Origin of the sequence: Corynebacterium sp. (assembly GCF_022712275.1) — a bacterium.
GTDB lineage: Bacteria > Actinomycetota > Actinomycetes > Mycobacteriales > Mycobacteriaceae > Corynebacterium.
Genome location: NZ_JALAGU010000022.1, coordinates 55,872 through 113,542 on the forward strand (window position 1 = coordinate 55,872; position 57,671 = coordinate 113,542).

45 protein-coding genes and 1 pseudogene (2 of these 46 cut by a window edge) are annotated in these 57,671 nt (G+C 67.6%); 18 read left to right on the forward strand and 28 right to left on the reverse strand.

What is annotated here, in order from left to right; translation table 11 throughout:
* Window positions 1–534, forward strand: partial view of a hypothetical protein gene (locus tag Q0A27_RS04200; RefSeq protein ID WP_291473813.1) — the 3' portion only. The gene continues 309 nt to the left of window position 1, outside the view; only the last 534 of its 843 coding nucleotides appear in the window; its start codon lies beyond the left edge, outside the window; it ends in the stop codon at window positions 532–534.
* Between the two features lie 4 nt (window positions 535–538).
* Here the strand turns inward: Q0A27_RS04200 and Q0A27_RS04205 are convergent, their stop codons facing one another.
* Window positions 539–2,290, reverse strand: coding sequence for a DIP1281 family NlpC/P60 protein (locus Q0A27_RS04205; protein ID WP_367273306.1), 1,752 nt, complete (start codon window positions 2,288–2,290; stop codon window positions 539–541).
* A gap of 1,048 nt (window positions 2,291–3,338) precedes the next feature.
* Here Q0A27_RS04205 and acnA point away from each other — a divergent pair.
* The 5 genes from acnA (at window position 3,339) to Q0A27_RS04230 (ending at window position 9,271) form a co-directional block, all read left to right on the forward strand.
* Window positions 3,339–6,152, forward strand: coding sequence for an aconitate hydratase AcnA (gene acnA / locus Q0A27_RS04210; RefSeq protein ID WP_291473815.1), 2,814 nt, complete (start codon window positions 3,339–3,341; stop codon window positions 6,150–6,152).
* 34 nt (window positions 6,153–6,186) lie between these two features.
* Entirely contained in the window at window positions 6,187–6,747 is a 561-nt protein-coding gene (locus Q0A27_RS04215) for a TetR/AcrR family transcriptional regulator (protein WP_291473816.1), read from the forward strand.
* A gap of 95 nt (window positions 6,748–6,842) precedes the next feature.
* Window positions 6,843–7,109 carry an ACT domain-containing protein gene (locus tag Q0A27_RS04220; RefSeq protein ID WP_291473817.1) on the forward strand — a complete coding sequence of 89 codons (267 nt, stop codon included), beginning with the start codon at window positions 6,843–6,845 and terminating at the stop codon, window positions 7,107–7,109.
* A 16-nt stretch (window positions 7,110–7,125) separates the two neighbouring features.
* On the forward strand, window positions 7,126–8,499 hold the full coding sequence (locus Q0A27_RS04225; RefSeq protein ID WP_291473818.1) for a PFL family protein: 1,374 nt from the start codon (window positions 7,126–7,128) through the stop codon (window positions 8,497–8,499).
* A gap of 1 nt (window position 8,500) precedes the next feature.
* Entirely contained in the window at window positions 8,501–9,271 is a 771-nt protein-coding gene (locus Q0A27_RS04230; RefSeq protein WP_291473819.1) for a hypothetical protein, read from the forward strand.
* Window positions 9,272–9,275: 4 nt separating this feature from the next.
* Here Q0A27_RS04230 and Q0A27_RS04235 read toward each other — a convergent pair whose 3' ends face one another.
* Both Q0A27_RS04235 and Q0A27_RS04240 read right to left on the reverse strand, forming a co-directional pair.
* Window positions 9,276–10,601, reverse strand: coding sequence for an alpha-hydroxy-acid oxidizing protein (locus Q0A27_RS04235; RefSeq protein WP_291473820.1), 1,326 nt, complete (start codon window positions 10,599–10,601; stop codon window positions 9,276–9,278).
* A gap of 47 nt (window positions 10,602–10,648) precedes the next feature.
* On the reverse strand, window positions 10,649–12,277 hold the full coding sequence (locus tag Q0A27_RS04240) for an ABC-F family ATP-binding cassette domain-containing protein (RefSeq protein ID WP_291473821.1): 1,629 nt from the start codon (window positions 12,275–12,277) through the stop codon (window positions 10,649–10,651).
* A 433-nt stretch (window positions 12,278–12,710) separates the two neighbouring features.
* On the opposite strand from Q0A27_RS04240, the gene Q0A27_RS04245 reads away from it, so the two are divergent.
* Window positions 12,711–13,907 carry a lycopene cyclase family protein gene (locus tag Q0A27_RS04245; RefSeq protein WP_291473822.1) on the forward strand — a complete coding sequence of 399 codons (1,197 nt, stop codon included), beginning with the start codon at window positions 12,711–12,713 and terminating at the stop codon, window positions 13,905–13,907.
* Here Q0A27_RS04245 and Q0A27_RS04250 read toward each other — a convergent pair.
* The 7 genes from Q0A27_RS04250 to Q0A27_RS04280 are packed head-to-tail and all read right to left on the reverse strand — an operon-like array spanning window position 13,886 to window position 20,254.
* Window positions 13,886–14,311 carry a metal-sulfur cluster assembly factor gene (locus Q0A27_RS04250; RefSeq protein ID WP_014009979.1) on the reverse strand — a complete coding sequence of 142 codons (426 nt, stop codon included), beginning with the start codon at window positions 14,309–14,311 and terminating at the stop codon, window positions 13,886–13,888. The two genes, Q0A27_RS04245 and Q0A27_RS04250, sit on opposite strands and share 22 nt — an antisense overlap.
* Before the next feature lie 34 nt (window positions 14,312–14,345).
* Window positions 14,346–14,801, reverse strand: a complete 456-nt coding sequence (sufU, locus tag Q0A27_RS04255) for a Fe-S cluster assembly sulfur transfer protein SufU (RefSeq protein ID WP_291473823.1) — start codon at window positions 14,799–14,801, stop codon at window positions 14,346–14,348.
* A gap of 39 nt (window positions 14,802–14,840) precedes the next feature.
* The gene (locus tag Q0A27_RS04260) at window positions 14,841–16,088 is read right to left on the reverse strand and encodes a cysteine desulfurase (RefSeq protein WP_291473824.1); all 1,248 of its coding nucleotides are present in this window, start codon (window positions 16,086–16,088) and stop codon (window positions 14,841–14,843) included.
* A gap of 14 nt (window positions 16,089–16,102) precedes the next feature.
* Window positions 16,103–16,867: a Fe-S cluster assembly ATPase SufC gene (gene sufC / locus Q0A27_RS04265; protein WP_291473825.1), complete on the reverse strand. Its 765-nt coding sequence runs from the start codon at window positions 16,865–16,867 to the stop codon at window positions 16,103–16,105.
* A 52-nt stretch (window positions 16,868–16,919) separates the two neighbouring features.
* Window positions 16,920–18,104: a Fe-S cluster assembly protein SufD gene (gene sufD / locus Q0A27_RS04270; RefSeq protein WP_291473826.1), complete on the reverse strand. Its 1,185-nt coding sequence runs from the start codon at window positions 18,102–18,104 to the stop codon at window positions 16,920–16,922.
* Window positions 18,105–18,108: 4 nt separating this feature from the next.
* The gene (gene sufB, locus Q0A27_RS04275) at window positions 18,109–19,587 is read right to left on the reverse strand and encodes a Fe-S cluster assembly protein SufB (protein WP_291473827.1); all 1,479 of its coding nucleotides are present in this window, start codon (window positions 19,585–19,587) and stop codon (window positions 18,109–18,111) included.
* A gap of 1 nt (window position 19,588) precedes the next feature.
* Window positions 19,589–20,254: a metalloregulator ArsR/SmtB family transcription factor gene (locus tag Q0A27_RS04280; protein ID WP_291473828.1), complete on the reverse strand. Its 666-nt coding sequence runs from the start codon at window positions 20,252–20,254 to the stop codon at window positions 19,589–19,591.
* A 197-nt stretch (window positions 20,255–20,451) separates the two neighbouring features.
* On the opposite strand from Q0A27_RS04280, the gene mptB reads away from it, so the two are divergent.
* The 4 genes from mptB to Q0A27_RS04300 all read left to right on the forward strand — a co-directional run bounded on the left by mptB (window position 20,452) and on the right by Q0A27_RS04300 (window position 25,074).
* Window positions 20,452–22,149: a polyprenol phosphomannose-dependent alpha 1,6 mannosyltransferase MptB gene (gene mptB, locus Q0A27_RS04285; protein WP_291473829.1), complete on the forward strand. Its 1,698-nt coding sequence runs from the start codon at window positions 20,452–20,454 to the stop codon at window positions 22,147–22,149.
* A complete protein-coding gene (locus Q0A27_RS04290; protein WP_291473830.1) occupies window positions 22,146–23,090 on the forward strand; it encodes an ABC transporter ATP-binding protein in 945 nt (314 codons plus the stop codon). The genes mptB and Q0A27_RS04290 overlap by 4 nt, the downstream gene beginning before the upstream one ends.
* Complete coding sequence (locus Q0A27_RS04295; RefSeq protein WP_291473831.1) at window positions 23,087–23,887, forward strand: ABC transporter permease; 801 nt, start codon at window positions 23,087–23,089, stop codon at window positions 23,885–23,887. The genes Q0A27_RS04290 and Q0A27_RS04295 overlap by 4 nt, the downstream gene beginning before the upstream one ends.
* Window positions 23,888–23,991: 104 nt before the next feature.
* Entirely contained in the window at window positions 23,992–25,074 is a 1,083-nt protein-coding gene (locus tag Q0A27_RS04300) for a heme A synthase (RefSeq protein WP_291473892.1), read from the forward strand.
* A 337-nt stretch (window positions 25,075–25,411) separates the two neighbouring features.
* On the opposite strand, the pseudogene Q0A27_RS04305 reads toward Q0A27_RS04300, so the two are convergent.
* A pseudogene (locus Q0A27_RS04305) lies at window positions 25,412–26,335 on the reverse strand (heme o synthase); the annotation flags it as partial.
* 176 nt (window positions 26,336–26,511) lie between these two features.
* On the opposite strand from Q0A27_RS04305, the gene tkt reads away from it, so the two are divergent.
* The 5 genes from tkt to pgl are packed head-to-tail and all read left to right on the forward strand — an operon-like array spanning window position 26,512 to window position 33,086.
* Window positions 26,512–28,593: a transketolase gene (gene tkt, locus Q0A27_RS04310; protein WP_291473832.1), complete on the forward strand. Its 2,082-nt coding sequence runs from the start codon at window positions 26,512–26,514 to the stop codon at window positions 28,591–28,593.
* A 38-nt stretch (window positions 28,594–28,631) separates the two neighbouring features.
* Window positions 28,632–29,738 (forward strand): transaldolase, encoded by a 1,107-nt coding sequence (gene tal / locus Q0A27_RS04315; protein ID WP_291473833.1) that lies wholly within the window; start codon window positions 28,632–28,634, stop codon window positions 29,736–29,738.
* On the forward strand, window positions 29,735–31,252 hold the full coding sequence (gene zwf, locus Q0A27_RS04320; protein WP_291473834.1) for a glucose-6-phosphate dehydrogenase: 1,518 nt from the start codon (window positions 29,735–29,737) through the stop codon (window positions 31,250–31,252). The genes tal and zwf overlap by 4 nt, the downstream gene beginning before the upstream one ends.
* Window positions 31,249–32,298 (forward strand): glucose-6-phosphate dehydrogenase assembly protein OpcA, encoded by a 1,050-nt coding sequence (locus Q0A27_RS04325; RefSeq protein WP_291473835.1) that lies wholly within the window; start codon window positions 31,249–31,251, stop codon window positions 32,296–32,298. The genes zwf and Q0A27_RS04325 overlap by 4 nt, the downstream gene beginning before the upstream one ends.
* A complete protein-coding gene (gene pgl, locus Q0A27_RS04330; RefSeq protein ID WP_291473836.1) occupies window positions 32,295–33,086 on the forward strand; it encodes a 6-phosphogluconolactonase in 792 nt (263 codons plus the stop codon). Before Q0A27_RS04325 ends, pgl begins: the two co-directional genes overlap by 4 nt.
* 82 nt (window positions 33,087–33,168) lie before the next feature.
* Here pgl and secG read toward each other — a convergent pair whose 3' ends face one another.
* The 15 genes from secG to rpe form a co-directional block, all read right to left on the reverse strand.
* Window positions 33,169–33,405: a preprotein translocase subunit SecG gene (gene secG, locus Q0A27_RS04335; RefSeq protein ID WP_291473837.1), complete on the reverse strand. Its 237-nt coding sequence runs from the start codon at window positions 33,403–33,405 to the stop codon at window positions 33,169–33,171.
* Window positions 33,406–33,456: 51 nt separating this feature from the next.
* Complete coding sequence (gene ppc / locus Q0A27_RS04340; RefSeq protein WP_291473893.1) at window positions 33,457–36,207, reverse strand: phosphoenolpyruvate carboxylase; 2,751 nt, start codon at window positions 36,205–36,207, stop codon at window positions 33,457–33,459.
* 183 nt (window positions 36,208–36,390) lie between these two features.
* Window positions 36,391–37,182, reverse strand: coding sequence for a triose-phosphate isomerase (gene tpiA / locus Q0A27_RS04345; RefSeq protein WP_291473838.1), 792 nt, complete (start codon window positions 37,180–37,182; stop codon window positions 36,391–36,393).
* A 10-nt stretch (window positions 37,183–37,192) separates the two neighbouring features.
* On the reverse strand, window positions 37,193–38,404 hold the full coding sequence (pgk, locus tag Q0A27_RS04350) for a phosphoglycerate kinase (protein WP_291473839.1): 1,212 nt from the start codon (window positions 38,402–38,404) through the stop codon (window positions 37,193–37,195).
* A gap of 144 nt (window positions 38,405–38,548) precedes the next feature.
* Window positions 38,549–39,556, reverse strand: coding sequence for a type I glyceraldehyde-3-phosphate dehydrogenase (gene gap / locus Q0A27_RS04355; protein WP_291473840.1), 1,008 nt, complete (start codon window positions 39,554–39,556; stop codon window positions 38,549–38,551).
* A 159-nt stretch (window positions 39,557–39,715) separates the two neighbouring features.
* Window positions 39,716–40,726: a DNA-binding protein WhiA gene (gene whiA, locus Q0A27_RS04360; protein WP_291473841.1), complete on the reverse strand. Its 1,011-nt coding sequence runs from the start codon at window positions 40,724–40,726 to the stop codon at window positions 39,716–39,718.
* On the reverse strand, window positions 40,701–41,747 hold the full coding sequence (gene yvcK / locus Q0A27_RS04365; RefSeq protein WP_291473894.1) for a uridine diphosphate-N-acetylglucosamine-binding protein YvcK: 1,047 nt from the start codon (window positions 41,745–41,747) through the stop codon (window positions 40,701–40,703). The genes whiA and yvcK overlap by 26 nt, the downstream gene beginning before the upstream one ends.
* A 41-nt stretch (window positions 41,748–41,788) precedes the next feature.
* A complete protein-coding gene (gene rapZ, locus Q0A27_RS04370; RefSeq protein ID WP_291473842.1) occupies window positions 41,789–42,721 on the reverse strand; it encodes an RNase adapter RapZ in 933 nt (310 codons plus the stop codon).
* 10 nt (window positions 42,722–42,731) lie between these two features.
* Window positions 42,732–44,780, reverse strand: coding sequence for an excinuclease ABC subunit UvrC (uvrC, locus tag Q0A27_RS04375; protein ID WP_291473843.1), 2,049 nt, complete (start codon window positions 44,778–44,780; stop codon window positions 42,732–42,734).
* A gap of 12 nt (window positions 44,781–44,792) precedes the next feature.
* Entirely contained in the window at window positions 44,793–45,287 is a 495-nt protein-coding gene (locus tag Q0A27_RS04380) for a PH domain-containing protein (protein WP_291473844.1), read from the reverse strand.
* Window positions 45,288–45,346: 59 nt separating this feature from the next.
* The gene (gene ribH, locus Q0A27_RS04385) at window positions 45,347–45,829 is read right to left on the reverse strand and encodes a 6,7-dimethyl-8-ribityllumazine synthase (RefSeq protein WP_291473845.1); all 483 of its coding nucleotides are present in this window, start codon (window positions 45,827–45,829) and stop codon (window positions 45,347–45,349) included.
* A 9-nt stretch (window positions 45,830–45,838) separates the two neighbouring features.
* On the reverse strand, window positions 45,839–47,086 hold the full coding sequence (locus Q0A27_RS04390) for a bifunctional 3,4-dihydroxy-2-butanone-4-phosphate synthase/GTP cyclohydrolase II (protein WP_291473846.1): 1,248 nt from the start codon (window positions 47,084–47,086) through the stop codon (window positions 45,839–45,841).
* Window positions 47,083–47,715 carry a riboflavin synthase gene (locus Q0A27_RS04395; RefSeq protein WP_291473847.1) on the reverse strand — a complete coding sequence of 211 codons (633 nt, stop codon included), beginning with the start codon at window positions 47,713–47,715 and terminating at the stop codon, window positions 47,083–47,085. The genes Q0A27_RS04390 and Q0A27_RS04395 overlap by 4 nt, the downstream gene beginning before the upstream one ends.
* A gap of 76 nt (window positions 47,716–47,791) precedes the next feature.
* Window positions 47,792–48,841 carry a bifunctional diaminohydroxyphosphoribosylaminopyrimidine deaminase/5-amino-6-(5-phosphoribosylamino)uracil reductase RibD gene (gene ribD, locus Q0A27_RS04400; RefSeq protein ID WP_291473848.1) on the reverse strand — a complete coding sequence of 350 codons (1,050 nt, stop codon included), beginning with the start codon at window positions 48,839–48,841 and terminating at the stop codon, window positions 47,792–47,794.
* The gene (gene rpe, locus Q0A27_RS04405; RefSeq protein ID WP_291473849.1) at window positions 48,841–49,515 is read right to left on the reverse strand and encodes a ribulose-phosphate 3-epimerase; all 675 of its coding nucleotides are present in this window, start codon (window positions 49,513–49,515) and stop codon (window positions 48,841–48,843) included. The genes ribD and rpe overlap by 1 nt, the downstream gene beginning before the upstream one ends.
* Window positions 49,516–49,730: 215 nt before the next feature.
* Here rpe and Q0A27_RS04410 point away from each other — a divergent pair, with 215 nt between their 5' ends.
* Window positions 49,731–55,328 carry a glutamate synthase-related protein gene (locus Q0A27_RS04410; protein WP_291473850.1) on the forward strand — a complete coding sequence of 1,866 codons (5,598 nt, stop codon included), beginning with the start codon at window positions 49,731–49,733 and terminating at the stop codon, window positions 55,326–55,328.
* Complete coding sequence (locus Q0A27_RS04415) at window positions 55,325–57,082, forward strand: sulfite reductase subunit alpha (RefSeq protein WP_291473851.1); 1,758 nt, start codon at window positions 55,325–55,327, stop codon at window positions 57,080–57,082. Before Q0A27_RS04410 ends, Q0A27_RS04415 begins: the two co-directional genes overlap by 4 nt.
* A 13-nt stretch (window positions 57,083–57,095) precedes the next feature.
* On the opposite strand, the gene Q0A27_RS04420 is transcribed toward Q0A27_RS04415, so the two are convergent.
* Both Q0A27_RS04420 and Q0A27_RS04425 read right to left on the reverse strand, forming a co-directional pair.
* Window positions 57,096–57,587, reverse strand: coding sequence for a DUF664 domain-containing protein (locus Q0A27_RS04420; protein WP_291473852.1), 492 nt, complete (start codon window positions 57,585–57,587; stop codon window positions 57,096–57,098).
* Window positions 57,588–57,634: 47 nt separating this feature from the next.
* Window positions 57,635–57,671, reverse strand: partial view of a transcription antitermination factor NusB gene (locus Q0A27_RS04425; RefSeq protein WP_291473853.1) — the 3' portion only. The gene runs 1,544 nt beyond the window's last position; 37 of the gene's 1,581 nt are visible here — the last part of the coding sequence; its start codon lies off the right edge, out of view; it ends in the stop codon at window positions 57,635–57,637.

The window sequence follows — 57,671 nt, forward strand, 5'->3', positions numbered from 1 at the left end:
GCCGGACCCGGTGATGTCCCCGCCCTTCCCGCCGGCACCCGTGGAGCGGCGGCGGTGGCTACCGCCGGTGCCGGGATCACCGTGGCGGACGCCCACCCGGAGGTGCTCCACGTCCTCGTGCCGCAGCTGCTGGACCGTTCATTGGTCCAGTGGACCTGGTACCGGACCGAGGGGCGCGTCCCTGCCCTGGCCGTCTACTCGCCCGGGGACGCCGATCGGCTGCTCACCGAGGCGACGGAGCAGGCCGCAGGACTCATTGAGTCCGACGGCCTGCTTCCTGCCCGCCATCGCGCGCCACGGATGGCTGTCGGTGCGCTGAGCGACTATTTCGGTCTGCCGGGACTGCCGGCCGGGGTGAGCCCGAGGGCGGCGAAGCTGATGGCCCGGGCCGACGTCGTCGCCTCGATCATCGAGGTGACCCGTACCTCGGCAGCCGGAGCCTCCCTGGATCCCCGGATCCTCCCCCTGTCACGCGCAGTGCGCACCGCTCGGACGACGGCTGTCGACCACGCGATGCGCGAACTGTTGCGGTGAGCGCCTACTCGATCATCCGGACGGCGTAGGGCATGGCGCCACTCCACCGTACGTCGGAGACCTTGACCACGTCTCCGGACTGCGGAGCCTCGAGCATCTTGCCGTCGCCCAGGTAGAGCGCGACGTGGCCGCTGCCACCGATGCCCCAGAAGAGCATGTCGCCCCGCTGTGCCTGCTCGACCGGCACCTGCTTTCCCGCGGTGTACTGATAGCCGGAGTAGTGCTGCAACTGGATGCCGACGGCGTTGAAGGCGTACATCATCAGACCGGAGCAGTCGAAGCCGACCTTCGCGTAGTCACCGTGGGCGTCGGCGACGCCGCCGTCACGGATGCCGAGGGTCGGACCATTCAGGTCGCCGCCGCCCCAGGCGTAGGTGACACCGAGCTGGGACATACCACGGTCGATGACCCGGTCGATCTTCTCGGTGGCGGTGCCCGAAGCGTCCGGGGACGAGGTGTCGCCGGTGTTACCGGTCGAGGTGCCAGTCCCCGGAAGGACTCCGGTGTCTTCCCCGTCACCGGAGGTCGCTTCCGGAAGTGAGCCGTAGGACTCTGCCGCAGAGCTCTGGGCCGCATCAGCAGCTGCGGCAAGGGGATCCTCACCGTTCATGTTGGCGGTGAAGCCGGCCACGGCGGCGGCACCTGCGGCATCCAGAAGACCGTCGATGGCGGCCTGACGACGCTCATCACCGGCGGTGTCCGCGCTGAAGGTCGAGGCGTCTGCCTCACCTTCCGCAGTAGTTTCCTCCTGGGGCTGTGTCAAGTCATTTCCGTTGACCTCGGAGGAGTTCTCCCGGTTCAGAACTTCCGTGGTCTCCGACGCATCTTCCGTGACGTCCTGGGCTGCGGTGGCGTCTGTGGTCCCGGCGGTCCCGGTGTCCTCAGACGCCGTCTCCGTGGCGGCCCCGGTCGTGGTCCCGGTGGTGGTTTCCGCCGGTACGGTGTCAATCTTGGACACCGCGGTCTCCGCCGCACGACGTTTGTCGAAGGAGGTGGCACCCTCCTCCTTGCCGGCGCGGTCGACCGCGGCGCGGGCGGCAGCGAGCTGCTCGCGTGCGATGTCGGCGTCAGCGAGAAGCCTGGTGTGTTCGTCGGCCCGGGAGGCGAGATCCTGCTGGACCTTCTCGAACTGGGCCTGGGCATCGTCCTGCGCCTGCCGGGCGGCGGCGACGAGACTGTCTGCGTTGTCGCGGGCCTCACGGAGTGAGGATTCCTCGTTCGCGGCCTGGGTACGCGCCAGGTCCAGGCGGTCGACCTCCGCCTGCTGACGCTCGGCGGCCATCCTGATGTAGGTGGCACGGTCGATGGCGTCGTCGGCGTCGGATCCTGCGGCCAGCGGCACCGCAGAGGCGTCGCCACCCTGGGCGTAGGCCGACCGGGAGATCTCGTCGAGATCTGCCTGCGCGGTACCGAGTTCATCTTCACTACCGCCGAGGCGGGAGCGGGCGTCGGTGACCTGGTCCTGTGCGTCCTGTGCATCCCGGGTGCTCTGGTCGAAATCGACCCGGGACTTGTTGACGGATTCGCGGAGTCCGCCCAGCTCGCCTTCCAGTGCGTTGACCTGGTCTTCGGCCGCGGAAACGCGGGCGACCAGATCAGCGAGATAGGCCTCGGCACCGGTGCCGGTGGTTTCGTCGGCCATGGCCGGACTTGCCTGGGTGGTGAGGCCGGCGGTCACGGCGACTGCCAGCAGGGCTCCTGTACCTCGTGCAGTTGCCCCGCGGGCACGGCCACGGGTTGTCAGTCGAAGTGCCACGGTGATGGTCTCCTCGTGCGAGTGGGCGGAAAGAGTCAGTTCCGGCAGTCCCCGGTTCGGCACCCGTTCCTCCCGCTTCCCCACGGGAGGAGGTCGGGGCCCGGGGTGGTGGACCGCCTCCGTCGTTGATGTTTCGTGACCTTCGGGACCGGGAGGTCGACCTCTCGGTTCACTTAGATCACGAATCGTTATCAAACGACGACAGGTGCACCGTAGGCCACACATGACCCGGAAGAAACCTCAACAACATCATTCACATCTGTCACCATGAACAACATCGGCAACTTCTTCACCGTGACCTGCGGGATCACTCTCTGAAACAATGAGAGTGATCTACATCACACTCTGTAATGGCCCGGCGTGTCGGGTTGAAGTGTGCCAGGAACTACAACTCAAAGTCTCGATCTCGAGTTGATATCCGTCTAGTCTGCATTCTTGACTTCCGAACGCTCCTGCTAACCAGCGATTCCGGTCCACTGTCCGAGGGGGATGCTGAGCTGAGATCTGTCAACCTCTGACACTTGACGAAAACGGGCATCGCACTCGGGTGCGACGCCGGAACGCGATGGTTCGCCGGCTTTTGTACCCGGATGGGAGACCCCGACATTCCCGTCTGACATCCGGCACTCTCGCCTGCTGGTGACGCGTCCCCCCCCCCGGACGACAGGAACGTCCCGGGGTGACGGTGAAGCGTCGCCGATGGTCTGAGACATCGCTGTTAAATTCCGTCGGATACTGAAGGCGCTGAAAGTGAGGGTTGCGGAACAGGTATGCGAGTGTGTCGAGTCAGAGTGCCGTCCAGACCGTTCCTCGGTGAACGTGCCCCCTGTTCGCCGATAGTGACCTGCGATTATGTAGCAATACAGTCGTACTGTTATGGTGGATGAGACGGATCACACGTCACTGTTGCACAATGGTGGCACGCCTCACGCCCGCGATGTCCTTCCGGATACCGCAGACCAGGTCCACGGTTGTGCTTGAGGTGAGACGTCCAGACGAACGTCACACAACGACGAAATATAACGAGAAGAGATTCAGGAGCACTCACGTGACTGAAAGCAAGAACTCGTTCGGTGCCAAGGGGACACTCGAGGTTGGCGACCGCACGTACGACATGTTCCGGCTCAGTGCCGTTCCCGGCACGGAGAAGCTGCCCTACTCCCTGAAGGTGCTCGCCGAGAACCTCCTCCGCAATGAGGACGGCGCCAACATCACCAAGGAGCACATCGAGGCCATCGCGAACTGGGACCCCGCCGCGGAGCCCAGCATCGAGATCCAGTTCACCCCGGCCCGCGTGGTCATGCAGGACTTCACCGGTGTCGCCTGTGTGGTCGACCTGGCCACCATTCGCGACGCCGTTGTCGCCATGGGCGGCAACGCTGACGACGTTAACCCGCTGAACCCGGCCGAACTGGTCATCGACCACTCCGTGATCATCGAGGCCTTCGGTGACGCCAACGCCCTCGAGAAGAACGTGAACATCGAGTACCAGCGCAACGAGGAGCGCTACAAGCTCCTCCGTTGGGCCACCGGTGCCTTCGACAACTTCCGTGTCGTCCCCCCGGGAACCGGTATCGTCCACCAGGTCAACATCGAGTACCTGGCCCGTACCGTCTTCGACAAGGACGGCGTCGCGTACCCCGACACCTGTGTCGGTACCGACTCCCACACCACCATGGAGAACGGCCTGGGCATCCTGGGCTGGGGCGTGGGTGGCATCGAGGCTGAGGCCGCAATGCTCGGCCAGCCGATCTCGATGCTCATCCCCCGCGTCGTCGGCTTCAAGCTCAGCGGCGAGATTCCCGCCGGCGTGACTGCCACCGATGTGGTGCTCACGATCACCGACATGCTCCGCCAGCACGGCGTGGTCGGCAAGTTCGTGGAGTTCTACGGCAAGGGCGTCGCTGAGCTGCCCCTGGCCAACCGCTCCACCATCGGCAACATGTCGCCGGAGTTCGGTTCCACCGCCGCGATCTTCCCGATCGACCAGGAGACCGTCAACTACCTGAACCTGACCGGCCGTGACGAGGAGACCCTCGCCCGCGTCGAGGCGTACGCCAAGGAGCAGGGCATGTGGCTGGACCCGGAGACCGCCGACGACAACGAGCCGGTCTTCTCCGAGTACCTCGAGCTGGACCTGTCCACCGTGGTGCCGTCCATCGCCGGCCCGAAGCGTCCGCAGGACCGCATCGAGCTGTCCGATTCCAAGGCTCAGTTCCGCAAGGACCTGCACAACTACACCGACAGCACCTCGGGTAACTCTGATGCCCAGGACTTCGTCGCCGAGGGCGGCAATGTCGGGGGTCACGCCGGCAACCCGGCCACCGCCGCCGACGCCAAGGGCAACCTGCCGTCCGCAGCGCGGGGCAACGAGGGTCGTCCGACCAACCCGATCGAGGTCAACTACAACGGTAAGGACATGGTCCTTGACCACGGTATGGTCGCCATCGCGTCCATCACCTCCTGCACCAACACCTCGAACCCGTCCGTCATGGTCGGCGCCGGCCTGCTCGCGCGTAAGGCCGCTGCCAAGGGTCTGCAGTCCGCTCCCTGGGTCAAGACCACCCTGGCTCCGGGTTCCCAGGTTGTCACCGGTTACTTCGAGAAGGCCAACCTCTGGGAGGACTTCGAGAAGCTCGGTTTCTACCTCGTCGGCTACGGCTGCACCACCTGCATCGGTAACTCCGGTCCGCTGCCGGAGGAGATCTCGAAGGGCATCAACGACGCCGACCTGGCCGCCACCGCGGTCCTGTCCGGTAACCGTAACTTCGAGGGTCGCATCTCCCCCGACATCAAGATGAACTACCTGGCGTCCCCGATCCTGGTCATCGCCTACGCGATCGCCGGCACCATGGACTTCGACTTCGAGACCCAGCCGCTCGGCCAGGACCAGGACGGCAACGACGTCTTCCTCAAGGATGTCTGGCCCTCCACCGAGGAGATCCAGGACGTCATCGCGTCCTCCATCTCCCGTGAGCTGTACACCGCGGACTACGCGGACGTCTTCAAGGGTGACTACCGCTGGCAGTCCCTGCCCGTGCCGGAGGGTAAGACCTTCGAGTGGGACGACGCCTCCTCCTACATCCGCAAGGCCCCGTACTTCGACGGCATGTCCGCCGAGCCCGAGGCTGTCAACGATGTCAAGGGTGCCCGCGTCCTCGCCCTGCTGGGCGACTCGGTCACCACCGACCACATCTCCCCGGCGTCCTCCATCAAGCCCGGTACCCCCGCCGCGCAGTACCTGGACTCCAAGGGCGTCGAGCGTAAGGACTACAACTCGCTGGGTGCCCGCCGTGGTAACCACGAGGTCATGGTCCGCGGTACCTTCGCGAACATCCGTCTGCAGAACCAGCTGCTCGACGGAGTGGCCGGCGGTTACACCCGCGACTTCACCCAGGAGGGTGGCCCGCAGTCCTTCATCTTCGACGCCTCCGAGAACTACAAGGCGCAGGGCACCCCCCTCGTCGTGCTCGGTGGTAAGGAGTACGGCACCGGTTCCTCCCGTGACTGGGCCGCCAAGGGCACCCTGCTGCTGGGCGTCAAGGCCGTCATCGCCGAGAGCTTCGAGCGCATCCACCGCTCCAACCTCGTCGGTATGGGCGTTGTCCCGCTGCAGTTCCCGGCCGGCGAGTCCTGGAAGTCCCTGGGTCTCGACGGCACCGAGACCTTCGACATCGAGGGTATCGAGGAGCTCAACAAGGGTGTCACCCCGGAGACCATCAAGGTCACCGCGACCAAGGAGGACGGCTCCGTCATCGAGTTCGACGCCGTCACCCGTATCGACACCCCCGGTGAGGCCGACTACTACCGCAACGGTGGCATTCTGCCCTTCGTGCTCCGCAACATGATGAAGACCGTCTAACCAGTCGGTACTTCTCCCGGAAGGGGCACACCGCATGCCGAAGGTCAGCGACAGCGACCTTTCCGAGCGGCGGTCCGACATCCTGGCGGCCGCCCGTATGTGCTTCGTCACCTACGGGTACGACGGCGCCACTGTGTCGCGGTTGGAGAAGGCCACCGGGAAGTCCCGGGGGGCCATCTTCCACCACTTCCAGAACAAGGAGACCCTGTTCCGGACAGTGGCACACCGTGACATGCTCCGGATGACGGAACTGGCGTCCTCCCGAGGCATGATCGGTCTCATCAGGTACATCCTGGAAGAACCCGATCTCGTCAACTGGTGGAGTCTCCGCGTGGAGATCACACGGCGCATCCGCGTCGATGAAGAACTCCGCGACACCTGGGACGCCGATCAGAAGGCACTGCGTGCGGCGGTCACAGACCGTCTCACCGAACAGCGTGACAGTGGACGTCTCCGGACGGACATCGATCTCGAGACAACCATCCAGCTGCTGGAACTGACCCTTGAAGGGGTCATGTCCCACCTCAGTTCAGACCGGGTCAGTGACCGGCTCCCGGACGCTCTGGATCTCGTCGAGAAGTCACTGCGCGCCTGACGGTCCCGTTCGCCAAGGCCGAGCGAAAAGACAGCCCGCCACCCCACTCCGGGGCGGCGGGCTTCGTCTGTTTCGAGGCCGGTAGCATGGACGGAATGATCGCGATCATGACCGTCACCGGACGGGACCACACCGGAATCATCGCCGCCGTCTCCACCGCCTGCGCCGACCTCTCCATCAACATCCTCAACGTCTCGCAGACGATCATGGACGAGTGGTTCACCATGATCCTCCACGTCGAGCTCCCCGACGACCTCGATGTCGCCGCGGTCGACAATCGCATGGCGCTGGTGGAGGACCAGCAGAAGCTCGTCATCACCATCCAGTCCCAGGCCATCTTCGACGCGATGCACCACATCTGAGGAGCCGACTGAACACATGACCGCCGCATTCCTCCCCTCTTCCTCCATCCTCGAGACCATCGCGATGATCCAGCGCTACCGGCTGGACATCCGCACCGTCACCATGGGTATCAACCTCTTGCCCTGTGTCCGCGCGACCTCTGCCGCCACCTGTACCGCGGTCTACGACATGGTCACCACCAGAGCCCGGAACCTCGTCTCCGTCGCCCGGGGTATCGAGCGTGAGCTCGGGATCCCCATCGCCAACAAGCGGGTCTCAGTCACCCCGGTCGCCATCGTCGCGTCTGCGGTGCCGGGGTGCGACCCGGTGGACATCGCCCGCGCCCTTGACCGTGCCGCCGCAGAGATCGGTGTCGATTTCATCGGTGGCTACTCCGCTCTCGTGGAAAAGGGCGGCACCGAGGGCGACAAGCGCCTGATCCGCTCCATTCCCGAAGCTCTCAGCGAGACCGACGTGGTGTGCTCCTCGGTGAACATCGGCTCCTCGCGCGCCGGCATCAACATGAATGCTGTCCGCGAGATGGGCGGCATCGTGCGGGGATGTGCCGAGGCCACCGCCGACCGTGGCTCGATCGCCGCGGCCAAACTCGTGGTCTTCTGCAACGCTGTCGGAGACAACCCGTTCATGGCCGGCGCCTTCCACGGCGTCGAGGAACCCGACTGCGTCATCAATGTCGGTGTCTCCGGTCCCGGTGTGGTCGACCGTGCGGTCGCGGCCATGGGTGAGGACGCGACCCTCAACGAGATCGCCGAGGAGATCAAGAAGGCGGCCTTCAAGATCACCCGCACCGGACAGCTCGTCGGAACGATGGCCGCCGACCGTCTGGGCGTCCCCTTCGGAATCGTCGACCTGTCCCTGGCCCCCACGGCGGAGATGGGTGACTCCGTCGCCCATATCCTCGAGCACATGGGACTGGACCAGGTCGGTACCCACGGCACCACCGCGGCGCTGGCGCTGCTCAATGACGCGGTGAAGAAGGGCGGCATGATGGCATGTTCCCGGGTCGGTGGGCTGTCCGGTTCCTTCATTCCGGTCAGCGAGGACGCCGGGATGATCGAGGCGGTACGCGCCGGAAACCTCACCGTCGACAAACTTGAGGCCATGACCGCTATCTGCTCGGTGGGACTGGACATGATCGCGGTACCCGGCGAAACTACGGCCGCCGCCATCGCCGGCATGATCGCTGATGAGGCTGCCATCGGCATGATGAACCACAAGACCACCGCAGTCCGTGTCATCCCGGCGATCGGCTGCGGTGTCGGCGACGACGTCGACTTCGGAGGTCTTCTCGGCCACGCGCCGGTGATGCCGGTCCACACCGTACCCAACGGCGCCTTCATCGACCGCGGCGGCTTCATTCCTGCTCCCGTCCACGGATTCCGGAACTGATATGCCGGTTCTCTTCGAGCATGCCCGTGCCACGGCCCAGGTCGACGATCCCGGCGGACTCCTGCGTCACGGCGCAGACTCCGGACGTTTCGACCGTCCCTGCCCGACCGGGCCCGATGATTCGGCGGTGACCGAGGCCCTCTGCGCCACCGGTCAGGTTCCGATCGCCGGGGTCTATGGCCTGGGCTTGTCTCTTTCGCAGTTGTCCCTGGCCGGTGTGGCTGGAGTACTCGCTGTGCTGGCACTGATCTGTCTGGTAGTGGGTGCTCCCGTGGTTGCCCTGGTCTTCGTCGTCTTCGCTGTCTTCCTCGGCGGTCTGACCGCTTTCTCGGCCGGTCGCCGCCGTGAAGGGCTCCGTGCCCTGGACGCGGCGTGGGAGCACGGATGGATCCGGTTCGCTCCGGCGAGGGTCGGCGCTGCCTGGCTCGATCATGAGGTCCGGCACGGACCGGCGATGGGGCCGCAGGGTGACCGGGGTCGCAACCAGGATGTACGGCACTGGTACCGGGCGAGCGTCGAGGTCTTCCCCACTGACGGGAGCGACCCGTTCACCGTCACCTCCTCACAGTTCCAGGTGCTCGCCGACCGGGACGGGAAGCCACGTGGTCTCCGCACGTCCCCGGGCCCGCTCGATGTCACCGAGCCGGAGTACTCCAACGGGTGGACGCTGGTCCGCTATATTGCCGGAGCCCCTGAAGAATCCGCCACCGTGACCACAGGACTCACCGAGACACAGATCCTCGCCGCCCTGGAGGCTGCCGGGATCCGGTGACGCGCTAACTGCTCACGCGCGTCTCCCGGAGCTCCGCGAGGTCCCGTGCACCACAGAGTGCCATGGTGAGTTCCAGCTCGGCGAGGACGTTCTGTATGACCTCCTCTGCTCCACGTTGACCGGCCACAGCCAGGCCGTACATCCACGGCCGACCGAGCAGGACGGCGTCAGCCCCGAGAGCCAGTGCCACGGCGACGTCGCGGCCGGTACGGATACCGGAATCCAGCAGCAGGGTCGGACCGTCGCCGAGGTGGCGACGGATCTCGACCAGTGCATCAAGGGAGGAGACGGAACCGTCGACCTGACGCCCACCGTGGTTGGATACCACCACGGCATCCGCACCGACGGCAAAGGCCCGTTCGGCGTCGTCCGGATCGAGGATGCCCTTGAATACCACCGGCAGTGAGGTCCGGTCCTTGAGTGTGGCCAGCATGTCCCAGTCGAGACCGGGGTTGGAATAGGTGCCGAGGAAGGTCTCGACGGATGCCCTGGGCTCCGGCGACAGCAGGTTGCGCAGCGTCCTGCCCGGGTGATGGCGGGCGATCGACAGCAGGGACGCCACCGCCGCCGGCGTGACCCGGACGTCCTCTGACGGGCCTTGTCCGGAGCTGTCACGGATTCTGGTACGCACCATGTCCATGAAACGGGAGTCGGAGGTGTACTGGGAGATGCCCTGCCCACGGGAGAAGGGCAGCGACCCCAGATTAAGGTCCCGGGGACGCCAGCCCAGCACGGTGGTGTCCAGGGTGACCACCAGCGCACCTGCTCCGGAGGCCTCCGCCCGTCGGATGAGACTGTCCACGAGATCCTCGTCGGTGGACCAGTAGAGCTGGAACCAGTGTCCGGCCGGCGTGGCTGCTGTTGCGGTCTCCTCCAGCGGTGAGCAGCCCTGGTTGCTGATGACCATCGGAACACCCGTTGCCGCTGCGGCACGGGCGGTAAGGAGATCGGCGTCCTTGTGGACGAGCGTTGAGGCACCGATGGGTGCCAACAGCACCGGTGATGCGTAGTCCTGACCGAACAGTGACAGTGCCAGGTCACGTTCCTCGCCACCGTGAGCCATCCGGGGCACGAGTCTGTGCCTGTCGAAGGCCTCCCGATTGGCGTCCATGATGCGTTCCTCCCCTGCACCGCCGGCGACGTACGCCCACGCTTTCCGGGACATGCGCCGTCGTGCGGCACGCTCCAGCCCTGCCGCGTCGGTGGGAACCGACGGTCGGAGCCCGGACACCCCGGCCCGGTAGATACGGTCCTGGCGGGCGCGACCGGCACCGGCCACAGCGGACGCCAAGGACAGGAACGTGGACTGTGTGTCACTGCGGGAAACCATTGTCCGACAGTAACCCCTGCCGACCCTCCCCGGGGCCGGAACGCGCGCTACGCCAGCTCGACGATCTCCATGTAGGCCTCGGACCAGAGGTCCTCGTCGCCGTCGGGCAGGACGATGACGCGTTCCGGCTCCAGGGCCTTGACGGCACCCGGGTCGTGGGTGACCAGGACGACGGCGCCGGTGTAGGTACGCAGCGCGTCGAGGACCTGCTCGCGGGACTGCGGGTCAAGGTTGTTGGTGGGCTCGTCGAGCAGCAGTACGTTGGCCCGGGAGCTGACCAGGGTGGCCAGGGCCAGTCGGGTCTGCTCACCACCGGACAGCGTGCCGGCGGGCTGATTGAGCTGCTCACCGGAGAACATGAACGCGCCCAGCAGGCCGCGGAGGTCCTGTTCATCAGCGTCCGGGCAGGCACTGATCGTGTTCTCCCAGACGGTGGCGTCCGGGTCGATGGTGTCGTGCTCCTGGGCGAAGTAACCGATCTTCAGGCCGTGGCCCGAGACGATACCGCCTTCGCCGTCGGTGCGTTCCACCCCGGCCAGCAGTTTGAGCAACGTGGTCTTACCTGCACCGTTGAAGCCGAGGACGACCACGCGGGAGCCCTTGTCGATCGCCAGGTCGACACCGGCGAACACCTCGAGGGAGCCGTACATCTTGGTCAGTCCCTTGGCGAACATCGGGGTCTTGCCGCAGGGGGCGGGCTCCGGGAACTTGATCGTCGCGAAGTGGTCCTCCTGGCGGACCTCATCGAGGTTGTCGATCATCTTGTCCGCGCGGGCCAGCATCTGCTTGGCGGCGGCGGCCTTGGTCGCCTTCGCACCCAGCTTCGCGGCCTGCTTACGCAGGGCGTCCGCCTTCTTCTCGGCATTGGCCTTTTCGCGGCGGCGACGTGCTTCGTCGGTGGCACGGGCGTCGAGGTACTTCTTCCATGTCATGTTGTAGACATCGGCCTCACCGCGCACGGCGTCAAGGAACCAGACCTTGTTGACCACGTCATTGAGCAGATCGACATCGTGCGAGATCATGACCAGGCCACCCTCGTGCTTCTGCAGGAAGCCACGCAGCCAGTTGATGGAGTCCGCGTCGAGGTGGTTGGTCGGCTCGTCGAGCAGCAGCGTCGTCTGCGACCGGCCGGAACCCGAGGTCGCGGCGAAGAGGATCTGGGCGAGCTCCACACGTCGGCGCTGACCACCTGAGAGGGTCTTCAGCTGCTGGTCGAGGACGCGCTGCGGCAGACCGAGACCGTCACAGATACGGGCGGCCTCTGAATCTGCCTCATAGCCGCCGAGCGCGCTGTAGCGCTCCTCGAGACGGCTGTACCTGCTGATGGCCGCGTCCCGCTGGGCATCCGTGCCGGACTCCATGAGCTCCTGCTGCCGGTCCATGGAAGAACGGAGCTGGTCGAGCCCGCGTGCGGAGAGGATGCGGTCCTGGGCGGTCTGCTCGATGTCTCCTTCCTTGGAGTCCTGCGGCAGGTAGCCGATGTCACCGGAGGTGATGACCTTGCCGCCGTAGGGCTCGGTTTCCCCGGAGAGGATTCGCATGGAGGTTGTCTTGCCGGCACCGTTGCGGCCGACGAGCCCGATCCGGTCCCCCGGCTGGACGCGGAGCAGCTGGCCGGGGGCGTTGAGGAGGGTGCGGGCCCCCACCCGCACTTCAAGATCCTGGGTAACAATCACGACGGTCCAGCATATCACGCAGATGCTCAGGATCCGTACCGTGGTCTGGTGTGGCTGGACACACGGTCGTGGGGGTGGGCACCGCGCTCTCCGCCTCCCCCACTAGGAGAGAGAGACCGCGACGGGGCGACCCGTGGGCGACCCACCCCACACTTCCATGGTCCCGGAGTCCCGCATTCCACCCAACCTCCGAGGCGTCCTTTCCGGACACCGAGTGGCGTTCCTTGTGGACACGAATGAATATATATGACAGCAGGATCATTCGCTAGGGCAAAGCTAATTTCCTGCCGTACGGCCGTTACGTCGGGGGTGGTCAGTATCTGCCCCCGACGGTGGGGCCGGCACCATGAATTTCGTTCACCCTGGTCAGGAATGCCTTGGCTGAGAAATCCCTGCTGTCGGGATTCCCTGGTCACGGGGGTAGGATGACCGCATGCATATCGCTGTCCTGGGCCTGGGCCCCGCCGGTTCCGTCCTCGCCCACCGCGCAGTGGCCAGGGGATGGACAGTCGACGGCTACGACCCGGCCTGCCGGGGAACCGACGGATCCCCCACTCTTCCTGAGTGGCGCAGCACCTACGGACTCCCTGTGGCCGCGCTGCCGGACTGGGCCCTCACCCTCATTCCCTTCCATTCCGTTTCCTCCGCTCTCAGTGCCCACACACCCGACCGCCGGAGTCTCGACTACGGCGGCTACGGAATGATCGACCGCACCCTTCTGCGGAAGCGACTCTCCCCCGGCATCCGGCTGCACCGTCGACGGGTGGACGCCCCGACCGCCCGGACGCTCGGAGTGGACGCCGTCGTCGACTGCCGCGGCGTGGTCGACCGGCCGGCATCGGTGCGCCAGATCGCCTACGGACTCTTCCTTCCCGCAGGAGTCGCACAGGCGGCAGGTGTCACCGCAGCGGAGTTCATGGACTGGCGCCCTTCACCCCGGGCTGCAGCGCAGGCAGCGAGCAGCCATACAGAGACCAGCCATACAGACAGCAGCACCGACACAACGCGTGCTGAACCGAGCTTCCTCTACATCCAGGACGTCGGCGACCGCGTACTGGTCGAGGAGACGGTACTGGCGACCAGGACGGCGTCCCGGGAGATGCTCCCGGAACTGAGGTTGCGGCTGCTGTCCCGGCTCGGTGAAGTCGCCGACCACGCCACCGGCACCGAGACAGTCCACTTCCCGATGGACCGTCGACGTCGACCCTGGTACCTGGGGCCGGACGCGGACGGTGTCGCGACCTTCGGCGCCGCCGGCGGACTCACCCACCCGGCCACCGGGTACTCCGTGGCCGCCGCCGTCGCCGCCGCGGACACGGTACTCGACCAGCTCGTCGACCACGTTGCCGGGAGCCCTCCCCCGTGTCGTCAGCGACTCTCCGCCGCACTGGCCTGGCGACTCCGGCTGCTCGGCGGTGAACTGATCATCCGCGCCGACGCGTCGGTCCTCCCCGGGTTCTTCGACGCCTTCTTCCGCCTGCCCGCCGACCTGCAGCGCGGATACCTCGAAGGGCAGGACGCCCTGCCGGTCGCCGCCGCGATGATCTCGCTGGCACGCTTCCCGCGGACAGTCCTGCCTTTCCTCCGCCCACTGCCGCAGGCGCTGTACTACACGCTGAAACCCAGGTAGCGGAGCTGCTCCCGACCCTCCTCATTGATCATGTGGGGGCCCCACGGCGGAGACCAGACCCAGTTGATCCGCAGTTCGGAGATCTGGTCGATATTGCCTACCACCGCCGCCTGCGACTGGTCCTCGAGCATGTCCGTCAGCGGGCACGCAGGGGAGGTCAGGGTCATGTTGATCACCGCGACGGAGTCTCCCTCGCCCTCGACCCAGATGTCGTAGACCAGACCCAGGTCGACGACGTTGATGCCGAGCTCGGGGTCGATCACGTCGAGCATGTACTCCTCGATCTGACCGGCGAGCTGCACCTGCTCCGGCGTCTGGTCCTTCGGGGGCTCCGGCACGTCGTTGAGCGGATTGGGGTCCATCTGCGGGGCGGTCGGCTCAGCGGTGGTGTTCTCGTCACTCACAGCGGCTGTCCTTTCGGTTCGGTCGGTACGGGGTTCAGTGGGCAGGGCTCGGGACGCCCGCGTCGAGGGTGGCGGCCTCGAAGGCCTTCCATCCCAGCAGGGCGCACTTCACGCGGGCCGGGTAGCGGGAGACCCCGGCGAAGGCGATGCCGTCACCGATGAGGTCCTCGTCGCCCTCCTCCTCACCGCGGCTGGTCACCATCTTCTCGAACTCGGCGAGCTTGGCGAAGGCCTGCTCGACCGGTATCCCGATGATCTCCTCGGCCATGACCGAGGTGGAGGCCTGGCTGATCGAGCAGCCCTGGGCGTCGTAGGAGACGTCCTCGACTGTTTTCTGGTCGTCACTGAGGTGGACGCGCAGGGTCACCTCGTCACCGCAAGAGGTGTTCACATGGTGCACCTCAGCCTCGAAAGGCTCGCGGAGTCCCGCGTGCTGCGGGTTCTTGTAGTGGTCCAGGATGACTTCCTGGTACATCTGCTCGAGTTTCACGGTCAGTGTCTCTCTTTCTCCACCGGGCTCACCGGTGACTTACCGGGTGCCGAAGAAGTCCTGGGCGTGACGGACGCCGGCAACCAGCGCATCCACCTCGTCGCGCGTGTTGTAGATGTAGAAGCTCGCCCGGGCTGTGGCCTGGACCCCGAGGCAGCGGTGCACCGGCCACGCGCAGTGATGTCCGACCCGGATGCAGATCCCCTGGTCGTCGAGGACCTGACCGAGATCGTGCGGGTGGATGCCGTCGACGACGAAGCTCACCGCGGCGCCACGGTGCTCGGCTGTGGCCGGTCCGATGATCCGCACGCCCCCGATCTCCTGCAGCTTGTCCAGGGCATAGGCGGTGAGGTCGTGCTCGTGGGCGGCGACGGCGTCCATCCCGAGGTTCTCGAGATACTTCACGGCCGCGCCCAGCCCGACGACCTGGGAGGTCATCTGGGTACCGGCCTCGAACCGCTGCGGGACCTCGGCGAACGTGGTCTTCTCCATGGTCACCAGCTCGATCATCGAGCCACCGGTGAGGAACGGCGGCAACGCGTCCAGCAGGGACGCCTTACCGTAGAGGACGCCGACACCGTTCGGGCCGAGCATCTTGTGTCCGGAGAACGCCGCGAAGTCCACGTCGAGGGAGCGGAAGTCGACCGGCATGTGCGGGACCGACTGGCAGGCGTCGAGGACGAACAGCGCACCCACGGCGTGGGCACGGCGGACCGCCTCGTCAACATCCAGCTGGGCGCCGGTGACGTTCGACTGGTGGGACAGGGCGACGATCTTGGTCTTCTCCGACAGTTCCAGGCTGTCGAGGTCGATCCGGCCGTCCTCCGTGGCGGTGTACCAGCGCAGGGTCGCACCGGTACGCAACGCCAGCTCCTGCCAGGGCACGAGGTTGGCGTGGTGCTCGACCTCGGAGATGACGATCTCGTCGCCCTCCCCGACCGCCAGATCACCGCTGCGCGGGTCGCCCAGGATGAAGGCGACCTCGTTGAGCGCCTCGGTGGCGTTCTTGGTGAAGGCGATCTCGTGGCCGCGGGCACCGACAAAGCGGGCGATGGCGTCGCGGGCGTCCTCGTAGGCGTCGGTCGCCTCCTCGGCGATCTGGTAGGCGCCACGGTGCACCGGGGCGTTGTAGTCCGTCAGAAAGGTCCGCTCGGCATCGAGGACCTGCAGCGGCCGTTGGGAGGTCGCCCCGGAGTCCAGGTACACGAGTGGACGACCGTCACGGACAGTCCGCGACAGGATCGGGAAATCCGCGCGAACTGCGGTGGTGTCCAGTGTCGTGATCATTCAGTCGGTCCCTCTTAAACCTTGTGGGTGTACTTCTCGTAACCGTTGGCCTCGAGCTCCTCGGCGAGCTCCGGGCCACCGGACTCCACGATCCGGCCCTTCGCGAAGACGTGCACGAAGTCGGGCTTAACGTAGTTGAGGATGCGCTGGTAGTGGGTGATCAGCAGCAGACCACCGTTCTCACGCTCCTTGTAGTTGTTGATGCCCTGGGAGACGATGCGCAGCGCATCGACGTCCAGACCGGAGTCGGTCTCGTCGAGGACGGCGAACTTCGGCTTGAGCAGACCGAGCTGGAGGATCTCGTGACGCTTCTTCTCGCCGCCGGAGAAACCCTCGTTGACGGAGCGCTCGGAGAAGCTCGGGTCGATCTCCAGCTCATCCATGGCGGTGCGTGCTTCCTTGACCCAGGCGCGCAGCTTCGGGGCTTCGCCGCGCACGGCGGTAGCCGCGGAGCGGAGGAAGTTGGCCATGGAGACACCGGGCACCTCGACCGGGTACTGCATGGCGAGGAAGAGGCCGGCGCGGGCGCGCTCGGCGACGTCCATGTCCAGGAGGTTCTCACCGTCGAGGAGGACCTCGCCCTCGGTGATCTCGTACTTGGGGTGGCCGGCGATGGCGTAGGACAGGGTGGACTTGCCGGAGCCGTTCGGGCCCATGATGGCGTGGGTCTCACCGGAGTTAATGGTGAGGTTCACACCGTGGAGGATCTTCTTGGCCTCCTCGCCCTCCTCCTGGGGGACGACCTGGGCGTGGATGTTCTTGATTTCGAGGGTGCTCATCGTAATGACGCTGCTTTCTTCTGCGTGTGGGGCTGCGGGACGGGACGGTGTGTCACAGGACGGTGTTGGCGAGCTCCTGCTCGACAACGTCCTCGAGGCTGTTACGGACCTGTTCGACGGGCACCCGTCGGATGACGTCCGAGAAGAAGCCGCGGATGATGAGGCGTCGGGCCACCTCGTCGGGGATGCCGCGGGACATGAGGTAGAACATGTGCTCGTCGTCGAAGCGACCGACGGTGGCGGCGTGACCGGCGCCGACGATCTCGCCGGTCTGGATCTCCAGGTTCGGGATGGCGTCCGCGCGTGCTCCACCGGTGAGGACGAGGTTCTTGTTCGTCTCGTAGGTGTCGGTGCCCGTGGCGTCCGAACGGATAAGGCAGTCACCGATCCACACGGTGCGTGCCTCGGTACCGTGGCGACCTTCCTCACCCTGCAGCGCTCCCTTGTAGAGGACGTTGGAGCGGCAGTTCGGCTGGCTGTGGTCGACGAGCAGACGCTGCTCGAAGTACTGGCCGGCGTCGGCGAAGTAGACACCGAGCATCTCGGCGTCGCCGCCCGGGCCGGCGTAGCGCACGTGCGGCAGGGCACGGACCACGTCGCCGCCGAAGATGGCGGAGGTGTGGCGGATGGTGGCGTCGCGTCCGACGAGGACGTGGGAGTTGGACAGGTGCACGGTGGTGCGTCCCCAGTCCTCCCAGACGACGACGGTGAGCTGTGAACCGTCACCTAGCACGAACTCGAGGTTATCGGAGTGGACGCCGTCGCCCTCGTAGCGGATGACGACGACAGCCTCGGCGAAGTTGCCCAGGTCCACGACGGTGGTGCCGTAGGTGGTGACGTCGTCACCGGCACCGGTGATCACGATGTTGACCGGCTCGGCGAGGACGGAATCCTTGTCGATGCTGATGTAGTCGGCGACCTCGCAGTTGACCCACGCCTCGGCGGCGGGGCGGTCGACGGGGAGGCCGGCGCGACCGACGCGCTCGTCGTCCATGGGCAGCTCGGTGTAGGTCACACCGGTCTGGTCGGCGGTGTCCACGGAGATCTGCTGGCGGGCAGCGGGGGCACCGTCGTTCTTCTGCAGACCGCGCAGGCGGCGCAGCGGGGTGAAGCGCCAGTCCTCGTCCTTGCCGTACGGGACAGGGAAGTCCTCCGGGTTCGTGGACTGGAACCGGTCGCCCTTGGTGGGGGTCCGGTTCGCCGGAGTGACGGTTGACTGGGTAGTCGGGGTGGTCATGGGTCTAACCCACCGATCCTTCCATCTGCAGTTCGATCAGGCGGTTGAGTTCCAGCGCGTACTCCATCGGCAGCTCCTTGGCCACCGGTTCGACGAAGCCGCGGACGATCATCGCCATGGCCTCGTCCTCTTCCAGACCACGGCTCATCAGGTAGAAGAGCTGGTCCTCGGAGACCTGGGAGACGGTCGCCTCGTGTCCCAGGGTGACGTGGTCGTTGCGGATGTCGTTGTAGGGGTAGGTGTCCGACCGGGAGATCGAGTCCACCAGCAGGGCGTCACACTCCACACTCGAGGTGGAGTGGTGGGCGTCCTTGTTGACCTGGACAAGGCCACGGTAGGCGGCGCGGCCACCGTTGCGGGCCACCGACTTCGAGACGATGTTGCTCGAGGTGTACGGCGCCATGTGGACCATCTTGCCGCCGGTGTCCTGGGTCTGGCCCTCGCCGGCGAAGCCGATGGAGAGCACGGTGCCCTTGGCGTGCGGACCGGTCATCCAGACCGCCGGGTACTTCATGGTGATCTTGGAACCGATGTTGCCGTCGACCCACTCCATGGTCGCGCCCTCTTCGGCGCGACAGCGCTGGGTCACCAGGTTGTAGACGTTGGTGGACCAGTTCTGGATGGTCGTGTAGCGGCAGCGGCCGCCCTTCTTCACGATGATCTCGACGATCGCGGAGTGCAGCGAGTCCGACTGGTAGATCGGCGCGGTACAGCCCTCGACGTAGTGCACGAAGGCGCCTTCGTCGACGATGATCAGGGTGCGCTCGAACTGACCCATGTTCTCGGTGTTGATGCGGAAGTAGGCCTGCAGCGGGATCTCCACGTGGACGCCCTTGGGGACGTAGACGAAGGAGCCGCCGGACCACACGGCGGTGTTCAGCGCGGCGAACTTGTTGTCACCGGCCGGGATGACGGTGCCGAAGTGCTCCTTGAACAGGTCAGGGTGCTCACGCAGCGCGGTGTCGGTGTCGAGGAAGATGACGCCCTGGGCCTCCAGGTCCTCACGGATCTGGTGGTAGACGACCTCGGACTCGTACTGGGCGGCGACGCCGGCGACCAGGCGCTGCTTCTCCGCCTCGGGGATACCGAGCTTGTCGTAGGTGTTCTTGATGTCCTCGGGCAGTTCCTCCCAGGAGGTGGCCTGCTTCTCCGTGGAGCGCACGAAGTACTTGAAGTCGTCGAAGTTGATGTCGTCGAGGTCGGCGCCCCAGGTCGGCATCGGCTTGCGCTCGAAGGTGTCGAGGGCCTTGAGGCGGCGCTCGAGCATCCACTCGGGCTCGTTCTTCTTCGCCGAGATCATGCGGACCACGTCCTCGGACAGGCCGCGCTCGGCCGCTTCACCGGCGAGGTCGGAATCGTGCCAGCCGTACTCGTAGGCACCGATGGAGTCGATGATCGCGTCGTCCTGACGCAGCTTGTCCTGGTCCTTGGCCAGGCGCGCCTCTTCGACGGCGTCCGGCGGTGTCTGTGCTGCTTGAGTCATGTCAGCTCTCCTTCTGGGAGGAAGGGTGGATTGTGGTCAGCGGAATGTGGGTGGTGCAGATGCCGTTGCCGTCGGCGATGGTCGCCAGCGGCTGTGTGTGTCGGCCGAGCAGTTCCGCGACTACCCGGTGTTCGGCGGCACACAGTTCGGGGAACTCGTGTGCCACGTCCTGGACGGGACAATGGTGACGGCAGATCTGGACGCCGCCGCCGGCGTGGTCGACGGTGGCCGCGTAACCGCGGGCCGTCAGGGCGCCGGCGATGCTCCGGGCCTGTTCGTCGACGGGATCGTCGGCCTCCGGGTCGACTCCGCTGAAGAGTTCCTCCATGCGTTGGTCGGCGAAGCGTGCGACGGCGGCGTCTCCGCCGGCCTCCCGCAGTGCACGGAGGGCCAGCAGTGCCAGACTGTCGTAATCATGTCCGAACTGTCCCCGACCCGCGTCAGTGAGCCGGAACAGCCGGGCCGGTCGACCGCGTCCACGGGTACCGGCTGCTGTAGAACGGGGCGCCTCCACGGTCTCTGCGAGACCTTCGGCGACGAAGTTGTCGAGGTGACGACGGACACCCGCGGCGCTGAGCCCCAGCGTGTCGCTGATGTCCGTCGCACTGACCGGGCCGTTCCGCAGGATCTGGGTCAGGATGGATCGTCGGGTGTCCCCCTCGCTCATCATGCCCACCTCCTTAGGTGCTGTGCCTGGTCCGGCCCGGAGGGTTTCCGGACCGGTCATGATTAGACAACACGAGTGTGGCGTAATTCCTTCCCGTTGTCTAATAAGGGTAGGCTGAACTGCACTTTTGGAAAGAACGTAGCGCGGGGAATTACGCAACATCCGGGGTGGATCCGGGGCACCGGTAGACTACCGGTGTGCCCCACCCCGACAAACCGGACCGCGGACCGGACCATTCTGACGCCGCAGGGCTGCGCGCCCTGCTCCCGGACATCGGTGCCGCCGGCTCGCGTAGTGCCCTGCTGCACCGGGGTCCTTCCGACGCGCCTGCCACCGGTCAGGACGTCGGACCGGTCCCCTTCACCCGACGCGAGCGCACCCGGTTCCGCACCGCTGCCTTCGCCGGCACGTTCGGGGCGGTACTCGCGGCTCTCGGTGGACTCGGGGCTGGCGCGGTTCCGGTGGTGGACAACAGTCTCTGGTCCCTCCCGGTCGTCAATTTCCTCTCCCTGCTGCTCCACAGCACCACGGTGACCGTCTTCGTCGGCATCGGGTTCCTCGTCCTCGGTTGGCTGATGATGTGGCGGTACTGCATCCCCTCCGTGCGTGCTGACGGGACGCCCTCCCCGATTGCTCCGTTGCGGACGCTCTACCGCATCATCCTCGCCTGGTCACTGCCCTTCGTCGCGACCGCTCCCCTGTTCACCCAGGACATCTACTCCTATCTGGCGCAGGGTTCGATTGCCGCCCAGGGGCTCGACCCCTACTCGGGTGGGCCTGCCGACCTGCTCGGGGTCGATGACCCGCTCGCCCGGTCGGTCCCACTGGTCTGGTCCCATTCCCCCGCCCCCTACGGACCGGTGGCCGTGGGTATCGCGTCCCTGATCTACCGGATCACCGGAGACACCGTCGGTACGGCCGTGGTCCTGCACCGGCTGGTCGCCGTTATGGGCGTCGTCCTGGCCGCCTGGGCGATGGTGCGGCTGGCCAGGCGTTGCGGCATCCGACCCCAGGCGACCCTGTGGCTCGGCGTGCTCAACCCGCTGGTCCCGCTCCACCTCATCGGTGGCCTGCACAATGAGGCCCTGATGATGGGGCTGCTTCTCGCCGGTCTCGAGCTCTCGCTCATGGCGACCGACAAGCTCGCCGCCCTGAGCACCCGGCGCCGGATCGGGCTCGGGACAGCCGGCATCGTGCTGATCAGTTGTGCCGGCATGGTCAAGGTCACCGCCTTTCTCGCGCTGGGCTTCGTCGGGGTGGCCCTGGCCCGCTACCTCGGTGGCAGGCTCCGCGACCTCTTCACCGCCGCCGGCCTGTTCCTCGTCGGATCCGCTGCCGTGGTCCTGGTCTTCTCTCTCGGTACCGGACTCGGCCTCGGATGGATCAGTGTGCAGGGCGGTGCGGCCGACGTCGTGAGCTGGATGTCCGTCACCTCCGACGTCGGCATTCTGTCCGGCTCCGTCGGTGGGAGACTCGGCCTCGGTGACCACACCGACATCGCCCTCGGTGCAGCCCGGGTCGTCGGCCTGTGCATCGGCGCCTTCTGGGTCGTGAGGATGCTCTGGGCAGCCTTCCGTGGCCGGATCCACCCGGTCGGTGGTCTCGGCGTCGCCACGTTCATCCTCGTGGTCTTCTTCCCTGTCGTCCACCCCTGGTACCTGTTGTGGGCTGTCATGCCGCTGGCGGCCTGGGCCGACCGTCCGGGCTTCCGCGTGGCTGTCGCCGCGATCTCCACCGTGCTCAGCTTCTTCGTCCTCCCCCGCGGCCTCAATCTGCCTGCTTCCACGGTCTCGTTGATCTACGTGATGTTTATCATCTTCTTCCTGGTTCTCCTGATCACCGGCACGGTCTTTTACCGTCGTATCCGGGCCGCCGACTACAGTGGAGCGCCGTGAGAAGTGAATCCACTCCGACCGACGGGCCGGTCCTCCAGCTCCGCGGCGTCGTCAAGCGTTTCGGGACGGTGACGGCTGTCGACGGCCTCGACCTGCAGCTCGGACGCGCTGAAGTGCTCGCGCTCCTCGGACCCAACGGTGCCGGCAAGACCACCACGGTCGAGATGTGCGAGGGTTTCATCACCCCGGACGCCGGCACGGTCAGCGTCCTCGGGACCGACCCCACCACCGACGCCGACCGGCTGCGCACCCGGATCGGAATCATGCTCCAGGGCGGTGGCGCCTACCCGGGCGTCCGTGTCGGGGAGATGCTCCGCCTCGCGGCGTCCTACTCCGCAGATCCACTGGACCCTGACTGGCTCCTGGAGACCGTCGGCCTCGCCGGACACGAGAAGTCCAACTACCGGCGGCTCTCCGGCGGCCAGCAGCAACGCCTCTCGCTCGCACTCGCCCTGGTCGGACGCCCCGAGCTGGTCTTCCTCGATGAGCCGACCGCGGGACTGGACGCACAGTCCCGGCTCGCGGTGTGGGACCTCATCGCCGCCCTGCGCCGGGACGGCGTCTCCGTGGTTCTGACCACCCACCTCATGGACGAGGCTGAGGCGCTGGCCGACAAGGTCGTCATTATCGACCACGGGGCGGTCGTCGCCCAGGGGTCTGTCTCCGAGCTCACGAGTACCGCCGACCCGGTGATCTCGGTACGCTGCGCCTCCGGTATCGACCTCGACGCCCTGGCGGACCGGCTGGACGATCCCAGGGTGACCGTCAGTGCGGTCCGCCCGGGCCGCTTCACGGTGACGGCGCCGGTCTCCCCCGAGCTCATCACCGCGCTGACCGACGCCGTCGCGGCGCAGGACGTCCTCATCACTTCGTTGAGCGTGGAGCAGCGCAGCCTCGAGAGCGTCTTCCTCGACATCACCGGACGGGAGATCCGCGCATGAGCCCTACCCGACACGCCTCCGACCGCTTCGCCCCCGGTACCTTCAGCCCCCGGCCGGCCCCCGCACCTGCGTCGGCACTGCTGCGTGCCCAGGCGAAGATCGAGAGCCTGCTCTTCCTCCGGCACGGTGAACAGCAGCTCCTCACCCTGGTCATCCCGATCGGGATGCTCATCGTCTTCAGTCTCCTCCCGGTCACAGACCTCGACGACCCGGTCGACGAGATCTACCCGATGACCCTGGGGATCGCGCTGATGGGTGCCGGATTCACCGGCCAGTCGATCGCCGTCGCCTTCGACCGGCGCTACGGCGCACTCAAACGTATCGGCGCTTCGGGTGTCCCCACCTGGGCCCTGATCGGCGGCAAGATCGCCGCCGTCCTGTCTGCCGTGGTGATCCAGCTTGTCCTGCTCACCACGATCGCTCTGTTCCTCGGCTGGCGTCCGGACCTGGTCGGGCTGTTCCCCGCCGTCGTATTCATCCTGGTCGGCGCGGCCACCTTCACCTCACTGGGGCTGCTGCTCGGTGGGACGCTGGGGTCCGATATGGTCCTGGCGCTCGGCAACACCGTCTGGTTCCTGCTGATGGGCGCGGCCGTCGTGACGGTCCTCGACCCTGATCTTCCGGACGCCGCCACGGACGCCATGGGGCTGCTGCCCTCCGTGGCTCTCACCCACGGACTGGTGGATGCCTCCGCCGGATCCTTCGACGTGCTGTCGCTTATCATCCTGCTGGTATGGGGTGCAGGGGGTACCCTCGCCGCGCTGCGCTGGTTCTCGTTCACGATGGACGGGGACTAGACTCAGGGGTCGTGACGACGACGCCCGAGACACACCAGAAGACCACGCCGGTCACCCCGGCGCACAGCGCACCGCCGGCCGATGTGGCTGAGGCGCTGGTGAGAATGAGGGAACGGGCGGCACACACCGGCAACGGTTTCCACCGGGGGGTTCTCGCCTTCTACACGGCGATCCTCGGCCTGTGCCGCAGGCTCCCCGTACCGACGGTCCAGCGACAGTGGCTCTACGCGGTCATCCTGGTGTTCTGCCAGGGCGGCATCACCTTCACCGGCTCACTGGTGCGCGTCACCGCCTCCGGCCTCGGTTGTCCCACCTGGCCGCAGTGCCAGCCCGGCTCCATGGTCCCCGAGTCCGGTGCCGCCCCGGCGATCCACCAGGCCATCGAGTTCGGCAACCGCATGCTCACCTTCGTGGTGTCGCTGGCCGCCATCCTCGCCTTCCTGGCCGTGCTGCGTGCTGCACGTCGCTCCAGCATCCTGCACCTCGCCTTCCTGCAGGGTATCGGCATCATCGTCCAGGCGGTCCTGGGCGGCATCACCGTCCACATGGATCTCGCGTGGTGGATGGTCATGGCGCACTTCCTGCCGTCGATGGTGCTGACCTTCTTCGCCGCGGTGATGGTGGTCAAGATCAGGGAACCTGACGGTGCACCCCGTCGCACAGGCATGCCGGGAGCACTGCGCTGGGCCACCTGGATCTCCGCGATCTCCCTGGCGGTCGTCCTGGTCACCGGCACGATGACGACCAGCTCCGGCCCTCACGCCGGTGACGACGCCATCAAGGAGTCCGACCGCCTCCAGATCGCGCTGATCGAGATGGCGAACATCCACGCCCACGCGATGTACCTCTACCTGGGAGTCACCGTCGGTCTGCTCGCCGGCCTCTTCGCCGTGCACGCCGACCGTCGGATCCTCAGGGCCTCCGGCTGGCTGATTCTCGGCATCGTGCTCCAGGCAGTCGTCGGCATCATGCAGTACAACATGGGTGTGCCCCGCTGGACCGTGCCGCTGCACGTCATCGGTTCCGCGATCCTCACTGCCGCTACCGGCCTGCTGTGGTCCATGCGCTTCCGACGCGGGGAGGACTCCCTCGACCGCGACTTCGACAACTGGGACCCCGCGACCGGGCCCTCGCAGGACGGGGTGCAGGACGGGGTGCAGGACGCGGCGCAGGACACTGCCCGCTAGTTTCTCCTCCGCCCCACCAGCCGTTCCCAGGCCCCGCAGACCAGTGCACTGCGGGGCCTTCGGCGTCCCCCTGACCTTTCGGTCTCTCCCCGATGCTCCCGCTTGGCCGTGGCTCCCGTGTCTCCCCGCGGTCTGCTGTGGCCGCCGACCCTACCCCCGACCTACAGCAGTCTCCTGTGGGCGGTCACGGTGTCAGACGAGACTGTCGCGACGACCGTGAGACCCCGACATTCATGTCCGACACCCGGCACTCTCGTCTGACACCGGCAGCAGGCGCGCAAGAAGGCGCGGGAGGAAGGCTTCGGTACTTCCTCCCGCGCCCGGGTGAATCCCCTCGTCAGAGCATGTCGGCGATGGTCTGCAGACCGATCACCGCGTCCACCGACAGACCCACGAACAGGATCGAGAGGTAGTTGTTGGACAGGAAGAAGAGGTTCATCGGCTTGACCTTCACACCCTTCTTCACGCCGTTGTGCAGCCCCTGCGCCCGGATGATGAACCAGGCGCCGCTGACCACGGCGACCACCGCATAGACCCAGCCGGCTGCCGGGACCAGCAGCAGGGAGCAGATCACGGTCGCCCAGGTGTACCAGAGGATCTGCCGGGTGACCTCGAGCGGAGGCTTGACCACCGGCATCATCGGCACGCCGGCGGCCTCGTAGTCCTCCCGGTAGCGCATACCGAGTGCCCAGGTGTGGGGTGGCGTCCAGAAGAAGATGATGAGGAACAGGATCAGGGCCTGAGCCCAGGAATCCCAGCCTGCGTGGAACGCGCCGCCGGTGGCGTCGGTCGTGGTGGCCCAGCCGACCATGACCGGCATGCAGCCCGCCGCCCCTCCCCAGATGACGTTCTGCCAGGTCCGGCGCTTCAGCCACTTCGTGTAGACGAAGATGTAGAAGGCGATGGTGATCAGGATGAACACGGCTGCGAGCCAGGAGCCACACAGCAGCCAGAGCCACAGGACGCTGGCGACCGTCAGTGACCAGGCGAATACCGTCGCCTGGCCCTTGGTGACGGTGTGCTTGGCCAGCGGGCGCCGGTGGGTACGACGCATCATCTGGTCGATGTCGTAGTCGGCGATCATGTTGAAGGCGTTCGCCGCGGCGGCACCCATCCATCCGCCGACCAGCGTCAGCAGCACGAGACCGAGATCGATCTCGCCGCGTTGTGCCTGGAGCATCGACGGAATGGCGGCAACCAGGAGCAGTTCGATGACCCGTGGTTTGGTCAGCGAGATGTACGCCTTGATCTTCTCCACGGGTCTTCTGTCCTCCGTACGCCACCGTCATGTCGCCGTCTTACGGCGGCGCTGCCAGACCGTCAGGTTACCTGAGCGGACGCGGTGACCGTAAACCGCCGTACCACGGCCCCACAGACACCGCCGGGCAACTACACTGTCGGGGTACCCCACTTCAACATCAGGAAGGCAGCACCAGCGTGACTCTCCCCCCGGAACTCGAATCCCGTACCGTCCGGAACTACCCGGAGGACTGGACTGAGCTGGACACCCGGGCGGTCGACACCGCACGCGTGCTCGCAGCGGACGCCGTCGAGAACTGCGGTTCGGGGCACCCCGGCACCGCAATGTCCCTCGCTCCCCTGGCATACACCCTGTACCAGCGGGTGCTGCGCCACGACCCGACCGACCCGACCTGGGTCGGCCGTGACCGCTTCGTCCTCTCGGCGGGCCACAGCTCTCTGACCCAGTACATCCAGCTCTATCTCGGCGGGTTCGGCCTGGAGCTCGACGATCTCAAGGCGCTGCGTACCTGGGGTTCTCTCACCCCGGGCCACCCCGAGGTCGGTCACACCTCCGGTGTGGAGATCACCACCGGCCCGCTGGGCCAGGGCCTGGCGTCCGCCGTCGGTATGGCCATGGCGGCCCGCCGTGAGCGCGGTCTTCTCGACCCGGAGACGCCGGCCGGCGAGTCCCCGTTCGACCACGGCATCTACGTCATCGCCTCCGACGGTGACATCCAGGAGGGCATCACCGCCGAGGCCTCCTCGCTCGCGGGCACCCAGCAGCTCGGCAACCTCGTCGTCTTCTGGGACGACAACTCGATCTCCATCGAGGACAACACCGACATCGCCTTCACCGAGGACGTCGTCGCCCGTTACGCCGCCTACGGCTGGCAGACCCTCGAGGCCAATGCCGAGGACGTGGTCGGTATCCTCGCCGCCGTCGAGGAAGCCAAGGCGGACACCACCCGACCGACCTTCGTCCGGATCCGTTCGGTCATCGGCTACCCCGCACCGACCAAGATGAACACCGGTGGCGTCCACGGTGCGGCACTGGGCGGCGACGAGGTCGCCGGCGTCAAGGAGGCCCTCGGTTTCGACCCGGCAGAGAACTTCGCCGTCGCCGACGAGGTCATCGCCCACACCCGTCAGCTCAGTGAGCGCGCAGCCGCAGACCGCGCCGAGTGGCAGAAGGGCTTCGACGCCTGGGCCGCCGCCGCACCGGAGGCCAAGGCCTTCCTCGACCGGGTGACCGCCCGCGAACTGCCGGAGGGTTTCGACGCCGACCTGCCGACCTGGGAAGCCGGTGAGTCCCTCGCGACCCGCAAGGCGTCCGAGGCCACGCTGCAGGCCCTCGGCGCGACCCTGCCCGAACTGTGGGGCGGTTCCGCCGACCTCGCCGGATCGACCAACACCATCATCAAGGGATCGCCCTCCTTCGGCCCGGAGTCCATCTCCACTGACGCCTGGTCCGCCGAGCCCTTCGGCCGTAACCTCCACTTCGGTATCCGCGAGCACGCGATGGGCGCGATCCTCAACGGCATCGCCCTGCACGGCGCAACCCGCCCCTACGGCGCGACCTTCCTCCAGTTCGCCGACTACATGCGCGGCGCCGTCCGCCTCGGCGCCCTGATGAGCACCGACGTCTACTACGTGTGGACGCACGACTCGATCGGTCTCGGTGAGGACGGCCCGACCCACCAGCCGGTCGAGCACCTTGCCGCACTGCGCGCCATCCCGAATCTCTCGGTCATCCGCCCGGCGGACGCCAATGAGGCCGCCCAGGCATGGTCTGCGGCGCTCAAGGCCCCGGCTGCACCGAAGGCCCTGATCTTCACCCGTCAGAACATCCCGGTGCTCGAGGGCACCGCGGAGAAGGCCGCCGAGGGCGTCGCCCGGGGCGCCTACGTCCTCGTCGAGTCCTCCACCGAGGTTCCGCAGGTCATACTGCTGGCCACCGGTTCCGAGGTCGAGCTGGCCGTCGCCGCCGCCGGGACCCTCGAGGCTGACGGTGTGGGCACCCGCGTCGTCTCCGTGCCCTGCATGGAGTGGTTCGAGGCGCAGGACGCCACCTACCGCGAGTCCGTCCTCCCCGCCGCCGTCACCGCCCGTGTCTCGGTCGAGGCCGGTATCGCCATGCCGTGGAAGGCCTACACCGGCCTCACCGGCGCGAACGTCTCTCTGGAGCACTTCGGCGCCTCCGCCGACTACAAGACCCTCTACCGGGAGTACGGCATCACCGCCGACGCAGTGGTGGACGCCGCCCGCTCCCTGATCTGATCCCACTCTCCACTCCCTGAAAGCTGGTACTTCGTCCGATGTCTTCCTCCACCACCCCTGTAGCCGACCTCGCTGCCACCGGAACCTCCGTCTGGCTCGACGACCTGTCCCGCGACCGGATCACCTCCGGTAACCTCGCCGACCTCATCGCCGCATCCGGCGTTGTCGGCGTGACCACCAACCCTGCGATCTTCGCGTCCGCCATGTCCAAGGGCACCGCCTACGACGAGCAGATCGCAGAACTCAAGGCCGCCGGCGCCGACGCCACTGAAGCTGTGTTCACCATGGCCGTCGACGACGTCCGCAACGCCTGTGACGTCTTCGCCGACGTCTACCGCGAGTCCGCCGGTGTCGACGGCCGTGTCTCGATCGAGGTCGATCCCCGTCTCGCCGAGAACGCCGAGGAGACCGTCGCCCAGGCGAAGTCACTGCGTGAGCGGGTCGGCGCCGAGAACGTCATGATCAAGATCCCGGCCACCGAGGTCTGCCTCCCGGCGATCACCGAGGTGCTCGGCGCCGGCATCAGCGTCAACGTGACCCTCATCTTCTCGGTCGCCCGATACCGTCAGGTCATCGACGCCTTCCTCGCCGGTATCGAGCTGGCGAAGGCCAACGGCCACGACCTGTCGACGATCCACTCGGTGGCGAGCTTCTTCGTCTCCCGCGTGGACACCGAGATCGACCGTCGTCTCGACGAGACCGGCGGCAACGACGCTCTCACCCTCAAGGGCAAGGCCGGCATCGCCAACGCCCGTCTGGCGTACGAGGCCTTCAACGACCTTCTGGTCACCGGGTCCCGGTGGCGTGAACTCGCCGCGGCCGGCGCGAACATCCAGCGTCCGCTGTGGGCCTCGACCTCGGTGAAGAACCCGGAGTACTCCGACACCCTCTACGTCACCGAGCTCGCCGGCCCGCACACCGTCAACACCATGCCGGAGAACACGCTGGAGGCCACTCTGGACCACGGCGTCATCACCGGTGACACCCTCACCGGTACCGGCGAGGATGCCGCGGAGGTCTTCCGTGCCCTGGAGGGTGTAGACATCGACCTCGACGATGTCTTCCACGTCCTCGAGACCGAGGGCGTCGAGAAGTTCGTCAGTTCCTGGACCGACCTGCTCGACGTGATCGGGGCGCGCCTGTGACAGCGAACCCGTTGCGGGATGTCGAGGACCGTCGGCTCCCCCGGATCGCCGGCCCCTGTGGCCTGGTGATCTTCGGAGTCACCGGCGACCTCGCCCGCAAGAAGCTTCTGCCTGCCGTCTACGACCTCGCCAACCGGGGCCTGCTCCCCGCCGGATTCAGCCTCATCGGCTACGGTCGACGTGACTGGACCAAGGAGGAGTTCGAGGAGGAGGTTCTCTCCTCGGTCCGTGACCGTGCCCGCACCCCGTGGCGCGACTCGGTCTGGGACCAGCTCGCCGCCGGCATCCAGTTCGTCAAGGGCGACTTCGTCACCGACGGTGCCTTCGACGACCTGGCCGCAATGACCCGCCGGATGGACGCTGAGCGCGGTACGTCCGGGAACTGGGCCTACTACCTCTCGGTCCCGCCGCAGTACTTCTCCGACGTGTGCAACCAGCTCGAACGCTCCGGCCTGGCCGACAGCACCGACGGCTGGCGTCGCGTCGTCATCGAGAAGCCCTTCGGCCACGACGAAGAGTCCGCCCACGAGCTGAACAAGACCGTCAACGCGGTCTTCCCCGAGACGTCGGTGTTCCGCATCGACCACTACCTCGGCAAGGAGACGGTGCAGAACATCCTGGTGCTGCGTTTCGCGAACCAGATCTTCGAGCCGCTGTTCAACTCGCGGTACATCGACCACGTCCAGATCACCATGGCCGAGGATATCGGCCTGGGCGGACGTGCCGGCTACTACGACGGCATCGGTGCCGCCCGCGACGTCATGCAGAATCACCTGCTCCAGCTTCTCGCTCTCGTGGCGATGGAGGAGCCGGTCACCTTCTCCCCCGACGAGCTCAAGGCCGAGAAACTGAAGGTCCTCAAGGCCACCAGTGCGACCGAACCGTTCACCCAGACCACCGCCCGCGGCCAGTACACGGCAGGTTGGCAGGGCTCGAAGTTCGTGCCCGGTCTGCGCGAGGAGGACGGTTTCGACCCGGAGTCCGGCACCGAGACCTACGCAGCCGCCACCTTCGGCATCAACTCCCGCCGGTGGGCGGGCGTGCCCTTCCACCTGCGTACCGGCAAGCGACTGGGGCGCCGCGTCACGGAGATCGCCCTGGTCTTCAAGTCCGCGCCGCACGAGTCCTTCACCGACGGACAGACCCAGGCCCAGGGCGACAATGCCCTGGTGATCCGGGTACAGCCTGATGAGGGCGTCCTGCTGAGGTTCGGGTCGAAGGTCCCTGGTTCGGCGATGGACGTCCGCGACGTCAACATGGACTTCTCCTACTCGGAAGCGTTCACCGAGCAGTCCCCGGAGGCCTACGAGAGGCTCATCCTCGACGCCCTGCTCGACGAGGGCAGCCTCTTCCCCACCAATGAGGAGGTCGAGGAGTCCTGGCGGATCCTCGATCCGGTCCTCAACCACTGGGCGGAATCCGGGCGTCCGGAGGACTACCCCGCCGGGACCTGGGGTCCGGAGGGCGCCGACCGGATGATGGGACGCAACAACCGAGTCTGGAGGCGACCGTGACCACACCTGATACAGAGACCTCAGTTGTCCCCCGGGACGGCGGAGTGAACCTGGGCCGGACCAGTACCCACCGCATCGAGACCACGCTCCGCACCCTGCGTGAGCAGCGTGGAGAGGTGTCCACCGGCCGTGTCCTCACGCTCATCGTGTCGGTCCGCTCCGAGGAGGACCTGGAATCGGTCGTCCACGGTGCCAACGGGGCCTCCCGTGAGCACCCGGCCCGCGTCATCGTCGTCGTGCATGACCGCACGACCGACGAGGTCTACCTCGACGCCGAGCTCTACGTCGGCGGGGACGCCGGCGCCGCCGAAATCATCCTCATGCGGCTCCACGGTGAACTCGCCGACCACGCGGATTCCGTGGTCACACCCCTGCTGCTGCCGGACACCCCGGTGGTCGTCTGGTGGCCCTTCACCTCCCCGCGCAACCCCGCCGGGGACTCCCTCGGCACCCTGGCCTCCCGTCGGATCACGGACTCTTTCTCGGACGCCGCCGCGGGCAAGGGCACCAAGGCCATCTTCCGCCGCCGGATCGGCTACACGCCCGGCGACTCCGACCTGGTGTGGAGCCGTATCACCCCGTGGCGTGGCCTGCTCGCCAGTGCCCTGGACCAGCGGATCGACGACACCGTCACCGGTGTGGAGATCACCGGCCCGGCCGAGGACCCTGCCGTGGACATCGCCGCCGGATGGCTCGCCACCCAGCTCGAGGTGTCCGTCACCCGCTACGCCGGAGAGGCCGTGGATATCCCGGTCGACGACGACGGCATACCTACGGCCCCGGTCGAACGCGTGGTGCTGCACTGCGAGGGCGGTGACCTCGTCATGGAGGTCGTCGACCACCGGACCGTCAGGATCATCGACGGGGACACCGAGAATCTCGTCACCCTCCAGCGGCGCACCCTCGGCGAGTGCCTGGCCGAGGAACTCCGCCACCTGGAGCCGGACGCCGCCTTCGGCGACGCACTCCACGGACTGCCCCGGGTGACCGTGGCCCGGCCCGGGGCCTCCGGACGGGACAACACCGTCAAGGAGAGCGACCGGTGAGCGCAGCACAGTGTGAGGTGTGGGACAACCAGCAGGCACTGACCGCCGGTGTCGCCCGTCGTGTCGTCGACCTGGTCAGCGACGTCCAACGCAACGGCGGGGTCGGTGGCGCCCAGGGGGCCGACGGCTTCGCCCGGATCGTACTGACCGGCGGCGGTGCAGGTATCGGTGTGCTCACCGAGCTGGCCGTGCTGGACCATGCCGCCCGGGAGACCGCCGACAGCTTCCCCGTCGCCGCAGTCGACTGGAGCCGGGTGCACGTCTTCTTCGGCGATGAACGGTACGTCCCCGCCGACCATCCCGAGCGCAACGAGGGGCAGGCGGATGCCGCTCTGCTCGACCACGTCGGCATCCCGGCGCAGCACGTGCACCGCTACCCGGTGCCGGCGGACGGTGAGGACCCGGCCGGTCCCGGACTGGATGCCGCCGCCGAGGCGTACGCGCGGACGCTGACCGAGTTCGCACCGGAGGGTTTCGACCTCCACCTGCTCGGTATGGGACCGGAAGGCCACGTGAACTCCCTGTTCCCCCACACCCCCGAGCTCGATGCCACGGCGACCGTGGTCCCCGTGCGGGACTGCCCCAAACCGCCACCGGAACGTGTCTCCCTGACCCTGGACGCCGTACGCTCGGCACGTCAGGTCTGGCTGCTGGTCTGCGGTGAGTCCAAGCGCGAGGCCGCAGGCCACGCGGTGTCCGGTGACGATCCGGCCCGGTGGCCGGCGGCCGGTGCCCGGGGCGCTGAGGCGACTGTCGTCCATGTGGACGCCGCCGCTGACCCGTCCTGACAGGTCCTGCACCGCAGACACCCCCGGGTGGTTCCGATGAACCACCCGGGGGTGTTGTGCAGGCTCTGCGGCCGACGGCGTCCTACAGGTCGTAGTTGAGGACGAGGTTAAGGCCGACGATGGCCAGCACCCAGATCACCGCGGTGATGATGGTCAGACGGTCGAGGTTCTTCTCGACCACGGTCGATCCCGAGAGGCTGGACTGCATACCGCCACCGAAGAGGCTGGACAGGCCGCCACCCTTCCCCTTGTGCAGGAGAACGGAAAGCCCCATGAGGAGGCTGGTGACCACCAGGAGAATCTGGAGGGTGAGAATCACGGAGTCTGCCTAACATCGGTCGACAATACGGACAACGGCCCTATCGTAGCACTACCCGGAGTTCCGGAGGCCGGTGGCGAGGCCGTTCATCGTCAATCGGATTCCGTCGAGCACATCCTCCGACTCATCTCCGGCACGGTAGCGCCGCAGCAGCTCCAGCTGGATGAGATTCAGCGGGATCAGGTAGGGGAACCGGTTGCGCATCGAGACAGCCAGTTCGGGGTTGTCGTCGAGCAGACTCTCGGTTCCGGTGACCTTGACGTACATGTCCAGGGTCAGGCGGAATTCCGTGACAATGGCTTCGAAGATGCGCTCGGCGTCCGCCCGGTGAGGGACAAGTTCCGCGTACATCTTCGCTACCGCGAGATCGGCCTTCGCCATCACCTGGGCCATATTCGACATCACCGAGCGGAAGAACGGCCATTCCCGGTGCAGTTTCTGCAGGAAAGCCAGCCGGTCGGCGTCCTCCCCGACCCAGGTGCTGAGTGCGGAGCCGACACCGTACCAGCCCGGCAGCATGATCCTCGACTGGGACCAGGACAGCACCCACGGGATCGCGCGGAGGTCGGCGATGCTGCTGGTCTGCTTGCGCGAACTCGGCCGCGAACCGATGTTGAGGTTGCCGATCTCCGCCAGCGGGGTCGACGAGGTGAAGTACCCGATGAATCCGGGGTCCTCGTGCATCAGGGCGGAGTAGGTCTGCCGGGAAAGCTCCGAGAGCTCCCGCATGGTGGCGTAGGCCTTCTCCGGTTCATCGACCCGGTCGACGGGGAGCAGGCTGGCCTCGAGCGTGGCGGAGACCAGCGCCTCGAGATTTCGACGGGCGACCGAGCGCACACCGTACTTCGCGGAGATGATCTCGCCCTGCTCGGTGATGCGGACGCTGCCCTGCACAGCCCCCTCAGGCTGCGCGAGGATCGCCTCGTGGCTCGGTCCGCCACCACGTCCGACGGTGCCGCCACGGCCGTGGAAGAGGCGCAGTCCGAGGCCGGCGGCGCGTGACGCGTCCACCAGAGCCAGTTCGGCGTCGTAGAGGGCCCAGTTCGCGGCGAAGTAGCCACCGTCCTTGTTGGAGTCCGAGTAGCCCAGCATGACCTCCTGGATGCCGTCACGCTCCTCGACGACATAGGTGCGGTAGAAGTCGTACGACCACAAGTCCGTCATCACCGACGCACCGGCCTTGAGGTCGTCGATGGTCTCGAACAGCGGGATGACATCGACGGAACCGTGGAGCGTCCCGTCCTCGACCCGAATGAGACCGACCTCCTTGAGCAGCAGGACCGGCTCGAGGATGTCGGAGACCGAGGACGCCATGGAGATGATGCAGTGCGGCACGACCTCCGGGCCGAACTTACGGGCGGCGGCCGCAGCCGAACGGAAGATCCCGAGCTCCCGGTCGGTCGCCTCGCTCCACTGCGCCAGCGGGTCGACCAGCGGACGCGGTGAGTGAAGCTCCGTGGTAAGCAGCGAGATCCGCTCCTCTTCGGACAGCGAAGAGTAGTCGGCGGTCACGCCGGCACGGGAGAGGAGCTCGGTGAGGACGTTCTCGAAGCTCTCCGAGTTCTGTCGCAGGTCCAGTGCGCTGAGGTGGAACCCGAAGGTCCGCAGCGCGGTGATCACCGTAGCCAGCCTGTGGTCGGCGATGAGTCCGTCATTGGAGGCACGCAGGGACCGGTCGATGACGGCCAGATCCTCGAGTGCGGTGGCCGCGTCCGGATACGGGGTGTGCCCGTCGGCGACACCGGGGACCACGGACCCCTCCCCCAGGGTCGTGACTGCGGTGGCGGCGATCCGGCCCCGGACACCGTGGACCGCCCGGCGGTAGGGCTCGTCGGAGCGGGAGGGGACGTCGTTGCGGCCACGGTCGGCCAGATCCTCCAGGTCCGGCTCGACCACGGTGAACCGGGTCGACAGGCTGAGTTCGTGCTCCAGCTCGGCGAGTTCGGCCAGGTACCAGCTGAAGACTGTCTGGGCGGCACGGTTGGTGGCGTAGCGGACGGTGTCGCCGGTGACGAAGGGGTTGCCGTCGTGGTCGCCACCGATCCAGGAACCGGGGCGGACCACGGGCGTGTCGGGTACCCCGGGACCGAAGAGCTCCCGCAGTGTCGTACTGACGCGTAGGTTGAGCAGCGGAATCTCGTGGAGAAGACTGATCGTGAAATAGCGAAGACCGACATTGATCTCGTCCTCGATCCGGGGACGGACCGAACGGATCAGCGCGGTCTGCCAGAGAATGGTGACACGCCGACGGATGTCACGGTCGATCTCGGCGAGGCGTTCGTCGCTGCGGGCGGTGAGACCTGCGGCGATGATGCGCCCGCGTGAGCGCATGAGGCGGGTGATGTCCGACTGGACGTCGAAGACGGTGCGGCGACGGGTCTCGGTCGGGTGGGCCGTGAGGACCGGGGCGACATGGGCCCGTCCCATGACCTCGGCGACCTGCTCGGAGGTGACCCCACCGTCGGTGAGGGTCGGCCAGGTCGCGGCAAGTGTGGACGCCGGCGGCGGGTCACCTGCGTCGGCGAGCCGGTCCCGGACACGCTCTTCATGGAGGTCCTCGGCGAGGTTGGAGAGCAGGCCGAAGTGGCTGAATGCCCGGATGACCGGCAGCGCACGGTCGGCCGGCAGATCACGCAGCCGGGTGGCGAGGTCCTCGACGGTGCTGTCGCCCTGGCGGATCCCGAAGGCCTCACGCCGGGCGGACTCGACCAGGTCGAAGACCTCCTGGCCCTCCTGCTCCCTGATGATGTCGCCGAGGATCGCACCGAGGTAGCGGATGTCCTGGCGGACTCCCGGGATGATCTCCGGGGTGTCCACGTCCGGCGGCACGATGGGTACGGCGGTACCCGGGACGGACTGTCGGTGTGGTGTCTGTGGCGGGGATTCGGTCATGCCCGCCATTGTGCCCCGGTTCCCCCGCCCCCGCAGGGGACGGACGGCCCCCACGCGTTCCCCTGCCGAGCCCGCGGTCCGGTCAGCGGCCGGTCAGGCCTTGGCTGCCGCGGCGCAGAGTCGGGCGAAGTCCTCGCCGTCGAGGCTCGCGCCACCGACGAGGGCACCGTCGACGTCCGGCTGTCCGACGATCTCGGCGACGGTACCGGTCTTCACCGAACCGCCGTAGAGGATGCGGGCGCTGTCTGCGACCTCGTCTCCGCCGAGCTCACGCAGGACGCCACGGACCGCCTGGCAGACCTCCTGGGCGTCACCGGCGGAGGCGACCTTACCGGTGCCGATGGCCCACACCGGCTCGTACGCGACAACAACATCGGCGAGACGGTCCGTCGGGACACCGGCGAGGGAGGCACGGGTCTGTTCTTCGACGAAGGAGACGTGCCCGCCGGCCTCACGGACGTCGAGCGACTCCCCCACACACACGATCGGCCGCAGGTCGGCACCGAGGGTGGCGACGGCCTTCTTCGCGACGGTGGCATCGTCTTCGGCGTGGTACTGGCGACGCTCCGAGTGGCCGACGACGACCCAGGAGCAGCCCAGCTTGGCGAGCATGCCGGCGGAGACCTCGCCGGTGTAGGCGCCGGACTCGTGGACCGAGACGTCCTGTGCCCCGTAGGTGACGAGGAGCTTGTCGCCGTCAACGATCGTCTGGACGCTGCGGATGTCGGTGAACGGCGGGATGACCGCCACATCGACGTGGTCGTAGTAGTCGCGCGGCAGGGCGAAGTCGAATTTCTGCACCAGCTGGATCGCCTCCAGGTGGTTCAGGTTCATCTTCCAGTTGCCGGCGATGAGCGGGGTACGCTTCGATGCCTTGTCAGCCATGTCTGTTCTCCTAGTTCTCGAGGACGGCGATGCCGGGGAGTTCCTTGCCCTCCAGGAACTCGAGCGAGGCGCCGCCACCGGTGGAGATGTGGCTGAAGCCCTCCTCGTCGAGTCCGAGGGTGCGGACCGCGGCGGCGGAGTCTCCGCCACCGACCACGGAGAACGCTCCGGCCGTGGTGGCGTCGATGATCGCCTGGGCGACTCCACGGGTGCCCTCGGCGAACGCCGGGAACTCGAACACACCCATCGGGCCGTTCCAGAAGACGGTCTTCGCGCTGCGCAGCACGTCACCGAAGGCGGCGACCGACCCCGGTCCGACATCGAGACCCATCTGGTCGTCGGGGATGGCGTCCACGGCGACGGTGGCGGGGGTCGCGTCGGCGGCGAAGGCCGGGGCGACGACCACGTCGGTCGGCAGGACGATGGCGTCACCGTAGCGCTCGAGCAGGTCACGGCAGGTCTCCACCATGTCCTCCTGCAGCAGCGAGGTGCCGACGGAGCGGCCCTGTGCGGCGAGGAAGGTGAAGCACATGCCACCGCCGATGACGAGGTGGTCGACCTTGGGGGCCAGGGCCTCGATGACGGTGAGCTTGTCGGAGACCTTGGAACCGCCGAGGACGACCACGTAGGGCTTCTCGGGGGTCTCGGAGACGCGACGCAGCACCGCCAGCTCGGACTCCACGAGTCCACCGGCGTAATGCGGGAGCAGCGTGGCGACATCGTAGACGGACGCCTGGGCACGGTGGACGACACCGAAGCCGTCGGAGACGAAGGCACCGTTCTCGGCGGTCAGCGCGGCAAGCTCGGCGGCGAAGGCCTGACGCTCAGCGGCGTCCTTCGATGTCTCGCGGGCGTCGTATCGGACGTTCTCCAGCAGGAGGATGTCGCCGTCGTTGAGGCCGTTGGCGCGCTCGTGGGCGTCCTCACCGGTGACGTCGGCGGCCAGCGGAACCCACTGTTCGAGCCGCTCGGACAGAGCCTCGGCGACCGGGGCGAGCGAGAAGTCGGGGTTGGCCTCACCCTTGGGGCGTCCGAGGTGGGCGGCGACGATGACGCGGGCGCCGGCGTCGAGGAGACGGCGGAGGGTGGGGACCGAGGCGTCGATGCGACCCGGGTCGGTGATCGCGCCGTCCTTCAGCGGGACATTGAGGTCGGCACGGACGAGGACGTGGCGTCCCTCGACACCGTCGGCGATGAGGTCGTCGATGGTCTTCACTGGCATGTAGGGCTCTCCTGTATTCAGGCCGCGGTCAGGCGGCCGGTGTCAGACAAGTCCGGCGGGCCGGTGCACGGTGGCACCGACCCGCCGGGGATGTGGGGTACCGGGTCTGAGTCTAGTGGACTGCCCGATCCTGCGACCCGGGGGTCAGAGGCGCTCAGCGACGTAGGCGGTGAGGTCGATGAGGCGGTTGGAGTAGCCCCACTCGTTGTCGTACCAGCCGACGACCTTGACCTGGTTGTCGATGACCTTGGTCAGTCCCGAGTCGAAGATCGTGGAGTGCGGGTCGCCGACGATGTCGGTGGAGACCAGCGGCTCGCCGTCCGAGTACGAGATGATGCCCTTGAGGTCACCCTCGGCGGCCTTCTTCACGGCCTCGTTGACGGCCTCGGCGGTGACCGGCTTCTCAGCCTCGAAGGTGAGGTCGGTGACCGAGCCGGTGGGGACCGGCACGCGCAGGGCGTAACCGTCGAGCTTGCCCTTGAGCTGCGGAAGTACCAGGGAGACGGCCTTGGCCGCACCGGTGGACGTCGGGACGACGTTCAGGGCGGCGGCACGGGCGCGGCGGGGATCCTTGTGCGGGGCGTCGTGCAGACGCTGGTCACCGGTGTAGGCGTGGACCGTGGTCATCAGACCGCGGACGATCCCGAACTCCTCGTCGAGCACCTTGGCCATCGGCGCGAGACAGTTGGTGGTGCAGGAGGCGTTGGAGATGATGTGCTGGGTGGCGGGGTCGTAGTCGGTGTGGTTGACACCGACGACGAAGCTGCCGTCCTCGTTCTTCGCCGGGGCGGAGATGATGACCTTCTTCGCCCCGGCGTCGATGTGTGCCTTCGCGGCGTTGGCGTCGGTGAAGAAGCCGGTGGATTCGATGACAATGTCCACCCCCAACTCACCCCAGTTGAGGTTCTTGGGGTCGCGCTCGGCGGTGACGACGATGCGCTTGCCGTCGACGGTGATCGACTCGTCGTCGTAGGTGACCTCCTTGCCGAGGCGGCCCATGATGGAGTCGTACTTCAGCAGGTTGGAGAGGGTCTTGTTGTCGGTGAGATCGTTGAAGGCGACGATCTCCAGATCGGCGTCGCTGTCCTGCAGCGCGCGGAAGAAATTGCGGCCGATACGGCCGAAGCCGTTGATGCCTACACGTACCGTCACGGTGGTCTCCTGTTTCAGGTGTTGGAGTCTGGTCTGTCCGTTCCATTCCCGACCCTACCCACCCCCACCCGCTCGTGCAGGGGGTGACAGTCACCCCCGCTCCCCTGTCGACGTCGATGCAGGTCAGGACACCTCCACTCCGGAGAAATCACCGTGGGATCACCGCGTGCCGAGCGGGCCGTCTTCCGGAAAGTCCACGTCCACGACGGCCGAGGAGGTACCGGGTACCCCCAGTTCCTCCGCCCGCCGGTCCGCCATGGTGAGCAGCCGACGGATCCGGCCGGCGACCGCGTCCTTCGTCATCGGCGGATCCGCGAGCTGACCCAGTTCCTCCAACGAGGCCTCACTGTGCTCCACACGCAGCGCACCGGCCTGCTGCAGGTGCTCAGGGACATCCTCTCCCAGCAGTTCCAGGGCGAGTTTCACCCGGGCGGCGGCCATCGCGGCGGCCCGGGCTGACCGACGCAGGTTGGCGTCATCGAAGTTCGCCATGCGGTGGGAGCTGGCACGCTCCTCCCGGCGGCGGCACTGCTCCTCCCACCGGCTGCGGCCACGGGGGGCGCCCATGCTCTCCAGCAGATCGCCGACAGCCTCGGCATCGCGGACGAGGACACGGTGCATCCCGCGGACCTCCTTGGACTTCGCGGTCACTCCGATCCGACGTGCCGTACCGACCAGCGCCAGCGCCGACTCGTTGCTCGGTGTGGTGACCTCCAGGACTGCGGGACGCCCCGGGTCGCCGACCGTGCCACGTACGAGGAAAGCACCCCGCCACGCGGCGGCGCACTGCTCGACGGTACCTCCGATGATGAACGGTGGCAGACCGCGCACCGGGTGACCGCCACGGTCGATCAGGCCGGTCCGACGGGACAGTTCGGTACCGCCGTGGGACCACCTCAGGTGGTGGTGACCACCGTCCCCGGCACGGGCGTCGGGGACACCGCCGGGATCCGGGGTGATGTCGAAGAGTTCGTCGATGGCGGAGACCAGGCGACGGGCGGTGGCCGCGCCCTCGATCTCCGCCTCGACGACGATCTCACCGCTGACCAGGTGCAGTGAGCAGGTGTAGCGCAGCAGCGAGGCGACCTCGGCGGTGAGGACCTGTGGGGTGCCCACCGTGACCTGCAGCAGTTCCTGTCGGACGTCAGCGGTCAGTGTCTGCGGCGGCACCGGCGTCTCCTTCCCGGAGGGTTGTCGTGTCTGTGTCTGGGCCCGGTCCCCCGAATTCACGGAGGACGTCGGCGAGTTTCGACGGTGAGTGGCGGTCGGTGAACCGGCCCCGGTCATCGTCCTCACGGACGTCCCGGTAGAGCACACGCGCCCCCAGACGTTCCGCGGCGCGTTCCAGGTGCCGGCGTTCCTTGGAGGACTGCACCGAGTTCAGGTCGACGACGACGAAGTCCACCTGCAGCGACGGACAGTGCTGGAGCAGCATGTGGATGTGCCGTTCCATGGAGAACCCGTTGGTCTCGCTGGATTCGGCGACGAGATTCATGAGGATCACCCGGGTGGCGGTGGTCCGTGTCAGCGCGTCGACGATACCCGGGATGAGCAGGTGCGGGATCACCGAGGAAAACCAGGACCCCGGTCCGAGGGTCACCAGGTCAGCGTCGAGAATGGCCTGGACAGCCTCGTCGGTGGCGGGGGCGTCCTGCGGGATCAGGCGGACGCGGCGCACCGTGCCGAGGGTGGACGCGACAGCCACCTGCCCACGGACCGCAGTGACCTCACGTGCGTCGTCACCGAGTCCCTGGACCTCTGCCTCGAGGTCGAGCGGTTCGGGAGACATCGGGACGACGCGACCCCGGATGCCCAGCAGGTCGCCGAGCTCGTCGAGGGCGGCGATACTGGAACCCATCACCTCGGTGAGACCGCCGAGGATGAGGTTGCCGACCGCATGTCCGGCGAGGGCGCCGTGGCCGCCGAAACGGTGCTGCAGGGTGTGCTCCCACAGGTGGCCGCGGGGTGTGTCACGGACCAGCGCAGACAGCGCCATCCGGAGGTCGCCGGGTGGAAGTGAGCCCAGCTCGCGGCGCATACGGCCCGAGGAGCCGCCGTCGTCGGCGACCGTGACGACGGCCGTGACATGGTCGGCGGCACCACGGGCGGCCCGCAGGGTCGCGAAGAGTCCGTGACCACCGCCGAGGCTGGCGATCCGGTCGAGGGGGCGCTCCCCGGCGGCGGCCGATATGTCCTCGACCGGAAGGCCGGGATCGTCAGGTCCGGCGAGCGTCACTTCTGCCCACCCCCCTGCGGCTGGCGGTCCTCGTACCTGACCAGGTCACGGTGTACGGTCCGGACCTCCAGGTCGGGCAGTTCACGCAGCCGCCGGGCCAGTGCCTCCGTCAGTGCCGGGCTACGGTGCTGGCCGCCGGTGCAGGCGATGCCCACGGTGATGAACCGCTTGCCCTCACGCCGGTAGCCGGGAAGGGCGGTCTCCAGGACCGTGGTGAGCCCGTCGAGGTAGGCGTCCGCCTCGGGGCGGTCGAGGACGTAGTCGGCGACGGCGGGCTCCAGACCGCTGTGCTCCTTGAGCTCCGGGACCCAGTGGGGGTTCGGCAGGAAGCGGGCGTCGAAGAGCAGGTCCAGGTCGCGGGGCGCCCCGTTCTTGAAGCCGAAGGACTGCACGGTGACGTGCTCCCGCCGGTCGGTCAGCGCGGTGAAGTAGTCCTCGAGCTCATGACGCAGGTCGTGGACGCTGGTGCCGGTGGTGTCGATGACGACATCGGCCCGACGGCGGATCCCGCGTAGCATGTCGCGCTCACGGTCGATACCCGCCTGGAGGGTCTCCCCGCCCTGCAACGGATGGGTACGGCGGACCTGACCGTAGCGGCGGACGAGGGTGGCGTCATCGGCGTCGAGGTAGAGCACGACGGGGCGGCGTCCGGAATCATGCAGGCCGGCGAGGACTTCGGTGAGGTCACCGACGAAATCGCGGGAGCGGACGTCGGTGACGATGGCCAGTCGCTCCACCGGCGAATCGGACTCGAAACTGAGCTCTACCATGCGCATGATGAGCTCCGGTGGGAGGTTGTCGGCGACGTACCAGCCCATCTCCTCGAGAACAGTGGCAGCCTCCTTGCGTCCGGCACCGGACATGCCGGTGATGAGAACGAGGGACGCCTCCTGTCTGGGATCGGCGGAGGCTTCGCGGTGGATGTCCATGGGGACCATCCTAACCGTCGCTGTGCTCCTCCGGAGAGAGGGCGGCCATCACCGCGGCAGCGAGCTTCGGACCGAATCCGGGCAGCGCGGCGACGGCCTCCTCCCCCGCCTCCCGGACCTTCGCCACGGAACCGAAGGCGGTGACGAGTTGGGAGCGGCGCTTCGGGCCGAGCCCCGGCACCTCGTCGAGGACCGACCTGGTCATCCGCTTGCCGCGGCTGGCACGGTGGAAGGTGATCGCGAAGCGGTGCGCCTCGTCACGGATCTGCTGGACGAGGTACAGGGCCGGCGAGTTCCGGGCGACGATCACCGGGTACTCGTCGCCGGGCACCCACAGCTCCTCGAGCCGCTTGGCGATGCCGACGAGGGTCACGTCGGTGACCCCGAGCTCGTCGAGCACTTCCTGGGCCGCCTCGACCTGCGGCCGCCCACCGTCGACGATGAACAGCTGTGGTGGATAGGCGAACCGCTTCGCCCCCTGCTCCGCCTCGGCCGCACTGACCTCGCCCTCGAGCCGGTCGCCGGCGTCGTCCCCGGCCGGCACGGCGGTCCTGTCCTGCTGGTAGCGCTGGAACCGGCGTCGGACGACCTCGGCGATGGACGCCACATCGTCGGAGTGCCCGTCCCCGGCCGCCTCACGGATGCGGTAGCGGCGGTAGTCGGACTTACGCGGCAGTCCGTCCTCGAAGACCACGAGGCTGGCGACCACGTCGGTGCCCTGGATGTGGGAGATGTCGGTGCACTCGATGCGCAGCGGCGGTTCGTCCATCCACAGTGCCTCGCGCAGCTCCTCCAGGGCCGAGGACCGGGCGGTGATGTCGCCGACGCGGGCGAGCTTGTGCTGTCGCAGCGCCTGGGCCGCGTTCTCCCGGGCGGTGTCCATCAGCGCCTTCTTGTCCCCGCGCTGCGGGAAGCGTACCGTCACCCGGGCACCACGCAGCTCGGTGAGCCAGGCGGAAAGCCCCTCGATGTCGTCGATCTCGTCGGGGTCGACCGGCACGAGGATCTCTCGGGGCACCGGCTCCAGCGTCACCTCGCGGGACGCCGCCGCCCGGGAATTACCGCCCACCGCGGACTCGGTGGCGTCGGAGAGTTCGGCCGACTGACCGTAGAACTGGGTGAGGAAGTCCGCCAGCAGCGCCGGGGTCCCGGCGTCTCCGGTCGCGTCGCTGTCTCCGGTGGCGTTCTCGACGACCCATCCCCGCTGGCCACGGATACGTCCGCCACGGACGTGGAAGATCTGGACGGCGCTCTCCAAGTCGTCACCGGCGGTGGCGATGACGTCGGCGTCGGTGTTGTCGGAGAAGACCACGGACTGCTTCTCCATGGCGGAGTCCATCGCCCCGAGCTGGTCACGCAGGGAGGCGGCCCGCTCGAAGTCGAGGTTCCCCGCGGCGTCCTCCATCTCCTGACGGACATCCCGCATGACCCGCTCGGTGTTGCCGCCGGCGAGGAAGGAGCAGAAGCCGTCGACGAGCTCCATATGCTCCGAGGGTGAGACCCGCCCCACACACGGAGCGGAGCAGCGGTCGATGTAGCCGAGCAGGCAGGGACGGCCCAGTTGCTCGTGGCGACGGTACACTCCGGCGGTGCAGGTCCGCACCGGGAAGACACGGGTCAGGGATTCGAGCGTCTCCCTGATCGCCCAGGCCTTCGGGTACGGGCCGAAGTAGCGCACCCCCTTCTTCCGCGGACCCCGGTAGAGGAAGGCCCGGGGGAACTGCTCCTTCACGCTCACCGCGAGCATGGGGTAGGTCTTGTCGTCGCGGTACATGACGTTGTACCGCGGGGCGAACTTCTTGATCCACGTGTACTCGAGGTTCAGGGCCTCGAGTTCGCTGGACACGACAGTCCACTGCACATGGTCGGAGGAGAAGACCATGGTCCGGATCCGCGGGTTGAGGTGCGCGGGATCCTGGAAGTAGTTCGACAGCCGGCTGCGCAGGTTCTTCGCCTTGCCGACGTAGAGGACCCGGTCATCGGCGTCGCGGAAGGTGTAGACGCCCGGGTTCGTCGGGATCGTCCCCGGTGCCGGGCGGTAGGAGGCGGGATCAGCCATCGGCGTTCCCTCCTACTCTTCGGGCATGTAACGGTCCTCGAGGCGGCGGAAGGCCTCGACCTGCTGCGCCACGGTGGTCTTGTCGCTGACCTGGAAGGCCATCATCGGAACGAACTCGAAGTCCGGCAGTTCCAGCCGTGCCCAGCGGGAGTTCCGGGGGAAAGACAGACCGTAGATCATCCGCCAGGGGTAGAACTTCGCACCGAGGACGTTGCGGACCTCCACTCCCCGGGGGTTGACGCGCACCCGCGGGCGGGTCAGGGTCAGGGCGGCGGCGGAGAACAGCAGTCCGATCCCCACGAACGCCCACTGGTCGACGGCACTGACGGTGGCTCCGGTGTCCCCGGCGGCGGAGACGACCCCCATGAAGATGTGCAGCGCCATGATGATGACGACGGCGATCCAGGCGACCTTCTTCAGGAACGGGGACCGGACGGTCAGCAGCCACCCCTCGTCGGTGGTGGGGGTCGGTGCCGTGGTCTTCGCAGTGGAATCAGCCGTGCTCACGTCCGCCCACGTTACCCCGGTCCGTCGACGGGACCCAACTGCCCACCGGGCGGGGGCGGTCAGCCCCGGGCGCGGATGTCGCGGATGACCAGGAGAGTGTGCAGCGCGGCGCGGGCGGCATCGGCCCCCTTGTCCTCCACGGCGCCCTCCACACCGGAGCGGTCGACGGCCTGCTGCTGGTTCTCGACGGTGAGGACACCGTTGCCGACCGGCTTGCCGGAGTCCAGGCTGACCCGGGTCAGACCGTCGGTGACGGACCGGCAGACGTAGTCGAAGTGGGCCGTGTCTCCCCGGATGACGCAGCCGTTGGCGACGACGGCGTCATGGCTCTTCAGCGCCTCGGCGACGGCCACAGGCAGCTCCACGCAGCCGGCGACCCGCCAGTCGTCGACGGCAGCGCCGAGCTCCTTGAGGGCGCGGACCGAATGGTCGTGGAGCCGGTCGGTGATCTCCGCATTCCAGGACGCGGAGATCACGGCGATGCGGAATCCGTCGCCGGATCCGGGACGCAGGGTGAGGGCGGCGAGGCCGTCGGCAGCCATGGGGTTCTCCTAATCGGTGAGTGAGTCGAGCTGGTGGCCCATGCGGTCACGCTTGGTGCGCAGGTAGGTCTCGTTCTCCGGGTTGGACGGCAGGTCGATCGGGACGCGGCGGACCACCGCCACACCGTGCTTCTCCAGGTCGAGCCGCTTGGCCGGATTGTTGGACAGCAGGGCGACCGAGTGGACGCCGAGATCGCGGAGGATCTGGGCGGCGGCGCTGTACTCGCGGGAATCCACCGGCAGCCCCTGGGCGGTGTTCGCGTCCACGGTGTCCAGCCCGCGGTCCTGCAGGTTGTAGGCCGTCAGCTTCGGGAGCAGGCCGATGCCGCGTCCTTCCTGACCGCGCATGTAGACGAGGACGCCACGGCCGGATTCGGCGATGCGGTCGAGGGCTGCGTCGAGCTGCTCCCCGCAGTCACAGCGGCGGGAACCGAAGACGTCTCCGGTGAGGCACTCGGAGTGGACGCGCACGAGCACGTCCTCACCGTCATCGGCCGCCGGATCTCCGACGACGAGAGCCATGTGCTCGACCCCGTCGACGACGCCACGGTAGGCCACCGCACGGAACTCACCGTGGCGGGTGGGCAGCCGGGTCTCGACCTCGCGGGTGACGACGGGGGTGTTCACCCGACGCCACTCGGCGAGCTGCTCGATAGAGACCAGGGACAGACCGTGCTCGTCGCAGAAGCGGCGCAGCTCCGGAAGCCGCGCCATGCCGGTCGGATCATCCTCGGAGACGACCTCACAGAGCACGCCGGAAGGACGCAGCCCTGCCGCGCGCGCCAGGTCGATCGAGGCCTCGGTGTGCCCGACGCGCTCGAGGACGCCGCCGTCCTTGGCACGCAGCGGCACGACGTGCCCGGGGCGGTGGAAGGTGTCGCGCACCGAGGTCGGGTCGGCGAGCTTGAGGATGGTGCTGGACCGGTCGACGGCGCTGATACCGGTGGTGATGTCCTCGGCGGCGTCCACGGTGACGGTGTAGGCGGTGCCGCGGACATCCTCGTTGCGGGCGACCATGGGCGGCAGTCCGAGCCGGTCGGCGTCCTCGTTGGTGAGCGTGGCGCAGATGTAGCCGGAGGAGTGCTTCACGGTGAACGCGATGAGCTCCGGGGTGGCCTTCTCGGCGGCGAAGATGATGTCGCCCTCGTTCTCCCGGTCCTCGTCGTCGACGACGACCACGGCCTTACCGGCGGCGATGTCGGCGATGGCGTCCTCAATGGGGTCGAGCAGCGAGGTGCGCTGTGCGGATTCGCTCACTTGATGGTTCCTTCCGTGCCGGATTCCAGCAGTCGTTCGGTGTACTTGGCAAGCACGTCGCACTCGATGTTGACGCGGTCGCCGGCGGTGAGGTCGCCCAGGACGGTCTCGGCGAGGGTGACGGGGATGAGGGAGACCTCGAACCAGGCGTCGTCGACGGGGCCGACCTCGGCGACGGTCAGCGAGGTGCCGTTGACGGCGATGCTGCCCTTCTTGGCGACATAGCGGGCCAGTGCCGGGTCCTCGAGACGGAACCGCAGCACCTCCCACTCGCTGCCCGGGGTGCGGGACTCGAGGACGGCGGTGCCGTCGACGTGGCCCTGCACGATGTGGCCGCCGAGGCGTCCGCCGGTCGCGGTGGCGCGCTCGAGGTTCACCCGGTCACCGGCGGTGAGGTCGCCGATGGCCGTGTAGTCGAGGGTGACCTGCATGCAGTCGGCCCAGAAGCCGGGGTTGTCACCGTCCGTGTCGTAGTCCGTGACGGTCAGGCATACGCCGTTGACCGCGATGGAGGCGCCGTGGACGGCGTCGGCGATGACCGTGCTGCAGGAGATACGGAGACGTTGGGCGTCGGCCGTGCGCTCCACGGCGGCGACGGTGCCTGTCTCCTCGACAATTCCGGTGAACATGACGGTCAGTCTAAGCCACCGTTGTCTGCGTCACGTCAACGGGACGCCGTGACGCCGCGCGGTACGGCGACATGTGTCAGCCGAGGCGCGTACTCACGCTGACGATGTCTCCACCGGCCACGTCGACCGAGCGCAGGGTGAAGCGGCTGATACCGGCGATGGTCGTGGCGGTGGACGGTGCCGGGGCCACGGTCGGGATGCCCGCCCCCAGCAGTGCCGGGGCGGTGTAGGCGTCCACCGCGTCAACCAGCCCGTCGGCGATGAAGGACGCAGCGATGTGTGGACCGCCCTCGACCAGGACATCGACGAGGCCCCGGCTGCCGAGACCGTCCAGCACCTCGGCCAGACTCTCACCCCGGTACCGCAGTGCCGGGAACACCGCAGCATCAGCAGGCACGTCGGTGTGCCCGATGACGACCCGCTCCGGCTGATGGTCGTACAGCCCGCCCTCCGGGCGTCGCGCTGTCAGCCGTGGATCATCGGCGAGCACGGTGCCGGTGCCGACGATGACGGCGTCCCGTCGCGAGCGGTCGAGATGGACGCGGGCACGGGCATCCTCCCCGGTGATCCACCGGGAGGTGCCGTCGGTGGCGGCGGCGAATCCGTCGAGGGTGCCCGCGTACTTCAGGGTCACGTGCGGGCGCCCCAGGCGCCGGGACGCCAACCACGGCTCCACGCTGAACTGCGGCACACCTGCGAGATCGGTGGAGGATGTGACCAGCGGCCCCGCCACCGACATACCGCGGGCGCGGAGGTACTCCGCGCCGCCTCCCTCGGCGTCTCCCGGATCGGCGAAGGCGTAAACGACGTGCGCAATGCCCGCATCGAGCAGTGCGAGCGCACACGGGCCGGTCCGGCCGGTGTGGTTGCAGGGCTCCAGGGTGACGACAGCGGTCCCGCCCCTGGCCTTCTCCCCCGCCTCCGCCAGGGCATTGACCTCTGCATGCGGTCCACCGACCGGCGAGGTTCCGCCGGTACCGACGATCTCACCGTCCGCGGAGAGGATCACCGCACCCACCGGAGGGTTCGGGCTCGTGGTTCCGCGGACCTCCCGGCCGGCGGCGTCGGCGGCCTCCAACGCTGACGCCAGCAGCGGATCGCCCGTCAGACGCAGGTAGGGGTCCATCAGGAACGGGCGGCAGCTACGGCGGCGGCACGGATTGCGGTCACCTGGGCCTCCGGGTCCTCCTTGCCGAAGACCGAGGAACCGGCGACGTAGACGTCCACACCGGCGGCCGCGGACTCGGCGGCCGTCTCCACACCGATACCGCCGTCAATCTCGATGAGGGTGTCCAGCCCCTCGGCGTCGATACGGGTCCGCAGGGCCCGGACCTTCTCCAGGACTTCCGGCATGAAGGACTGGCCACCGAAGCCGGGCTCCACACTCATGACCAGCACGAGATCGAAGTCGGCGAGCCGGTCGAGCAGCGGCTCCACCGCGGTGCCCGGCTTCACGGAGATTCCGGCGCGGGTGCCCGCCTCCCTCAGGGTCCTGGCGAGGGCCACCGCGACGTCCACGTCGGCGACGGCCTCCAGGTGAAAGGTGACATTGCCGAAGGCGGAGTACTCCGGGGCCCAGCGCTCCGGATCCTCGATCATGAGGTGGACGTCGGTGAAGGTGCCGGTGCGCCGACGCACGGCTTCAGCGACCGGAAGCCCGAAGCTGAGGTTGGGAACGAAGTGGTTGTCCATGACGTCGATGTGCAGCCAGTCCGCTCCGGGGACCCTGGCGATCTCACCGGCGAGATCCGCAAAGTCGGCGGCGAGAATGGACGGGGCGATCAGCGTCTGTCGGGTCATGGGTTCATCGTATACGGCCCCGCAGGAGCCTCATGTTTCGACAGTGTTTCAGATGTATTTCACCATTGTGACCAGCGAATATGCGATTAGACCCATGATTTTCCATCAGTTAGTCTTGCCTGACCAGAGCAATGGCACTCCCGGAGTCCGCGCAGTGATCCGCCACAAGCGGTTGCCGGTAACCGGGACCCCGAGGCGAAAGATCAACCCGACCTATGAGTTCGACGAGTTCGACATTCGGCCTGTACGACCCGTCCCGAGAGCACAGCGCCTGTGGCGTGGGATTCCTCACCCGCAAGGACGGCGTCCCCACCCACGACGTCCTTGACCGCGGCCACCGTGCCCTGTGCGCCATCCCGCACCGCGGCGGCATGTCCTCCGAGGGTGTCGGCGACGGCGCCGGCGTGAACATCGACCTGTCGGTCGAGTTCTTCTCCGCCGTCACCGGTCTCGACCTGGAGGAGCGTCGCTTCGGCGTCGGCAACTTCTTCCTGCCCGAGGACACCACACAGTCCCCGACCGCCCGGCGGATCATCGCCGATTCCCTGACGGCCGAAGGCCTGGAGGTCACCACCGAACGTGAGGTGCCGGTCAACGAGGCCGCGGTGCGCCCCGTCGCGCTGGATTACCAGCTGCCGATCCGGCAGTGGATCTTCACCGTCCCCGCGACAATGACGTCGGCGGAGGCGGACCGTGCCGCCAACTCGGCGCTGCTGCGCATCGAGCAGGAGGCCTACTCGCGTCCTGAGCTCACAGGTCTGTACCCGCTGTCGCTGTCGACCCGTACCCAGGTCCTCAAGGGTCGGCTCAACGCCGACGAGGTCATCCCCTGGTTCTCCGACCTCACCGACGAGCGCCACAGCGTGCGCACGATGTACTTCCACACCCGGTTCTCCACCAACACCGAGCCGCACCCCTCGATGGCCCAGCCGTTCCGCCTCATGGCGCACAACGGTGAGCTCAACACCGACCGGAAGAACCGCATCAGTGACGAGGCCGCAGCGGCCTCCCGCCAGCGCCACATCATCCGGCCGCCCGGACAGTCTGATTCATCCCGCCTGGACCAGACCCTCCAGTCCCGCGTCTTCGACGACCGGCTCGACATCGTCGAGGCTGTGGTCTCGCTCATGCCGCCGGCCTGGGAGAATGACCGCTCGCTGCCACAGCCGGTGCGCGACATGCTGGAGTACTTCTCCCTCTACGAGGAGAAGAACGACGGTCCGGCCGCCCTCATCTTCAACGACGGTGATGTCGTCGGCGCCCGCCTCGACCGCCTGGGCCTGCGCCCGCTGCGCAGCATCGAGACCGCCGACTACCTCATGGTCTCCTCCGAGGCCGGCCAGCTCGACGCCGAGCCCGACGAGGTCCTCCACCGCGGACGCATCGAGGCCGGCGGCATGCTCAGTCTCGACCACCGCACCGGTGAAATCCGCCGCACCCGTGAGACCCTCGAGGAACTCGCCGGTCGTCGGGACTACGCCACCATGCTCGAGGATTCCCGCACCGACATCCGCGACATCCCGGTCTCCGGCATGAAGCGCGGCACCACCACCCTCGGCTACGAGGGCGACCTGACGCTGGCCGGCCGCTTCGTGGCCTACTCCATGAACCAGGAGAGTTTCCGGTTCATGATGGACCCGATGCTCGCCACCGGTGCCGAGCGCATCTCCGCGATGGGCTACGGCAACGCGATCAACGCCCTGTCGGACACCGAGGGTGGTGTGGCGAAGTACTTTTCACAGCGATTCGCCCAGGTCACCAACCCGCCGCTGGACTCCATCCGTGAGGCCGACGGCATGACCTTCCGTGTCGCGCTCGGTGCCAAGCCGGATGCCACGGACGCCGAGGACCCCCGCGATCCCACCCACCAGATCGTGGTGGAGACCCCCATCCTGTCCCACCTGGACATGCTGCGGCTGCGCGAGCAGGACCTCGTGCCGGTCCGACGCTTCGACCTGCTCTACGAGCCGGACGCCACCGACCCCGACGCCAACGCCGACTCCGTCACCGACGCGATCGACCGGCTCTGTGACGGCGTGGCCCGCTTCGCCGCGGAGAAGGGCGGCATCGCCGTGCTCTCCGACCGCTCCGTCGACTCCGTCCACGCCCCGATCCCGCTGCTGCTGGCTATCTCCTCGGTCAACCAGCGACTGATCGCCGACGGCCTGCGCATGCGCGTCTCCGTTATCGCGGACTCCGGTCAGCTCCCCAGCTCGCACCACATCGCCTCCGCCCTCGGCTTCGGTGCAGCTGCGGTCTACAGCCTCTCGGCCCGCCTGCGCGCCGAGGAGAAGTACCCCGCCCCGACCAGCCCGGCCGGCGACTACACCGAGACCGACAGAGCCTTCGACAGGTTCCGCAAGGCCGCGCTCAAGCAGCTCGGCAAGACCATGGGCCGCGTCGGCCTGTGCACCGTCGAGTCCTACATCGGCGGCGAGTTCTTCGAGCCGAACTACCTCGACACCCGCGACCCCGCGCTGGCCCGCTGCTTCCCTCACATGGACGCCCCGGTCCGCGGCGTCGGCTTCCGGCGCATCGCCGAGGCCAACACCGAGTGGCACCAGCGGGCAGCCACCGTCTCCGAGGACTCCGACATTCCGCTGCTCGGTCTGTTCAAGGAGCGCTCCGAAGGTGCCGGCCACTCCTTCGGCACCACCGCCGTACGTGGCTTCACGGGTCTGACCGATGAGCCGCTCGCCCTGCCGACCCCGTCGGCGCAGACGCCGGAGAAGACCACGGCAGAGGCCGGTGAGGAGCTCCGCCTGCTGACACTCGGCCAGCTCGGCGATGCCTTCGGCATCTCCGACGAGGCCTACACCAACGCCGGTTTCGGCCAGCTCTCCCCCGACCAGATCGACGCCTTCAAGGTTACCCCGGGCTACCGCGACTTCGTGTCCACCACCAAGGCCGAGCGCGCCCGGCGGCCTTCCGCACTGCGCGACATCCTCGCACTGCCCGCCGACGTCACCGGGCTGCGCAGCCACGAGGACTTCGGACGCCAGATCGGCCGGTTCTCCCTCGACGGCAACGGCTCGATCTGCGTCCGCGGACTCGACGTCGCATCCGTCGGCACCGACACCTGGTCCCTGGTGCTGGCCGACCCTGACGGACGGCTGACCGGCCACGCCGAACTCGCCGTCTGGCTACGCGACTCCTTCGGCCCTGCCGTGCTCTCGCTGCGCGTCTCGGCCGCCGAACTGGTCGTGGAGGCCCACGGTCGGGCCGCCCGGTTCCTCGGCATGCTGCAGCCCGCCCCGAAGAGCCTGCCGCTGTCGGAGGTCCAGCCCGCCCACGAGATCACCCGCACCCTCGCCTCCGGCGCCATGAGCCACGGCGCCCTGGTCGCCACCGCCCACGAGGCCGTCGCCCACGGCACCAACATGGCCGGCGGCATGTCCAACTGCGGTGAGGGCGGCGAGCACTTCTCCCGCGCCGGCACCATCCGCGGTTCCCGGATCAAGCAGTTCGCCTCCGGACGCTTCGGCATCTGGGCCGGCTACCTCGCCGACCCGCAGCTCGAGGAGCTGGAGATCAAGATCGGCCAGGGTGCGAAGCCCGGCGAGGGCGGTCAGCTGCCCGCACCGAAGGTCACCGTGGACATCGCCGCGGCCCGCGGCGGAACCCCGGGTATCGAGCTCGTCTCCCCGCCGCCGCACCACGACACCTACTCCATCGAGGATCTCGCCCAGCTCATCCACGACTGCAAGGCCGCCCGCGTCCGCGTCATCGTCAAGCTGGTGTCCTCCGAGGGCATCGGCACGATCGCGGTGGGTGTCGCCAAGGCCGGCGCCGACGTCATCAACGTCGCCGGAAACACCGGTGGTACCGGTGCCGCTGCCGTGACCAGCCTGAAGTACGCCGGACGCTCCGCCGAGATCGGTGTCGCCGAGGTCCACCAGGCCCTGCTGGTCAACGGCCTGCGCGACAAGGTCGTGCTGCGCTGCTCCGGCGCCCACCAGACCGGCCGCGACGTCGTGGTCTCCGCCCTGCTCGGCGGCGACTCCTTCGAGTTCGGCACCACCGCACTGATGATGCTGCGCTGCGTCATGGCGAAGAACTGCAACATCAAGTGCCCCGCAGGTCTGACGACCAACGCCGAGGCCTTCGACGGTGATCCGCGGGCCCTGGCCCAGTACCTGCTCAACATCGCCCACGATGTCCGCGGCATCCTCTCCCGCCTGGGTCTGCACTCCCTGCGCGAGGCCCGCGGCCGCTCGGATCTGCTGCAGCTGCTGGAGCACCCCTCCTCCGTCGGCCACCTGGACCTGCGCAAGATGCTCGCCCTCGTCCCGGAGAAGAAGGTCACCGACCCGGTGTACCTGGAGAAGAACTTCACCACCGATGACGCCCTGCTCACCACAGTGCGCGAGGCCCTCGTCGACCGTCGCGAGAAGACCGTCGACATCGACGGTATCGCCCTGCACAACTGGGACAAGTCCGTCGGCGGACAGCTCTCGGTGGACATCGAGCGACTGCTCAACCACCACAACTCCGCCGACCGCGGTGCCGGTGACGCGCTCACCGACGCCGAAGTGGACGCCCTGCCCGCCGTCCAGCGTGACGACCGTGGCCGGGCCTTCCTCGACGACGGCACCGTCACCGTCCACACCAGCGGCTCCGCGGGACAGTCCTTCGGTGTCTTCTGCAACGACGGTGTGACCCTGGAGCACACCGGTACCGCCAACGACGGTGTCGGCAAGTCCCAGGGCGGCGGCACGGTCATCGTCCGCTCCCCCGGCGGTGGTTCCCCGGACAGGGGCGGCAACGTCCTCATCGGCAACTTCGCCCTGTTCGGTGCGACAGGTGGACGCCTGTTCGTCGAGGGCGAGGCCGGAGACCGCTTCGCGGTGCGTAACTCCGGCGCCACCGCCGTGGTCGAGGGCATCGGCGAGTTCGGTGCCGAGTACATGACCAACGGCACCGTGCTCAACCTCGGTGCGGTCGGTAAGGGCCTGGGCAACGGCATGTCCGGCGGTTTCCTCTACCAGTACGACCCCGAGGGCATCGTCCCGGCCATCGCCAGCCACGACTCCCTGGTCACCTTCCCGCTGATCGACGCCGAGCCCTTCCATGAGGTCACCGTGCGCACGCTGCTGGACTGGCACATCGAGGCCACCGGCTCTGCGCTCGCCACCCGCCTCGTAGCGGACTGGGAGAACACCCGCCGGCACATGGTCTGCGGTATGCCCCGTGCGCTGCTGCTCTACCAGGACGCCGACGCGATCCTCGGCGCGGCGTCCCGCAAGGAGCTTCTCGACGAGCTGGCGACCTCTGTCGCCACCGACCGCCTGCACGCCTTCAAGGTCGACTACCGCGACCAGCGGATCGTCGCCGGCGGCCTCGTGCCCGGCAGCGGTGCCGCCGCCGCCGCCGACGGCCCGGCGGCGATGTTCGACCTCATCGCCAGCTACACGATCCTCAACGTCGCCCGCGAGTTCGCCCGCGACCGGGTCACCGACGCCCTCGACGCCACCGACCCGCGGATCGACGACGCGACCCGCAAGCTGATCCTCACCGAGGACTTCTTCGTCATGCAGAAGGTGGTCCGCTACCTCCGCGAATCGATGGACTCCCTCGATGACGCCCAGCTGGCGGTCCTCATCGCCACCAAGCGTCTGGGCGACTACAAGGCCTCCCTGGAGCGCCGTAACGTCCGTGGCATCGACGCCCCGGCGACCTACGGCTGGATCCTGCACCAGGACCTGAAGAACTCCGCCCGGATGGATGTCGCCCGTGTCGACGAAGCCATCGCCAACTCGTCCCTCGACGACCTCGTCGCCGGGTGGCGTGAGATGAAGGGAATCTCCGCATGACCCTCCACCTGCCCACCGGGGCCCCGTTCTCCGTCGAACAGCAGACCTGGCTCGACGGCTTCTTCGCCGGCCTCGACCTCGGTCGTGAGCGCTACCAGGGGCCGGCCGCCACACTGACCGTCGAGGTCCTCTTCGGCTCGCAGACCGGAAACTCCTCCGAGCTCGCCGACCAGCTCGCCGCCGGGCTGCGGGCAGCCGGTCTCGGAGCCAACGTCACCGAGCTCGATGCCGCCGGTGTCGGTGTACTGACCTCCGGGTCGAGCCACGTGCTCATCGTCACCTCCACCTACGGTGAAGGCGAGATGCCCGACAACGCCGAGATGTTCTGGGAGGAGCTCAACGGCGCCGAGATGCCACGGCTGGAGGACCTCTCCTTCGCCGTGCTCGGTCTCGGTGACTCCGGCTACGACGACTTCTGCCAGGCAGGTAAGGACCTCGACATCCGCCTCGAGCAGCTCGGTGCCAGACGGCTCACCGCCCGGGTCGACTGTGACGTCGACTTCGAGGACGAGGCCACCGCGTGGATCAGTGACGCGGTCGCCGCGGTCGTCGCCGACGCCCCCGCCGGTGCAGCCGGTGGTGCCGCTCCCGGGGCCGCAGGTGCGACCGCCGCTGCCGCCGACAAGCCGGCGAAGTCGAAGTGGAACCGGAAGAACCCCTTCCCCTCCCGGCTCGCCGCGACCCGCCGGCTCTCCGCCGAGGGCAGCGCGAAGGAGATCCACCACTACGAGTTCGATCTGGCGGACTCCGGCATCACCTATGCCGCCGGCGATGCCCTGGCCGTCATGCCCGTCAACGATCCCGAGCTGGTCAGCGCGATTCTCGCCTGCCTGGGCCTTGACGGTGGCCTGGCGGTCGAGGACTCGACCCTGTTCGAGACTATCCTGAAGACCCGTGAGATCCGGACCCCCGGCAAGGACCTCATCGCCGCGGTAGCCGACGCCTCCCCGGACGGTGGTCTCGCCGACATCGTCCGCCGCGACGACCGGGACGCCCTGGACTCCTTCCTCTGGGGCCGGGACATCCTCGACCTGCTCGAGGAGAACCCGTCGGCCCGGTTCAGTGCAGAGGAACTGCTCGACCTGCTGCGCCCGCTGCAGTCGCGTCAGTACTCGATCTCCTCCTCCCCGCTGGCCAGCCCGGACCGGATCCACCTCACGGTGGCTTCGGTGCGGCACAGCCCGGAGCCGGGTGCCCGCACCCACGGCGGCGTGTGCTCGACCTATCTCTCCGACCGGATCGCCGACGGCGACCTCACCGGTATCTGGCTGCAGCCGAACAGCGCCTTCAGCGTTCCGGAGGACGCCGACCGGCCGGTCATCATGGTCGGCCCCGGTACCGGTATAGCCCCGTTCCGTGGTTTCCTCCACGAGCGTGCCGAGGCCGGCGCCACCGGCGGCAACTGGCTGTTCTTCGGCGACCAGCACCGCGCGACCGACTACATCTACGAGGACGAACTCACCGAACTCGAGGAGAAGGGCGTGCTGACGAAGCTGTCGCTGGCCTTCTCCCGTGACCAGGCGGAGAAGGTCTACGTCCAGACCCGCATGCGTGAGGAGGCCGAGGAGCTCTACCGCTGGCTGGAGGACGGCGCGTACTTCTACGTCTGTGGTGACGCCTCCCGCATGGCCAAGGATGTCGAAACCGCCCTGCTCGACGTCATCGCCGAGCAGTCCGGTGGCTCCGAGAACGCCGCGCAGGACTACCTGGCGAAGCTGAAGAAGGAGAAGCGGTACGTCAGGGACGTCTACTGACGTCTACTGACGTCTACCGCCTCCCGGTGAGCAGGATGTCTCGGCAGACCTCCAGGTGACCGAGGTGCTGCGCCATCTCCCGGAGCATGTGGTCGAGCACCCACTCCGGGGTGACGAAGGCGGCGTCCTTCCGCGAGGTCCCCTTGGCCGCGCGGTTCCGGATGCCGTCAGCCATCGCCACGGTCGCCCACCCCGGCAACCGGTCGCGTAGCTCCTCCACGAGGTGACAGGCTTCGTCGACCGTGCCGGTGGCCTCGAATTCGGCGTCACGGTCGCGGGGCGGCAGGTCCTCGCCGGCGGCGAAGGCCCCGCCCCAGAACTGCGCCATCCCGTGGATGTGGGCGACGAGGGCGAAGGGACTGTTGACGGTCCCCGGGACCGGTGAGCTGTTCACCGTCGAATCATCGAGGGTGTCCAGGGCTGCATCGACACCGTCGAGGAGTTCGGCGGCGACGCCGAGGAACGCGTCGAGGAGAGCATGATGGCCGGTTACGGATGTGTCCATGATCACAAGCGTAACCACGCGGCACCGGCCTCTGCCTCAGACAGGACTCAGTCAGCCACCCGCAGCACCGCGAAGAACATCGCG

Excerpts from the sequence above, each read along its gene's own strand:
- uvrC (WP_291473843.1), bottom strand. The coding sequence starts at position 44,780 with ATGGCTGATCCCGCCTCCTACCGCCCGGCACCGGGGACGATCCCGACG.
- Q0A27_RS04220 (WP_291473817.1), top strand. The coding sequence starts at position 6,843 with ATGATCGCGATCATGACCGTCACCGGACGGGACCACACCGGAATCATC.
- Q0A27_RS04225 (WP_291473818.1), top strand. The coding sequence starts at position 7,126 with ATGACCGCCGCATTCCTCCCCTCTTCCTCCATCCTCGAGACCATCGCG.
- Q0A27_RS04235 (WP_291473820.1), bottom strand. The coding sequence starts at position 10,601 with ATGGTTTCCCGCAGTGACACACAGTCCACGTTCCTGTCCTTGGCGTCC.
- Q0A27_RS04215 (WP_291473816.1), top strand. The coding sequence starts at position 6,187 with ATGCCGAAGGTCAGCGACAGCGACCTTTCCGAGCGGCGGTCCGACATC.
- Q0A27_RS04280 (WP_291473828.1), bottom strand. The coding sequence starts at position 20,254 with ATGAGCGAGGGGGACACCCGACGATCCATCCTGACCCAGATCCTGCGG.
- Q0A27_RS04245 (WP_291473822.1), top strand. The coding sequence starts at position 12,711 with ATGCATATCGCTGTCCTGGGCCTGGGCCCCGCCGGTTCCGTCCTCGCC.
- sufB (WP_291473827.1), bottom strand. The coding sequence starts at position 19,587 with ATGACTCAAGCAGCACAGACACCGCCGGACGCCGTCGAAGAGGCGCGC.
- ribD (WP_291473848.1), bottom strand. The coding sequence starts at position 48,841 with ATGGACCCCTACCTGCGTCTGACGGGCGATCCGCTGCTGGCGTCAGCG.
- Q0A27_RS04230 (WP_291473819.1), top strand. The coding sequence starts at position 8,501 with ATGCCGGTTCTCTTCGAGCATGCCCGTGCCACGGCCCAGGTCGACGAT.
- ribH (WP_291473845.1), bottom strand. The coding sequence starts at position 45,829 with ATGGCTGCCGACGGCCTCGCCGCCCTCACCCTGCGTCCCGGATCCGGC.
- Q0A27_RS04395 (WP_291473847.1), bottom strand. The coding sequence starts at position 47,715 with ATGTTCACCGGAATTGTCGAGGAGACAGGCACCGTCGCCGCCGTGGAG.
- sufD (WP_291473826.1), bottom strand. The coding sequence starts at position 18,104 with ATGACCACCCCGACTACCCAGTCAACCGTCACTCCGGCGAACCGGACC.
- rapZ (WP_291473842.1), bottom strand. The coding sequence starts at position 42,721 with ATGGACATCCACCGCGAAGCCTCCGCCGATCCCAGACAGGAGGCGTCC.
- Q0A27_RS04420 (WP_291473852.1), bottom strand. The coding sequence starts at position 57,587 with ATGGACACATCCGTAACCGGCCATCATGCTCTCCTCGACGCGTTCCTC.
- Q0A27_RS04415 (WP_291473851.1), top strand. The coding sequence starts at position 55,325 with ATGACCCTCCACCTGCCCACCGGGGCCCCGTTCTCCGTCGAACAGCAG.
- sufC (WP_291473825.1), bottom strand. The coding sequence starts at position 16,867 with ATGAGCACCCTCGAAATCAAGAACATCCACGCCCAGGTCGTCCCCCAG.
- pgk (WP_291473839.1), bottom strand. The coding sequence starts at position 38,404 with ATGCCAGTGAAGACCATCGACGACCTCATCGCCGACGGTGTCGAGGGA.
- Q0A27_RS04295 (WP_291473831.1), top strand. The coding sequence starts at position 23,087 with ATGAGCCCTACCCGACACGCCTCCGACCGCTTCGCCCCCGGTACCTTC.
- Q0A27_RS04300 (WP_291473892.1), top strand. The coding sequence starts at position 23,992 with ATGAGGGAACGGGCGGCACACACCGGCAACGGTTTCCACCGGGGGGTT.
- rpe (WP_291473849.1), bottom strand. The coding sequence starts at position 49,515 with ATGACCCGACAGACGCTGATCGCCCCGTCCATTCTCGCCGCCGACTTT.
- Q0A27_RS04260 (WP_291473824.1), bottom strand. The coding sequence starts at position 16,088 with ATGATCACGACACTGGACACCACCGCAGTTCGCGCGGATTTCCCGATC.
- tpiA (WP_291473838.1), bottom strand. The coding sequence starts at position 37,182 with ATGGCTGACAAGGCATCGAAGCGTACCCCGCTCATCGCCGGCAACTGG.
- tal (WP_291473833.1), top strand. The coding sequence starts at position 28,632 with ATGTCTTCCTCCACCACCCCTGTAGCCGACCTCGCTGCCACCGGAACC.
- Q0A27_RS04410 (WP_291473850.1), top strand. The coding sequence starts at position 49,731 with ATGAGTTCGACGAGTTCGACATTCGGCCTGTACGACCCGTCCCGAGAG.